The following is a 57671-nucleotide window of genomic DNA, read 5'->3' on the forward strand; positions in this document are numbered from 1 at the left end:
TTTTCGAATCGCCGGGCGCTACAACGGCGACGATGTTGTATTTGAGGTGACGATATGACAGTGATCGATCTGTCGGCGCTTGATCCGCCGGATCTCGTCGAAACGCTCGACTTCGAGGAGGTGTATCGGGAGGATCGGGCGGGTCGTCAACGCGGGACGTGCGCTCTTCGGTCGAGTTGCGCCGTGGGCAGGGAAGCTGGAGCTGGCCGTGGCGGGGACCGTGCTGAAGGTTGGCCTTGCGGCTCGCGAAGCGTACGCCGTCGCGTCGAGCACCGACACGAACGAGCGCAAGGCGAGCCGCTTCGCCGGCATCGCCGGCAGTCTCGCGGGCGGTGTGATAGGCGCGAAGGTTGGTGCGACGATCGGTGCGCTCGGCGGCCCTATCGGGGCCGCCGTCGTCGGGGCGAAGTGCTGCTGCGTCGGCATGCGAAGCGTGTGTTTGGGGAGAAGTAACGATGGCACGAATCAGTGTTGCCGCCGCAGGCGGAAAGAACCGGCTGGCGTTTCTCGACACCATCGCGGTTAGCGAGATCGGCTCGCCGCTGCTCGCGAAGTCGGACGACGGTTACAACGTGCTGGTCGGCGCGACGGCATCGCGGCCGCTGCTGTTTGCGAGCTATGCCGCGCATCCGAACGTGCTCAATCGACAGATCCGCGTGCCGTCGACTGCGGTTGGCTGTTACCAGATCCTCACGCGTTGGTGGCAGATCTATCAGATGCAGATGAAGCTGCCCGACTTCGGGCCGGTGTCACAGGATCGGTACGCGCTGCAGCAGCTCCGCGAGCACGGTGCGCTGCCGTTGATCGACGCGGGGCGGTTTCGTGAGGCGGTGGCCAAGGTATCGAACGTATGGGCCAGTCTGCCGGGAGCCGGATACGGCCAGCACGAGAACGACATCGAGAAATTGCTGGCGGCATACCGCGCGGCTGGCGGGGAGGTGATCGCATGACGTGGATCGATCCGCGTATCTGGCTGCTCGTCGTTACCGGCGCTGCCTGCGGCTATTTCAAGGGGCATCGTGACGCCGACCAATCCGCGAAGGTCGTGGATCAGGCCCGGCAGATCGATGACCTGACGAACGAGCGTAACGAGTTTCGCCGCCGGTTGGCGGCTCAAGAGGAGATCGCAACCGATGCTGCGAAACAACGTGACCAAGCGGCTGCTGATGCCGCTGTTGCCGGCGCTGCTGCTGACGGCCTGCGCAGGCAAGTCGCCGCACTCGTCGCCGACGCTAGGCGTGCCGGCGCTGCCATCGGAGGCCCGGCAACCGGCAACGCCCTCGATCTGCTCGCCGAAGTGTTCGGCCGGGCTGACGAGCGCGCGCGAGAGCTGGCGAAGATCGCTGACGAGCGAGGCATCGCCGGCCAGCAGTGCGAACGCAGTTACGACGCATTGATCGCTGACACACAAACCACTTTGCCATCGTAACAGGCGATCGGGACCGGCTGGCTTCAAGAGGAACAGGGCGACCAGGATTGTATGTAAGTACGATCCTGGTCGCGTTAGCGCCGGCCGAGATATGCAAGCCATCACGAGTCATCTTGTTGCTAGTGAAAATAGAGGAATATGCGACCGAAAAGGTGCAATTAAGAGGATTTGGAGTAAATTGGATCGAATTTGTTGATAGTCTCATTTAATTAAAAAATCTCTTGCAAGTTTTTTGCAGATGTGGAAAATCATTGTAACGAATCGAAAAAAATCGAGAGGGCAATCTAATGCGCGCGATATTTATTGCAAGTCTTCTTTTTTTATTTAACTCTCCCAGCTATTGTGGTTCGGTATCAATTTCGAGTGATCCGGCGTCTTGGCGATTGGAAAATTATGTGCTTGGCGGGCAATCGGTAGTGCTTTGGTACACCGGGTCTGCATGCAGTAACGGAAATATTTCGCTGCCTTCTTCCGCCACGGTCGCTGATATGAATCGATTGTGGTATACGGTGAGTCTCGCGAAAACGACGGGAGCGAAGATTTTCCTTTATTACGACGACGCTAATGCGCCTCAATCTTGTCAGATTATTAGTTTTGGGGTGAGGGAAGGTGGTTAGGTTTTGGGGTATGTAGGTGTATTTATAAGGGTGTGGCGATGAGGTCTTTGATAATATTCAATAAATTTACATCGCTTTTGTTTTTGTTGCTCCAGTGTATTCCTTCGCTGCAAGGGTTGCTTCGACCGCCAAAAATCCGCAGTTGATTATAGATTGGGGGGCGAATGCTGGTATCGACCGCCACACCCGCCATCAACTCAGACAACTGCTCATCGGCTGATGCCTATACGACGGCTAGTGATGTGTCCAGTCACTCACAGCAAGCCGTGTTGTTGATCGTGTGGAATGCAAATCTTTCGATTAGCCTTGCCGTGCAAGGATGGGACGTTCGGCTATTTTGGGTATGTATAGCAGTCTCAATTGATCATGGTGGTTCAGCGATAAACCTGAGATGAGTGGGGGCGTATGTTTATAAAAATGACAGTCGGTATGATCCTGTCTATCGTTGCTATATCCGTTCAGGCGGACGTAACGACAAGTTACTCCTATGACGCGCTCGGCCGCGTGACGCAGGTGACCTATGGGGTTGGCCAGTCGCGGACCAACGTGCAGTACGCCTACGACGAGGCCGGTAATCGCCAAAAGGTCACGACGATCCGATCTGGTGCTGCGGCGACCGTGCCAGCCATCAGTTGGTTTCTTTTGTGGGACCAGGACCAGGTTGCCTCGCCGTCAAAGTGATTGAGTAGCCGGGGGCGAGTCCGTTTCTTAGCGACGAAGTGACGCGGGAAAGATTGATTCGGATTTTATGAATAAGCCAGGAATTAAAATGAATAGAATGGGACGGTTTATTTTCCGCGGGGCGAGCTTTGCCGTCGCTGTGCTTGTCTGTATTTCAGTGAGCGCACAAGTCCAGCCTATTGTTGCGAGTTCTCCGCGGGCCGCTTCATCGATTCATTTGGGCAAACCTGGCGCAGCGTTGCCCCCTATTCTGAAATCTTCGCCGATTAAGCCTGGAGACAGGGTGCAACTTGTTCCAGGGCAACTGCCGTTGCGTTATCCGGGAGTGACAGCGCCGGGCCGTAGTGTTCTTGGCGCGACCGGTGCGAGCAGTGGATCTCCAGAGTCTGGGAATTTTGCACCGAGCGGCACTATTCGCGTGATCATGCCGCCGGTCGTCGGCGGATCTACGCTCGTCGAACTGCCGAAGCATGCATTTCCTGCGAATCTGAATCAGGGTGTTGATTTGCCGGCTTCTCAGACGAAACCGGTGGCAAAGAAGATGGCGGCGTCACGTGTCAATGGAGATACGAATGCTCGCGGTCCAGCGTCGATCGCGGAGTTGGCGCGAGCATTGCGTTACAGCCCGGATCTTATCTACCAGTATGTCCGTAATAATATCGAGTACTACCCCATCTATGGCGTCCAGAAAGGCGGGCTAGGCGCTGTGCTGGACAATCAGGGCACCGACTACGATCAAGCCGCCTTGATGGTTGCATTACTTCGGGCATCGAATATCCAGGCCAGTTATGTTCGTGGCGTGATTCGGCTCTCACCCGAGCAGGTCGCCGCCTGGTGGGGCGTCAATACGTCCAATGTTTGCGGCATCGCGAGCATATTGAGCCAGGGACAAATTCCAGTTTATGAAATTGGTGCCGATGGAGGTGGAAGCTGTCCTGGGCTGAATAAGCCTCTGACCAGCCTGTCGATCGAGCACGCATGGGTGAAGGTAAATATCGACGGCACGTGGTATGTGTTCGATCCTTCGTTCAAAACGCACACTCGCAAGGGGGGCATCGCGCTCGCGAGTCCGGATACGACAGGATACGACTTCAACAGCTATTTTCAGGCGGCGTATGCCGGCGCGGATGTCACGACGACCTACGTTCAGAATATGAACCGGACAAATATCCGGAACAACTTGACGTCGTATGCCAGCAAACTGGCCAATTACTTACGCACAAACATGCCGACCGCGACGCTCGACGACGTCATTGGCGGCAAGACGATCGATCAGTTCTACGGTGCAATCCGGCAAGCTGCGCTGCCCTATCAAGATACACGCTGGGGAGCGGTTGAATATACCGATCTTCCAGACGGTCTCAAGCCGACATTGCGGATCCAGTATCAAGGCATCGACCAGACCTATACATCAGACGCAATTTACGGCAAACGCCTGACGATCACCTATAACACGGCAAATCAGCCGCTACTGAAAGTCGATGGTGTGCAAGTCGGTAATCCGGGGGCGGCTGCAACGCCAGGCAGTGGCACACCTATTACGCTCACTGTATTTCATCCTTATTCAGCTGACGGAAATAGTAACTCTGCAAACCAGCAGGCTGTTCAATCGCTGAGAGCAGGCGGGACGAACACCTATGTGATCGCCAACGGATGGGGGCCTGCGGGGCGTGGTCTTGCTGAAAATTATCGGCGAGTCATCAGTGATTTGCGCGCATCCGGGGCGACTGATACGTCGGAGCCTTTGCTCGGGTCGACGCTTGCGGCAATTGGCGCTCAGTGGATCGCTCAGAACGACCAGTCGGGCTACATTACCGGGCAACTGAACAGCACTGTTGACCTGGCGCATCATCGCGTGGGGATCGTCGGCTACGTCAACAACGCCTACGTTGACCTGCCGATGAATGCATTGGCGGTCGCCAATGAAGACGGCAATGTCAATCTCGAAGATGGCTCGTTTGCGAATTGGGCCACTCACGCCAGTATTCTAGAGTCGACTGCCGTCCAGCAGACGACAGGGGTCGCGGCAGTCTCCACCGTAAAGTTAATCGATATCGCATCAGCGGCGGGCCTGCGGATCTACAACGCCAGCTCCGCGAATTTTACGAGTCAGGTGCAACCCAATCTCATCAACTGTGGCAACTACATTGGCACCTTCAGTAACGAGATCAACGCTGGGCGACGAGTCATCGTACCGGCACGATGTGATATAGGCGAAGGCAACTGGGCCGGTGCGGGCTGGTATGTGATTGGGTCAGGTCGATATCTTGGTGCAATGATTGACCAGAATCTGTACGGCGGATTCTCCACGGCGAACCAGATCGCCTCGCAGGTGAATTTGAATGTCAATCAGAATCAATTACCCCCCAGTTTCTTTCAGAACGTATCGCCGTTCACTCTGCCAGTAGGGGATCCGGTTGACACTGTCGCGGGTAATTTTCTCTATAACAACGATGACTTGACCTCAGGCGTCGGGGCATCGCCGCAAAGCCTGACGTTCACGCGCCTCTATAGCTCGGGAATGCGCAACGAGAACGGTCCGCTCGGTAAGGGGTGGACTCACAACTTTAATCAGACCGTCACGGCGGGATCGGATGGGTTCCAGGCGATGGGAGAGGACTCCGCGCTTGATGCGGTAGGTGCGATCATCGAACATAAAGTGTCGCTTGATGTTCTCGGCGATCCAACGTATCGGATCCTGAACATCGTAATCGCGGCATTAGGGCAGCGCTGGTACGGCGATCAACTCGTGAACAATACGGTGATCGTGACGCGCGGCCTGAACGGCGAAGTATTCGTTGCATTGCCGGACGGCACTTACAATCCGCCTCCCGGTAGTTCCGCACGACTGCTGAAGAACGCAGACGGTACCTATAGCTACGAGTCGGTTCATCGTGGACTGCTCAAGTTCAACGCTGTGGGGAAGGCTGAAAGCTACACCGATCCCAGTGGCATTCAGATCCGATACACCTATTCGGGTAGCGATCTGACTCAAGTGCAAAATAGTCTTGGGCGCACACTGACCTTCACGATGGCCGGTGGCCGCATCACGAAGGTGGATAATGGGTCGTTTGCGGTTGGCTATGGTTATGACGGAAATGCCAATCTCACTACATTCACGGATCCGTCCGGGAAGAACACGACGTTTGCTTATGCGCAGCCAGGGCAGATGTCGGGTCTGTTCTATCCGAGCTTCCCAACGATTTCGGTAGCAACAAACGTTTACGACAGCTTGGGCCGAGTCAAGACTCAGACCAACGCGCGAGGCAAAACGTACGAATACTACTTTGCGGGATCTCGGACCGAGGAAGTGGCCCCCGGCAATATTTCACGGACGCGGTATATCGATGCACTGGGTAACGTCGTCCAGTCGGCGACGCCGCTCGGTAACTACACCATTAATATCTACGACGGCCTCGGTCGTCTGATTAAGACACAATTTCCGGAGAACAACGGCTTAACCTACAGTTATGACGATGCCACGTGTGCCGGACCAGACAAGCGTTGCACGAACAACGTCAGGACGGTATCGAAAGTCGCTGCACCGGGAACCAACGTCGCGCCGTTGACGCAGAGCTTCAACTACGAAGGAAAATTCAATCAGGTTGCCGCTGCAACGGATGCGCGAGGCAAAGTCACGTCATTCAGCTACACCGACCAAGGGCAACCGTTGACCATCACGTCGCCTGCAGATGCTACCGGCGTGTCGCCGGTCGCAACCTATGGATACGAGACTTTCACGCCCAACGGTTATCCCTCGTTCGTTCTGCCCTCGACAATCACCGTCAAGATTAATGGCAACGGTGACGTGACCACGACGTCGACGAGCTATAACGCCGGTAACCACTACGTCCCGAGTGCGTCGGTGGTCGACTCTGGTGCCGGACGCATGAACCTGACGACGCGATTCAGTTACGACAGCGTCGGCAACGTGACTGAGGTCGATGGACCGCGAATCGATGTCGCCCAGGTAGCGAAGTACCAATATGACGCCAGCCGTCGCGTGGTGGTGGCGATCAATGGGCTGGGAAAGGAGGCGCGCACGACCTACGACCCGGATGGTCGGCCTATCATTCGGGCAAGCCAGTTGGGCGCGCAGTGGTTGGTTAATTGCACGCAGTACAGCGAAACCGGTAAGGTTCTTCGTATCTGGGGGCCGGGAGTCACGGGATCCTCAACCACCTGTCCGACTGCCGCGCCTACTGCAGTGACGGACACCGCGTACGACGATCTGGATCGGGTATCGCGTGTTACACAGTATTTGTCGGATGCTCAGGGCGGCAATCGAGTGACCGCGACCGCGTACTACAACGACGATACTGTGCAATCGGTCAGCAAAGCAGTGGGGACTCCGCTGGCGCAGACCTATGCAACGTTCACGTACTCGCCAAACGGCAACGTGACGTCGGTCAAGGACGCGAGAGGTTACGCTACGGTTTATGCGTATGACGGTTTCGATCGGTTGACTCGAACCTACTATCCGTTACCGAATAGTCCGAACCTGGGGAATCAGAACGACTACGAAGAAACGGGATACGACGCGAACGGTAATGTCACGAGCCTTCGTCGGCGTAGTGGCGAGGTCATCACGCAGGGATGGGATGATCTGAATCGGTTGATTTCGCGGTCGTATCCAAACAGCGCAAACAACGTTCAATTCACGTACGATTTGCGCGGCCTTCGGACTGGGGCTTCCTTCTCGAACGGATCGTATCCCGTTATATACGGGTGGGATATGGCGGGGCGCCTGACAAGCGAGTCCGAGAACGGCAAGACGATGTCGTCAATGTATGACGCGGCCAGCAATCGGACACGGCTGACATGGCCTGACGGATTCTTTGTATCAACGAGATACGACGCGCTGAACCGGACGGACTCTATCAGAGAGAACGATAGTCAGGTACTGGCGCAGTATGCGTATGACGATCTGAGCCGTCGCACCACGGTCACGTTGGGGAATGGGACCCGGACTGAGCGGCAATATGACGATCAAAATCAGTTGTCCAGTCTGGCGCATTACCTGCAATCCGCCGCACAGAATGTCAAGTTTACGTATGCGCGCAATCAGCTCGGCGACCTTACGTCTTTGACGACGTCCAACGGACTTTACCAATGGTCGGGCAGCACGTCTGGAGCGAAAGCCTTCGTGGCGAACGGCCTGAATCAGTACACGACCCTCCCGCAGGGATCGCCGGTGTACGACGCGAACGGCAACATGACGAACGATGGGCGCTTGTCCTATGCGTACGATTCGGACAATCGACTGCGATCGGCGTCCGGCCAGACGGTTCAGGCGACGCTGGCTTACGATCCTGTCGGACGATTGCGCCAAACGGTCATCGGTTCGACGACGAATCTGCTGTACGACGGGGGGCGATTGGTAGCCGAATATGGCGCCGATGGGAGTCTGAAGCGCCGCTACGTGCATGGGCCCGGGATTGACGAGCCGATCGTTCGATATGCCGATGCAAGTACGAACTGGAAGAATTGGTTCTATACGGATCACCTTGGAAGTATCGTGGGGGTATCGGATGGATCCGGTAAGAGCGTGGGCGCATATCGGTACGGCCCGTTTGGCGAGACGAACGCCGACAGCGCTGGCCGATTTGGGTATACCGGGCAGCAGTACGTCGCGGAACTGGGGCTGTACTATTACAAAGCGAGGGTCTATTCGTCGACGCTTGGACGGTTCTTGCAGACGGACCCGAGCGGTCCCAGTGACGATCTGAATCTATATACTTATGTTGGCAACAACTCGATTAATCGAGTTGATCCGTCTGGGCTGCAAAGCACGATCCGAGGGGATGCATTCCAATCTGCTGGGGTAGATTTCCTGAGGCGGCCCCGCGATGAGATGCTGCTGGAGGGCGGCGGCGGTGGCGGTGGATTGGGTGGTCCGACGGGGGCGGCCGGAAGGGTTGGATTGGGAGGGGTAAAAGATGTGACGGTGAGCAGGGGGCGTTTTCCCGAGACCGCGGCCCACATTGAGGACGCGCAAAATGCGGGACAGCCGTCCACTCTGACAATTGATCGTGCTGGGGCAGCAGCAAATCGGCGAGATTCGTTGAGAGGTACTGATCCTATATCAGGTAAAGATCGGGATGAGTATCCGCCTGCGATGTTTAGAGAGGGGGGGACGGGTGCATCTGTTCGTCCGATCAGCCCGTCAGATAATCGTGGGGCCGGATCATGTATTGGCGCTCAATGTCGAGGGTTGCCAAACGGTGCACAGGTCAACATACGGATAACGGATTAGCGAATGGGCAAGTATCTGGAAAAACTGATAGGGATTGGGGGCGCGTCGTTGTCGTCAACCATGCCAAGCGTGGACGAGGCTTTTCTTAGTGTGATTGGAGAGGTCCCGAGAGATTTGCTTGCGTTGCTTGAAAAAAAGAATGGGTTTTATGCGTTTGAATCGGCGTTGCACGTCTTTCCGTCACAGTCCATCGGTGATGAGATCGGACTAGTCGAGTGGAATGCGTCAGATCTCTGGATCGAAGAATATCAAGGCATGGGAGCGGAAGCAGTGTTTTTTGCTGAAGATATTTTTGGAGGGCAGTTCTGTATGAGGGCGGACGGTGTGTACCTGTTCGACCCCGAAACCGCCAACTTCGAGCATCTTTCACATGATCTGGAAGGGTGGGCAAAGCTCATTCTTGATGACTATGAGTATCGAACGGGCTACCCGTTGGCTCATGAGTGGCAGCAATCTGGAGGAAAGTTGATGCCTGGCATGCGGCTTGTACCAAAGACCCCATTTGTTGTTGGTGGTCATTTTGCCGTAGAGAATCTCTGCGCAATGAATGCCGTAAAGGCTATGCAGCTTCGTGCGAGCTTGGCGGTTCAGATCAAGGAATTGCCTGACGGTACCCCGATCCGATGGAAGCTCGAAGACTAGGAGTGTGGTTCAAGATCGACGAAGACCGCGTTTACCAGCGCGCCTCACAAGGACGCGTAAAGTTCGCCTTTCGGACAGTTGCTGGCGGTCACGAAGGGAGTATGCCCCTGCCTATTTCCAATTGACGCACAACGATCGTCGAACGCTGCTGCTCGACGCGCTTACACGACTAAGACGTAGGGTGTTCCGTGATCGGCAAGCTGTCGTGTTGGATTTTTCGCAAACCGTCAAGATGTATGCTGATGGCACGTTGCTTTTCGTCGCCGAGCTGCGCCGGTTGATTCGCGAGACCAAAGGGGCTGTCGAGGTGAATTGCGACGTGCCGGCGAACGATAAGATCGCGCAGGTGCTCAAGCAGGTGGGCGTCTTCGAACTGCTAGGCACAACATGCAGCGTCGAGAAGGATTCCCCCTTTTTCTTCGGCTGGACACGATTTCAGGCGAACGTAAGCGAACAGCGAAAGTGCATAGATCGACCAGCTGGTAAGGGTTTGGGCAAATTCGCGAACCAACACGAACAGGAGCGAACGAAGTGATCAGACATATCGTCATGTGGAAGTTGAAGGAATCGGCGGAAGGCGCGACGCGTGCGCAGAACGCGCTGAAGCTGAAGGAGAAGCTCGAAGGCTGCCGCGATCTCGTGCCGGGCACCTTGCAGATCGACGTCGGCGTGGCGACGCCGGGCCTCGACGCGACCGCCGACATCGTGCTCGTCTCCGATTTCGCCGACAAGGCCGCGCTCGATGCATACCAGGTGCATCCGGTTCACCAGGAAGTGAAGAAATTCGTCGTCGCGGTGGCCGAATCGCGCGAGTGCGTCGACTACATCGTCGACAACGCACGATGAGCGACGCGGCAACCCCGACGGAAGGCCCGTCGATCGAAAGCCCGTTCGTCGATCTGCTCGGCGTGCAGCTCGTGTCCGCGAAGGATGGCGCGAGCGAGATCGCGCTGCCGCTCGAGGAGCGCCACATGAACACGTGGAGCATCGCGCACGGCGGCGTGACGATGACGCTCGCCGACATCGCGCTCGCGATGGCGGCGCGCAGCCTGACCGACGACGGCGTCGGCGTCGTCACGGTCGAGATGAAGGTGAACTTCATGCAGCCGGGCCGCGGCGAATTGCGCGCTTACGGGCGCGTGATGCACCGCTCGACGACGATGGCCTACTGCGAAGGCGAAGTGCGCGACAGCGACGGCAATTTCGTCGCGAAGGCGCTCGGTACGTTCAAGTACATGCGGCGGCTCGCGGTCGGCCGCGACATCAAGCGGCAACGCTCGCGCACCGCGCCTGACGCCCAGCCCGGCCCGAGCGACGCGTAAGCATCCGTCGCGCACGGCCCTGTCCCTTCGATGAGGCAGGGCCGTCCCGTTTTGGCGCACGGGCGGGCCGGCGCACCGCGCGTCGCGCCCGCCGGGCGCGCGCGTGGCATCATGTCACGCTTGTCCGTTCACGGCGCCACGCGGGCGCCGTCCACACCGATGCCGCTGAATCCGAAGATCGCCCAGGTGCTCGACATGATCGAGCGCGCGAAACGTCCGTCGTACCACCACCAGACGCCGCAGCAGGCGCGCGCCGCGTACGAGAAGAGCGCGCCGATCCTCGACGTCGCGCCGGCGCCGATGCATTCGGTGGAGGCATGCGTCGTGCCGACGAGGGACGGCCGCACGATCGGTGCGCGGCTCTATCTGCCGGTCGAGCCGAGCCTGGCGGAGCCGCTGCCCGCGCTCGTGTACTACCACGGCGGCGGCTTCACGGTCGGCAGCGTCGATACGCACGATGCGCTGTGCCGGATGTTCGCGCACGATGCGCAATGCGCGGTGCTGTCGGTCGGCTACCGGCTCGCGCCCGAACACCGGTTTCCGACCGCGGTGAACGACGCGGACGACGCATTGCAGTGGCTGCATCGCGAGGCCGCCGCGTTCGGCATCGACGCCGCGCGGCTGGCGGTCGGCGGCGACAGTGCGGGCGGGACGCTCGCGACGGTCTGCGCGGTGCTCGCGCGCGACGCGGGCATCCGTCTTGCGCTGCAACTGCTGATCTATCCGGGCGTGACGGGTTACCAGGACACCGAATCGCATGCACGGCTCGCGAACGGCTACCTGCTGACGCAGGACACGATCCAGTGGTTCTTCACGCAATACGTGCGCGATCGGGCGGACCGCGACGACTGGCGTTTCGCGCCGCTCGACGGCACGCGCGATGCGCCGTCGTTCGCGGGTGTCGCGCCGGCCTGGATCGCGACGGCCGAATTCGATCCGTTGAGCGACGAGGGCGCCGCGTACGCGGACAAGTTGCGCGCGGCCGGCAACACGGTCACGCTGGTCCGCTATCCGGGGATGATCCACGAATTCTTCAAGATGGGCGGCTACGTGCCGGAGGTGCGGGCCGCGCATGCCGATGCGGTCGCGGCGCTGAAGGCTGCATTCGACGAGGTTTGACGGCGAGCGCGCGACGGCGCGCTCGCTGCGGGAGAGCTGCGATGACGAACGGCGCGGGCGAGGTGGAAACGGGCGACTGGACGGTGCTGGGCGGCGACGCTGCGCGGATTCGCGACGCGGTGTTCGTGCGCGAACAGCAGATTCCGCCGGAATGGGAACTCGACGACGACGATCCGCTGTCGCTGCATGCGGTCGCGTACCGGACCGATGCGGCGACAGGGCTGCGCCGCGCGGTCGCGACGGGGCGGTTGCTGCCGTCCGGCACGATCGGCCGCGTCGCGGTGCTCGCCGACATGCGCGGGCAGGGTGTCGGGTCGGCCGTGCTGAATGCGCTGCTGGACGCCGCGCGGCGTCGCGGCGAAGCCGTCGTGCGGCTGTACGCACAGGATTCGGCGGTGTCGTTCTATCTGCGGCACGGGTTCGCGGCGGTCGGCGAACCGTTCGTCGAGGCCGGCGTGCCGCACGTCGAGATGGCACGCGCGCCGTAGCGCGCAAGGCGTGCGCTCAGCGCGGTCGCGTCGCGTCGATATCGAACGCGAACGCGCGCTCGAACGCGCCCGGGCGGACGGTCCGGTGCGAGCCGTCGTCGTCGCTGCGCTCCTTGACCTCGACCGTCAGCCGCACGCCTTCCTTCATCGTGACGCGCAGCGCCGTGGTGCCGCGCGTGCCGTATTCGGGCGTTTCGATGAACGCGGCCGACAGCGCACGCTCGCGCTCGATCGGAATGCCCGTGTGCGGCAGTGCGTCGTCGTCGGCGACGTGCGGGTCGCGCATCAGCGCGATCAGTTCGTCGAGCGACGGGGTCGGATTGTCGGTGAGCAGCGTGCCGAGCTCCGCGCGCTTGCGCACCACTTTCGGCCAGGGCGTGTCGAGCCGCGCATTCGACAGCGCATGCACGCCCGGTGCGATCGCGACGGGCGCGGCGACGCGGCTTTCGCCCTCGGGCGCGCGGTTGCAGAACCATGCGAGTTCGCGCCGGCGCCAGTCGCCGACGAGCAGGTTGAAGCCGTTGTACACGGCCGCGTGTTCGGCAAGTTGCGCGAGATAGTCGAGCGGCGCGACGGACGCGCCGCCGAGAAAGTCGGATACCAGCTTGCCGCGGGTCGGCGCGCCCGCGCGGATGTCGAACGGCGCGCGGTAGTTGGTCAGCGCGGCGAAGCGGCCGTCGCGCGATACGCCGAGCCACGTGCCGCCCGCTTCGAGATCGCGGCCGGCCAGTACGCCCGGCACGTCCTCCCACCACGAGAGCGGCGCGCTGGTCCGGCGAAAGAATTCGTCGCGATTGGCGGCGAGGGTAAAGACGGGACCGGCGGCGGCATCGGGCTGCCAGTCGAAGGCAATCAGACACATCGGGCGAATCTCTCGCAGGAAACGTCGCGGGCCGGCTGCGACTCGCGAGCCGGCCCGCGAACGGGTTGTCAGTGCATCACGCTTCGGTCGGCCACGCGTACGGCAGCGCGTCGAACGCGAGTGCCGGGCCGTCGGCCGAACCGAGGTGCACCGAGCCGCTGTCGAGCGCGGCGAGCTTGATCTCGACCAGCACGTCGACGCCGCCCGCCGGCGCGGCCGCCGCATTGACGATCATCCCGCACGGCTGGCCCGGGTCGTCGCTGTGGAACAGCTCGACGCCGGCATGCACGGTATCGGTCTCGCCGGCGACGTGCGCGAGCGCAGTGCGGCGCTTGATCGTGCCGCGGTACTGGCTGCGCGCCACGACTTCCTGGCCCGGGTAGCACCCTTTCCTGAAGTTAACGGCACCGATCACGTCGAAGTTGACCATCTGCGGGACGAACTGCTCGACGGCCGGCTGCGTGATGCGCGGCTCGCCCGCGCGAACGTCGAGCCAGTCCCACACGGCGGGCGACACGACGGGCAGCGTGCCGGTGAGCGCGGCGACGCGCGCATCGACTTCGGCGCGCGGGCCGATCCACAGATAGCGCTTGCGGCCGGCCGCGTCGGGCACGCGGATCAGCGCGCCGGCCGGGCCGTCGACCTTCACGTGCACGCCGTCGGGCAGCGCATCGAAGATGCCCGACAGCACCTCGCGCACGTCGCCGACGAAGCCGGCCACCGCGAGCGTGTCGCTCGCGTCGGTCAGCTTCGCCTTCGCGCGCAGCACGAACATCGACAGCCGCTTCTGCACGGCCGGCTGCACGTCCTTCGACACGAGCAGGCGCACGCCGTGGCCGGCCCGCCACGCGAGGAACGACGCGAGCAGGCGGCCCTTCGGCGAGCAGTACCCGGACAGCCGCGCGCTGCCGGCATCGAGATGCTCGATGTCGTTGGTGAGCTGGCTGTGCAGGAACGTGGCGGCGTCGTCGCCGGCCACGTCGATCACGCCGAACTGCGGCAGCGGCATGCAGGCGCCCGGCGCGTCGAAATCGGCGGCGGACGGGCGGGGGAAAACGGGGAGCGAGGCAGATGCGGCCTGGGCAGCCGGTGAAGCGAACGGTGTGGTCATGGAATGAGGGAACAGTCAACCCTGACTTTGACGGAGGCGAGCAAGTATTATATGGGTCTTACCTGAGTCACGTTTCCATGTCCCTACTGAAGAAATGCGCCGCGACGATCGTGGCGCTGGCCGTCGTTGTGGCCGCTGCCGGCGCGGGCGGCGGGTATTACTGGGCGACCCGGCCGCTGTCGCTGGGTTCGGCATCGCTCGACGTCACGATCAAGCCGCGCAGCAGCGTGAAGAGCGTCGCGTCGCAGCTCAAGCGCGGCGGCGTGCCGGTCGAGCCGCTCGCCTTCGTCGCGATGACGCGCGTGCTCGGGCTGTCGAGCCGGCTCAAATCGGGCAACTACGAATTCAAGACCGGCATCACGCCTTACGACGTGCTGCAGAAGATCGCGCGCGGCGACGTGAACGAGTACGTCGCGACGGTCATCGAGGGCTGGACCTTCAAGCGGATGCGCGCGGAGCTCGACGCGAACCCCGATCTCGCGCATTCGACGGCCGGCATGAGCGACGCCGAGCTGCTGCGCGCGATCGGCGCATCGGACAGCGCGGTACAGCGCGGCAGCGGCGAGGGGCTGTTCTTTCCCGATACCTACCTGTTCGACAAGGGCACGAGCGACCTGAACATCTACCGGCGCGCCTACCGCCTGATGCAGACGCGCGTCGACGAGGCATGGGCCGCACGCACGCCGGGGCTGCCGTACAAGACGCCTTACGAAATGCTGACGATCGCGTCGATCGTCGAGAAGGAAACCGGCCATGCGGCCGACCGCGCGTTCGTCGCGGCCGTGTTCGCGAACCGGCTGCGCATCGGCATGCCGCTGCAGACCGATCCGTCGGTGATCTACGGGCTCGGCGACGCGTACGACGGCCGTCTGCGCAAGCGCGACCTGCAGGCCGACACTCCTTACAATACCTACACCCGACGCGGGCTGCCGCCCACGCCGATCGCGTTGCCGGGTGTCGCCGCGCTGCAGGCGGCGATCAATCCGGCCCCGACGAGCGCGCTCTATTTCGTCGCGAAGGGCGACGGCACGAGCGTGTTCTCGGACACGCTCGGCGACCACAACAAGGCCGTGGACAAGTACATACGAGGTCAATAATGGCGAGCGGTAAATTCATCACGTTCGAAGGCATCGACGGGGCGGGGAAGACCACCCACCTGTCATGGTTCTGCGAACGCCTCCAGGACCGGCTGGCCGCGGCCGGCCGGCAGGTCGTCGTCACCCGCGAGCCGGGCGGCACGCAGCTCGGCGAGAAACTGCGCGAGATCCTGCTGAACCAGCCGATGGATCTCGAGACGGAAGCGCTGCTGATGTTCGCCGCGCGTCGCGAGCACCTCGCGCTCGTGATCGAGCCGGCGCTCGCGCGCGGCGACTGGGTCGTGTCGGATCGCTTCACCGACGCGACCTTCGCGTACCAGGGCGGCGGCCGCGGGCTGCCGCGCGACAAGCTCGAGACGCTCGAGCGCTGGGTGCAGGGCGGTTTCCAGCCCGACCTCACGGTGCTGTTCGACGTTGCGCCGCAGGTCGCGAGCGAGCGTCGCGGCGCCGCGCGCATGCCGGACAAGTTCGAAAGCGAGTCCGACGCGTTCTTTACCCGTACACGCGCCGAATACCTGCGGCGCGCGGAAGAGGCGCCGCACCGCTTCGCGGTCGTCGACGCGACGCGATCGATTCCCGAGATCCGCCAGCAGCTCGAACGCGTGCTCGCCGCGCTGTAACCCGCAAGGAACGCCCCCATGATCTATCCGTGGCAAACCGACGACTGGAACCGCCTGCAGCAACTGCGCGCGCAATGGCCGCATGCGCTGCTGCTGCACGGCCAGGCCGGGATCGGCAAGCTGCAGTTCGCGCAGCATCTCGCGCAGGGTTTCCTGTGCGAATCGCCGCAACCGAACGGCGAGCCGTGCGGCGCCTGCGCGGCCTGCAACTGGTTCTCGCAGGGCAACCATCCGGACTACCGGATCGTGCTGCCCGAGGCGCTGGCGGGCGAGGCGCCGGGTGCGGCGGACGACGCGAAGCCGGCCGACGCGGACGAAGGCGGCAAGAAGACGCGGGCGCCGAGCAAGGAAATCAAGATCGAGCAGGTGCGCGCGCTGCTCGACTTCTGCGGGGTGGGTTCGCACCGCGGCGGCGCGCGCGTCGTCGTGCTGTATCCGGCCGAGGCGCTCAATGTGGCCGCGTCGAACGCGCTGCTGAAAACGCTGGAGGAACCGCCGCCGGGCGTCGTGTTCCTGCTCGTGTCGGCGCGCATCGACCGCTTGTTGCCGACGATCGTCAGCCGCTGCCGCCAGTGGCCGATGACCGTGCCGGCGCCGGAGGCCGCCGCCGCGTGGCTCGCGGCGCAGGGTGTCGACCACGCCAGCGCGCTGCTCGCCGAAGCCGGCGGCGCGCCGCTCGCCGCGCTGGCGCTCGCGAGCGACGAGAACCGTCCGCTGCGCGACTACACGCTCGGGCAACTGGCCGCCGGTGCGGCCTGCGATCCGTTCGCGTGCGGCGAGACGCTGCAGAAGCTGCCGGTGCCGCTGGTGCTCGGCTGGCTGCAGCGCTGGCTGTACGATCTGCTTGCCCAGCGAATGGCCGGTGCGCCGCGCTACTTCCCGATGCATGCGGCAGCCCTGGCGCGCTGCGCGGAAGCGGTCGACGCGAACGCATTCGCGCGCTTCATGAAAGCCGTGACGCGGCAGCGGACGGTCGAGAACCATCCGCTCAACGCACGGCTCGTGTTCGAGGAATTGTTTCTCGGATATCGGGAAATGTTCGTTTGATCCGGCATTGTTTCCGATGGGTTGCGAAACGATGAACGGATCACGCGGGGGCGCGAGCGTGGCCGGCCGGTCCGCCCACGTCGCCCGGTGCCGCATGCCGGCGGGCGCATGAGCGCCCGTCTCACGTATTCAGGAAACACGATGTTCGTCGACTCTCACTGCCACATCAATTTCAAGGGCCTGGCCGACCGTCTGCCGGCCGTTCTCGAGAACATGCGCGAGCACGACGTCACGCACGCGCTGTGCGTGTCGGTCGATTTCGAGACGCTGCCCGACGTACTCGCGATCGCCGACGCGCACGACAACGTGTACGCATCGGTCGGCGTGCATCCCGATCACGAGGATGCGCGCGAGCCGACGCTCGCGGAGCTCGTCGAGCTGGCCGCGCACCCGAAGGTCGTCGCGATCGGCGAAACCGGCCTCGACTACTATCGCCTCGAAGGCCGCTCGATCGCCGACATGGAATGGCAGCGCGAGCGCTTTCGCACGCACATCCGCGCGGCGACCGCGACGATGAAGCCGCTGATCATTCACACGCGCGCGTCGTCGGAAGACACGCTGCGCATCATGGCCGAGGAACGCGCGGACGTGCCGGGCGGCGTGATGCACTGCTTCACCGAGCCGTGGCCGGTCGCCGAGCAGGCGCTCGCGCAGAATTTCCATATCTCGCTGTCGGGTATCGTCACGTTCAAGAACGCGACCGACGTGCAGGACGTCGCGCGGCGCGTGCCGCTCGACCGGCTGCTGATCGAGACCGACTCGCCGTACCTCGCGCCGGTGCCGTATCGCGGCAAGCCGAATGAACCTGCGTACGTCAGCCATGTCGGACGCTTTATCGCATCCGAACGCGGGATCGCCGTCGAGGCGCTCGCCGATGCGACGACGCAGAACTTTTTCCGGCTGTTCAAGATCGCCCGCTAACGACGGGCGCGCAGCCGACAACCCAGGGAAGGAGCCCACAACAATGACGAAGCCGACCAACCATCTGCCCAAACGCGCACTCGTTGCGGCCGCATTCGTCGCGAGCGGGCTGTTCGCCGCCGCCGGCGCGCATGCCGAGTCGCTCGACGCGATCGTCAAGGCCGTCAAGTTCGACGACATCGCCGATATCGGCAAGCAGCTCAAGAGCGGCAAGCTCGATCCGAACACGCTCGCGCCGAACGGCGACCCGATCCTCGTGATCGCCGCGCGCGAGAAATCCGACAAGGTCGCGGCGGCGATCGCCACGACGCCGAACGTCGATCTCGAGAAGGAAGACAAGGCCGGCGAAAACGCGCTGATGCTCGCGTCGCTGAACGGCGACCTCGATCTCGTCAAGCTGCTGATCGACAAGGGCGCGGAAGTCAGCAAGAAGGGCTGGGCGCCGCTGCACTACGCGGCGACCAACGGCCACGACGCGGTCGTCAAGGCGCTGCTCGACCACGACGCGTACATCGACACCGCGTCGCCGAACGGCACGACGCCGCTGATGATGGCCGCGCGCGGCAACCATGCGTCGACGGTCACGCTGCTGCTCGACCAGGGCGCCGATCCGCAGGTGAAGAACCAGCTCGGCATCACCGCGCTCGAGTTCGCGAAGCACTACAACGCGCCGGACGCGATCGAGATCCTGAGCAAGCGGACGACGCGTATCGGTGCAGCGACGCCGGCAGATGCTCAAAAGAGTGCAAAATAACGGTTTTTGGTGCGGCGGCGCCTGTCCGCCCGGCCGCCTTCCGGCCGGAACGGGGCATCCGGCGCCGCACCGGCCAACGCAGCAGGCGGTCCCCCGCCGCATTGACATAAGGAACACCATGTTGCGCGCAATGTTTTGTGCCGCGGCGTTTGCCGTGCCGTTGTCGGCGGCGGCTTTCACGGGCGCGGATCTCGACCGGCTGTGCGCGAAGACGGACGTCAAGTCGCGGGCGTCGTGCGCGGCCTATATCGAAGGCGCTGCCGACGGCGTCTACAACACGATCGATGCGATCGGCGGCACCACGGGGCCGCGCGTCGGTCAGTACTTCTGCCTGCCGCCCGACATCCGGGCGCAACAGATGACGGACGCGGTGCGCAAGTACATCGCGGAAAATCCGAAGCTGGCCGACTACAACGCGAGCACCGCGGTGTCGCTCGGTCTCGGCAAGGCGTTTCCCTGCCGGAGCGGCAACTGATCTGACGCCGTGTCCGGGCGCGTGCGCGGCCCGGACGTCGCCGACGCATCCCAGGACGAAGCCAGTGCGCTTCATCACGCGAGGGCGCCGATGATTTCAATCGAGGAACTGCAGCGCATCGCCGATGCGCCGTTGCATTCATGGCTCGGCACGCTGGGCGTGTCGGTCATCGTCATACTGATCGTCGCGGTCGTGCACCGCCTCGGCGCACGCATCGTCAAGCGCGTCGCGCAGCCGTATCCGCTGATGAGCGCGATCCTGCGCTACATCGACAAGCCGTCGCTCGTCGTGCTGGCGCTGCTGGCGCTCGAATTCCTGTGGCTCCAGGCGGACGACGGCATATCGTTCGTGCGCGGCATGCGCACCGCGGCCGCGGTCGGCTCCATCGTGTCCCTCACGTGGCTGCTGGTGCGGCTCGCGGCCGGCGTCGGCGACGCGATCATCCAGGCCCATCCGATCGATACGGCCGACAATCTCCAGGCGCGGCGCGTCCATACGCAGGCCAAGGTGCTCGTGCGGACCGTGATGGTGCTGATCGTGATCATCGGCACCGGCGCCGCGCTGATGACGTTCCCGAACGTGCGCCAGATCGGCGCGAGCCTGCTGGCGTCGGCCGGTGTGGCAGGGCTGGTCGCCGGTATCGCCGCGCGGCCAGTGCTCGGCAACCTGATCGCCGGATTGCAGATCGCGCTCACGCAGCCGATCCGGCTCGACGACGTGGTCGTGATCCAGGGCGAGTGGGGGCGCATCGAGGAAATCACCGGCTCGTTCGTGTCGGTGCGGCTGTGGGACCAGCGGCGTCTCGTCGTGCCGCTGCAGTGGATCATCGAGAACCCGTTCACGAACTGGACGCGCAGCAGCGCGGAGATCATCGGCACCGTTTACCTGTCGGTCGATTACCGCACGCCGCTCGCGCCGCTGCGCGAGGAACTCGCACGGCTCGTCCATGCCGCGCCGGAATGGGACGGCCGCGTGCAGGTGCTGCAGGTGACCGACGCGACGGAGCGCACGATGCAACTGCGTGCGCTCGTCAGCGCGGCCGACTCGTCGTCGTGCTGGGATCTGCGCTGCCGCGTGCGCGAAGGGCTGATCGCCTATCTGCAGAACCGCTATCCGCAATGCCTGCCGCGCAGCCGGATGGAGCTGTATCCGCACGAATCCGCGCCCGATGCGCCGAATCCCGAACGGCCGCACGCGCGCTCGCCCGCCGCCAGCACGGCGGCCAACACCGCAGCCGACCCGCAGGCCGTCGACGGCCGCTGAACGCGGCCCGGCGCCGGCCCGCCATGCCCCATCGCCCATTCCCATGACCGCGCTGAAGACGCTCGCCATCGCCAATTACCGCTCGCTGCGCGAGCTCATCGTGCCGCTCGCGGCGCTCAACGTCGTCACGGGGCCGAACGGCAGCGGCAAGTCGAGCGTGTACCGCGCGCTGAGGCTGCTCGCCGACACCGCGCAGGGCCGCGTGATCCCGTCGCTCGCGCGCGAGGGCGGCTTGCCGTCGACGTTGTGGGCCGGGCCCGAGCGCTTCTCGCGCGCGATGCTGGCCGGCGAGGTGCCGGTGACGGGCACCGTGCGCAACGGGCCGGTGAGCCTGAAGCTCGGCTTTGCGTGCGACGATTTCGGCTATTCGATCGATCTCGGCCTGCCGCTGCCGAGCAGTTCGCAGTTCGCGCTCGATCCGGTGATCAAGCGCGAATGCATCTGGGGCGGCGCGTTGCCGCGCCCGTCCACGCTGCTGGTCGACCGGCAGGGCGCGCAGATTCGCATGCGTACCGCGTCGGGCGACTGGCGGACGATTCCGCAACCGGTCGCGAGCTTCGACAGCATGATGACCGAGTTCGCCGATCCGACCGGCGCGCCCGAGATGATCGCGGTGCGCGAGCGGATTCGTTCGTGGCGCTTCTACGACCATTTCCGGACCGATGCGCAGGCGCCGGCGCGCCAGTCGCACATCGGCACCCATACGCCGGTGCTCGCGGACGACGGGGCCGACCTGGCCGCCGCGCTGCAGACGATCCGCGAAATCGGCGACGCGGCGGCGCTCGACGCGGCGATCGACGACGCGTTTCCCGGCGCGTCGGTCGAGATCGACAATCCGGGCGGCCGCGGCCGCTTCGACGTGCTGATGCGCCAGCCGGGGCTGCTGCGGCCGCTGGCGGCGGCCGAGCTGTCCGACGGCACGCTGCGCTACCTGCTGCTCGCGGCCGCGCTGCTGACGCCGCGGCCGCCGGCGCTGATGGTGCTGAACGAACCCGAGACGAGCCTGCATCCCGATCTGCTGCCGGCGCTCGGCCGCCTGATCGCGCAGGCCGCCGGGCATTCGCAGGTGCTGGTCGTGTCGCACGCGGCGCGGCTCATCGCGACGCTCGAGCGCGAGGCCGGCTGCGAATCGCTGGTGCTCGACAAGCAGCTCGGCGCGACCGCGCTCGTCGATGCCGACTCGCGCGACCTGCCGGCCTGGAAGTGGCCGTCGCGCTGACGGCCTGATGGCGTGCGTTGGGTCGCGAACGGCGCGCGAAGGCACCGGATCGGCACCGAGGGGGCTCGATGCGAGGCGGCCGGGCCCGTGCGGCGGAATGTATCCGGTCTGTAACAACCCCCAAAAAATGAAAGGCCGGCGGTTCCGCTCATCGGGATCGCGAATAATAATGGGATATCCGGCTGGCGCCGCGCCGGCCGGCGCGGGATGGACGCGGGGCGTGCGCGCGCAAGCGCGGCCCCCTGCCGGCCGTCCCGCAACGGACAGGACACAGGAGACGTGGACCATGAGAATTGCGCAGATCGCCCCGCTGACCGAATCCGTCCCGCCGAAGCTGTACGGCGGCACGGAGCGCGTCGTGTCCTACATCACCGAGGCGCTCGTCGAGCTCGGCCACGATGTGACGCTGTTCGCGAGCGGCGATTCGACGACGCGGGCGAAGCTCGAGCCCGTGTGGCCGCGCGCGCTGCGACTCGATTCGTCGATCCGCGACCGGGTCGCGCCGCACATGCTGCTGATGGAGACGGTCGCGCGCCGCGCGAAGGATTTCGACGTGCTCCATTTCCACATGGACTACTACTCGTTCTCGGTCTTCAACCGACAGGAAACGCCTTACGTGACGACGCTGCACGGCCGGCTCGACCTGCCCGAGCAGCAACCGGTGTTCGACACGTTCAACACGGCGCCGGTGATCTCGATTTCCAATTCGCAGCGCCAGCCGTTGCCGCAGGCGAAATGGCTGACGACCGTCTATCACGGGTTGCCCGAGACGCTGTACATGCCGCAGCCCGTCGAGCCGCGCTATCTCGCGTTCCTCGGCCGCATCTCGCCGGAAAAACGCGTCGACACAGCGATCCGCATTGCCGGCCAGTGCGGGTTGCCGATCCGGATCGCCGCGAAGATCGACGCGGCCGACCAGGAATACTTCGACCGCGAGATCAAGCCGCTCTTCGCGTTGCCGCACGTCGAATACGTCGGCGAGATCGCCGATCACGAGAAGGCTGAATTCCTGTCGGGCGCGCACGCGCTGCTGTTTCCGATCGACTGGCCGGAACCGTTCGGCCTGGTGATGATCGAGGCGATGTCGTGCGGCACGCCGGTGATCGCGTTCAACCGCGGTGCGGTGCCGGAAGTGGTGGACGAGGGCGTGTCGGGTTTCATCGTCGAGGATGAAATCAGCGCGGTGGCCGCCGTGAACCGGCTGCACCTGCTGCCGCGTGCGCGCGTGCGGCAGCGCTTCGAGGCGCGCTTCACGTCGCGCCGGATGGCGCAGCAGTACGTGGACGTGTACCAGTCGGTGATCCGCGCGCAGAAACGCTCGCGCTTCAAGGTGATCGATTCGACGACCTGAGCGGCCCGGCCGACCCGACCGCGTTGGCGCAGCGCGCCGGCGGATAAAAAAACGGCGATGCCCGCGAGGACATCGCCGTTTGCGCACGACCCGCGCGCGGCACGCGCGGGCAGGGCGTCAACGTCAGATCTTGAGCTTCGTGACCTTCGTGCCGTTGATCGACACGTCGCCCATCAGGCCGGCGTTGGTCAGCACGACGACCTGGACCGGTGCGGTGGCCGTGTTGGAGTCGACCGCGCCGTTCGCGCCCATCTTCACGAGCGCGACCGATGCGCCGGCGCCGGCGGCCCAGCCGTCCGAGTTGCGGAATTCGTCGAGCGCCTGCTGCGTCATGAACAGGAACACGATCGCCTTCGACTGCGCGCCGGCCTGCAGGCCGACCGACAGCGACGACGTGTTGTAGTAGCCGACCGTGCTGCCGCCGACGCGCAGCGCGCCGTTGCCGGACTGGCCGCCGACGATGAAGCCGGCTTGCAGCACTTCGGGGAAGACCAGCACGCCGCGCGATTTCGCGACGAGTTCGCGCGAACCCTTGACCGTGGAGTACATGCGCGACAGCGTGGCGTCGACGCTCGCGTCGATCGACTGGCGTTTGGACGCGTTGGTCGCGGCGTTGTCCGGCTTGTCCGGGGTGGTGGTGCAACCGGTGAGCGCGAGGCTACCGACGATGAGCGCAGCGGCGGCTTTCAGCACAAGATTCCGTTTTTGCATCGTTGTTCTCCATCGGATGACGTTCGGAGTGAGTCTCGCTCAAGGAGCGGATCACGTCGGCAGTTATATCACAGCGGATTACGGCCTCTTTTCGTTGCCGCGTGAAAAAGCGTCAAATCGCGTGAGGGTGTCGCGGCGCGCCAACGGACGATGCGGCGCCGACGCGCGAGGGGCGGGTCGGCATGCGGGGCGCGCGACGGCCGGGCGGGAGGGCGAGGCGTCTGCAGCGCGCGCCCGTGTCAGTGTGTGACGGGCGGAACGGGCGGCTTGATCGGCGGGCGGCGAAGCGCGCGGCGGATCAGCGCGATCACGATGCCGCACGCGAACAGGAACGCGGCCGGGACGACCCAGTAGCCGACGAACGCATGCCACAGATAGCCGGCGAGCGTATTGCGGCGTACCACGTATTCGTCGCGCGCCGCCTGCTGGCGCGGCGCGTTGGCGGCGAGCACGTCGGCCGGGCAGCCGGCCGCGCGCGCTTCGTCAGGATCGCCGTGACACTTCGCGGCGGCGCCGGCGGCCTGCTGCGTGTCGGTGAGCTGCCAGGTGGTCAGCGCGAGCTGCAGGTCCGCTTTGTTGTAGGCCATTTCCTCGCGGATCTCGCGGACGGCGACGATCGCGACGGGCACTGCCCAGAACACGATCACGATCAGCCAGCGGCGGAACCAGCGGTGTTGTCTCCATGCCATCCAAGCCTCCGTTTGACGCGCGTGCGCGTCCGTCTCGAGGGCGGCCCGATGGCGCTTCTTGGTCTTGGGTGGGCCGCGTTGCAGCCATCATAGAAGAAAACGCGGCGAAATGCCGCACCATGTGGCGGCACCGGGCCGGCAGCCGGAAAAAACGGGGCGGGAAAGACGGGAATGCATGCGTCGATGCGCGTGCAACGAAAACGAAAATGCCGCGCCCGCCGAAGCGGGGCGCGGCATTCGGGACGGGAGCGCCGGGACTCAGGCGGCCGGCTGGTTGCTCAGGCAGCTCTTCATGAACGCCTTGCGATCGTCACCCTTCTTGCCGGTGGCCTGCGTATTGCACGCCTTCATCTTTTCCTGCTGCGTCATCGCCTTCGCGGGCTTCGCCGACAGGCAGTCCTTCATGAACGCCTTGCGTTCGTCGCCCGTCTTGCCGGCTGCCTGGGTGTTGCAGGCCTTCATCTTGTCCTGCTGGCTGTTCGCCGCGAAGGCGGGGGAAGCCAGCATGCCGCCGAGAAGCACTGCGGCTACGAGCGATTGGATTTTCATTTCGACACTCCCATGGGGTGAATTGCGTGTGATCGACGCCGTCACGAAGCGCGACGCGATGAGGACAGGACCACATCGCACCACGCGCTCCGATTATGGCAAATCAAGGTGAAAACACCAAAACGGCACTTTCTATAACGTTGCGGACGCCACGGCCGTTGACGCCGCGCGCGGCCCGGAGATCAGGACAAACCATGATGCGCGCCGGCCGTCGCCGGCCGCCGCGCCGGAACCTGCCGGCTCGCGGCCGCGAGCCATTACAATCGCGGCCATGAATACACCGAACACCGCATCCCCTTCGTCCGCGGCGACACTGCCGCGCATCGCCGTACTCGCCACCGGCGGCACGATCGCCGGCGCCGCGCCCGACGCGGCCAGCACGGCCGGCTACCAGGCCGGCGCGCTCGGCGTCAATTTCCTGGTCGACGCCGTGCCGGCGCTCGCGTCGGTCGCTCGCATCGACGCGGAACAGGTCGCCAGCATCGACAGCAAGGATCTCGCGCTGCCGCTGTGGAACACGCTCGCCGCGCGGATCGACGCGCTGATGGCCGACCCGGCCGTCGACGGCATCGTGATCACCCACGGCACCGATACGCTGGAGGAAACCGCGTATGCGCTGCATCTGGTCGTGCGGGGCGACAAGCCGGTCGTGCTGACGGCCGCGATGCGGCCGGCCACCGCGCTGTCGTCCGACGGCCCGCTGAACCTGCTGAACGCGGTGACGGTGGCCGCGCATCCGGCCGCGCGCGGGCAGGGCGTGCTGGTCGCGTTCAACAACCGGATCCACGGCGCGCGCGATGTCGTGAAGACGAGCACCTATGCGGTCGACGCGTTCCAGTCGCCGGAACTCGGCGCGCTCGGCTGGGTGCAGGACGGCCGCGTCGAATTCGCGCGCCGCGTCACGCGCACGCGCGACACGCAACTGGCGATCGCCGCGACCTGGCCGCCGGTCGAAGTCGTCGCGAGCTATGCGGGCGCGACGCGCACGGCCGTCGATGCGCTCGTCGCGGCCGGCGTGCGCGGACTCGTCGTCGCGGGCACCGGCAACGGCTCGATTCATGCGACGCTGCAGGCGGCGCTCGCCGATGCGGTGAACGCGGGCGTGGCGGTGGTCCGTGCGTCGCGCGTCGGTTCGGGGCACGTGATGCGCAACGGCGCCGCGAGCGACGATGCGCTCGGTTTCGTGAGCGCGGGCTCGCTGCACCCGTTCAAGGCGCGCGTGCTGCTGATGCTCGCGCTCGCGAACGGCGTTCGGGATCGAGACGCACTGCAGCACGCGTTCGATACGCTGTGACGGCTGGCCGCCGCTCGGGCGGCGTACGGCGCGCATAAAAAATGGCAGGCCGATGGCCTGCCATTTTTGCGTCGGTGCTGCGAGAACGCTCAGGACTGCACGATCAGGACTGCGGCGGAATCACGAGCTTCTGGCCCGGGTAGATCCGGTCCGGGCTCGACAGCATCGGCTTGTTCGCCTCGAAGATCGCCGGGTACTTGCTCGCATCGCCATACACTTCCTTGGCGATCGCCGACAGCGTGTCGCCCGGCTTCACGTCGTGGTACTGCACTTCCGGATCGTCCGGCTGCAGATCGTCGTCGTTGACGCCCGCGACGCCTTGCACGTTGCCGGCCGCGACCTTGACCTTCGCCTTCGTGTCGAGATCGGCGACGCTGCCCGACAGCGTGACGGTGCGCGATGCGCCGTCGAACGCGACGGTCAGGTTCGACGTGTCGAGACCTTGCGTGTTGATGTAGTTCTTGATGGCATCGGCCGCGGTCTGGTTCGCGGCATTCGGATCTTCCGCCGCTTGCGCGTCGGCATGACCCAGCAGTTTTTCACCCGCCTCCTTGATAAACGAAAGAAGACCCATCGTTGCACTCCTTAGGTGGTTGAAAAGAAAACGCGCCGTGAAGTGGCGAAAAAAACACCGCGCTGGATGCAGGCCCCGAAGGGCGCGCAAGCGCGGCGGTTTTCTCGAAAGGCGTGGCGAAAGTGTAGGCGTTCAACGCGACGATTGCATGAAAAATCGCACGCTCGAACGTAAAGAAATGTAATACGCGAAATCCGACAGGCGGACACCCGACGACGACGTCTGACCGACCAAGGCTTCCCCGGCGCCGCCGGGTGCCGCTGCGGACCCCACCACGCCGCTCTCAGCCCAGAGCGGCGTTTTTTCGCCCCGTCGCGCACGCGTTTCAGCGATACGCGGCGGGGCGCCCCACCGTGATGCGCGTGTGCTCGCGCATCGATGCGACCGGCCGCGGCCGGGTCGCCTGTGTCGTTCGCGCATCCGCCGTGGCGGTGGATCGCGCGTCATTGCATTTGCCGTGGCATTCGCCGAATGCAGCCGGCGAAGCAGCCGCCGAACGCGACGGCATGCCGCGGCGTGCGCTCAGCCCTGCGTCTTCTCGATCTCGAAGTTCGACATGATCTCGAGCGCGCGCACGAGGGCCGAGTGATCCCATGCCTTGCCGCCGTGCGAGGCGCACACGCTGAACAGCTGCTGCGCGCTCGCGGTGTGCGGCAGCGCGAGGCCGAGCTTGCGTGCGCCGTCGAGCGCGAGGTTCAGGTCCTTCTGGTGCAGCTCGATGCGGAAACCCGGATCGAACGTGCGCTTGGTCATCCGCGCACCGTGCACTTCGAGGATGCGCGACGCGGCGAACCCGCCCATCAGCGCCTGGCGCACGCGCTCCGGATCGGCGCCCGAACGGGCGGCGAACAGCAGCGCTTCGCCGACCGCCTCGATGTTCAGCGCGACGATGATCTGGTTCGCGACCTTGCAGGTCTGGCCGGCACCGTTGTCGCCGACGAGCGTGATGTTCTTGCCCATCTTCTCGAACAGCGGCTTCGCGCGCTCGAACGCCTTTTCCGGGCCGCCGACCATGATCGTCAGCGTCGCTTCGCGTGCGCCGACTTCGCCGCCGGACACCGGCGCGTCGAGGTAGTCGCAGCCGAGTGCGTTGATCTGCTTCGCGAAGGCCTGCGTGTCGAGCGGCGAGATCGAACTCATGTCGATCACGAGCTTGCCGGCCGTCAGGCCCTTCGCGACGCCGTCGTCGGCGAACAGCACGTTACGCACGTCGGGCGTGTCCGGCACCATCGAGATGATGATGTCCGCGTGCTGCGCGACTTCGGTCGAGTTCGCGACGACCTTCGCGCTCGCGCGCAGGTCGTCCGGGATCGGGAACGCACCGTTCACGACGAGCTGATGATCGCCCTTGAGCAGGTTGCGCGCCATGTGCGCGCCCATGATGCCGAGGCCGATGAAACCGATGGTTGCCATGTGAAAGTCTCCTATAGGGCTGAAAACGGGAAGGGCGCGACTCAGGCGGCGCGACGCGCCGACGCCGGTGCGCAGCCGGCCACGCTTTGCAGCCAGCCGAGGCCTTCCGTCGTGGTGGTGCGGGGCTTGTATTCGCAGCCGACGTAGCCGGCATAGCCGAGCCGATCGAGCAGCGCGAACAGGAACGCGTAGTTGATCTCGCCGGTGCCCGGCTCGTTGCGGCCCGGGTTGTCCGCGAGCTGCACATGGCCGATCGACGCGAGGTTGCGTTCGATCGTCGCGGCCAGTTCGCCTTCCATGCGTTGCATGTGATAGATGTCGTACTGCAGGAACAGGTTGTCCGAGCCGACCGCGCGGATCACGTCGAGCCCTTCGGACGAGCGGTTCAGCGCGAAGCCCGGGATGTCGAAGCTGTTGCACGGCTCGACCAGCAGGCGGATGCCTTCGCGCTTCAGTGCATCGGCGGCGAAGCGCAGGTTGTCGACGATCGTCACGAACGTCTTGTCGCGCGCGGTGCTCGCCGACGGGATGCCGACGAGGCAGTTCAACTGCGGCACCTTCAGCGCCTTCGCGTACTCGATCGCGCGGCCGACCCCTTCCTGGAATTCGCTCACGCGATCGGGCAGGCACGCGATGCCGCGCTCGCCCTGATCCCAGTTGCCGGCGGGCAGGTTGTGCAGCACGAGGCGCAGGCGGTGCGTCTCGAGCCGCTCGGCGAGTTCCTCTTTCGCATACGGATACGGGAACAGGAACTCGACGGCGTCGAAGCCCGCGTCCGCGGCCGCCTTGAAGCGGTCGAGGAACGGCACTTCGTTGAACAGCATGGTCAGGTTTGCAGCAAACTTCGGCATGAGCTAAGCCTCTTCGGTCGGTCAGTCAAAAAATGGCGTGCGGTTCAGTCGAGCATCGAGATCGCGGTCGGTGCGTGCTCGGCCTTCTCGGCGAGTTCCTCGAACTCGTTGATCGCGTCGATTTCAGTGCCCATCGAGATGTTGGTCACGCGCTCGAGAATCACTTCGACGACCACCGGCACGCTGAACTCGTCCGCGAGCGTTTGCGCCTGGCGCAGCGCCGGCTCGATCTCTTCCGGCTTGAACACGCGCAGCGCCTTGCAGCCGAGGCCTTCGGCGACGGCCACGTGATCGACGCCATAGCCGTTCAGCTCCGGTGCGTTCACGTTGTCGAACGCGAGTTGCACGCAGTAGTCCATGTCGAACGCGCGCTGCGCCTGACGGATCAGCCCGAGGTACGAGTTGTTCACGACGACGTGCACGTACGGCAGCTTGAATTGCGCGCCGGCCGCCAGCTCCTCGATCATGAACTGGAAGTCGTAGTCGCCGGACAGCGCGACGATCGGGCGGCTCGGATCGGCCGCACGCACGCCGAGCGCGGCGGGGATCGTCCAGCCGAGCGGGCCGGCCTGGCCGCAGTTGATCCAGTTGCGCGCCTTGAACACGTGCAGGAACTGCGCGGCGGCGATCTGCGACAGGCCGATCGTGCTGACGTAGCAGGTATCGCGGCCGAACACCTTGTTCATCTCTTCGTACACGCGCTGCGGCTTGACCGGCACGTTGTCGAAGTGGGTCTTGCGCTGCAGCGTGCGCTTGCGTTCCTGGCATTCCGCGACCCACGCGCTGCGGTCCTTCAGCTTGCCGGCGGCCTTCCATTCCCGTGCCACCGCGACGAACAGCTCGAGCGCCGCCTTCGCGTCCGACACGATGCCGAGATCGGGGCCGAACACGCGGCCGATCTGCGTCGGCTCGATGTCGACGTGCACGAACTTGCGGCCCTTCGTGTAGACCTCGACGCTGCCCGTGTGGCGGTTCGCCCAGCGATTGCCGATGCCGAGCACGAAATCGGATGCGAGCATCGTCGCGTTGCCGTAGCGGTGCGACGTCTGCAGGCCGACCATGCCGGCCATCAGCGGGTGGTCGTCGGGAATCGCGCCCCACGACATCAGCGTCGGGATCACCGGCACGCCGACCGTTTCGGCGAACTGCACGAGCAGGTCTTCGGCCGCCGCGTTGAGCACGCCGCCGCCCGACACGATCAGCGGCTTGTCCGCGTCGTTCAGCATCGCGAGCGCCTTCTCGATCTGCGCGCGGGTGGCCGCGGGCTTGTAGACCGGCAGCGGTTCGTACGTGTCGATGTCGAATTCGATTTCGGCGAGCTGCACGTCGATCGGCAGGTCGACCAGCACCGGGCCCGGACGGCCCGAACGCATCAGGTGGAACGCCTGCTGGAACACGCGCGGCACGAGCGCCGGTTCGCGCACGGTCACGGCCCACTTGGTGACAGGCTTCGCGATCGATTCGATGTCGACGGCCTGGAAATCTTCCTTGTAGAGGCGTGCGCGCGGCGCCTGGCCCGTGATCGCGAGGATCGGAATCGAATCGGCCGACGCGGAGTAGAGGCCGGTGATCATGTCGGTGCCGGCGGGGCCCGACGTGCCGATGCACACGCCGATGTTGCCCGGTGCGGCGCGCGTGAAGCCTTCGGCCATGTGCGATGCGCCTTCGACGTGACGGGCCAGCACGTGGCTGATGCCGCCCGACTTGCGCATGGCCGAGTAGAACGGGTTGATCGCGGCGCCCGGCACGCCGAACGCGGTCTGGATGCCTTCCTTCTCGAGCACGAGTACGGCTGCGTCGACGGCTCTCATCTTGGCCATGAATGTCTCCTTGAATGTGGCGGATCTTGCGAATCGGTCTGTTGGGAACACTTTAGGGATGCAGGAAAGGTTTGATAAGATCAGCCGAAGTCGCTTATTTCGAAACTAAAAGTATGGAATGACGGCCGGACGGGGCTTCCCGCCGGCGTCGGAGCCGGGTGGAGACGCGAGATGGATCGTTTCAAGCAGATCGAGACGTTCGTGCGGGTCGCGGACGCGGGCAGCCTCGCGGCGGCGGCGCTCGAGGAGGGCGTGTCGCCGGTGGTGCTCGGGCGGCGCATCGACGCGCTGGAGAAGCGCCTCGGCGTGAAGCTGATGTACCGCTCGACGCGGCGGCTGGTCGTCAGCGAGGAGGGGGCCGCGTTCCTCGAGCGCTGCCGCGGGCTGCTCGCCGAATGGGATCAGGCCGAGAACGAGCTGGCCGCCGGGCGGCGCGCGGTGAGCGGCCACCTGATCGTGTCGGCGCCGGCCGCGTTCGGCCGCAAGCACGTCGCGCCGCACGCGCCGGGCTTTCTGGCCGACAAGCCGGAGATGCAGCTGTCGTTCAACCTGACCGACCGCGTCGTCGATCTCGTGCGCGAGGGCTATGACCTGTCGATCCGGATCGGCGGCGCGGTCGATCCGAACTTCGTCGCGGTGAAGCTCGCGTCGAACCGGCGCGTGGTGTGCGGCACACCCGGGTATTTCCGCAAGCACGGCCGGCCGAAGTCGCTCGACGACCTGCTGAAGCACAACTGTCTCGCGTTCAACCTGCAGGGCGGCCAGAACCGCGGCTGGTATTTCCAGCGCCACGGCAAGATCGCGACGATGCGCGTGACCGGCAATCTCGACTGCAACGACGGCGAGCTGCTGCACCGCTGGGTGGCCGAAGGGCTCGGGCTCGGCTGGCGCTCGACGTGGGAAATCGCCGCGCAGCTCGAAACGGGCGAACTCGAGACCGTGCTCGACGAATATGCGCTGCCCGACTACGACATCCTCGCGGTCTACCCGCAGCAACGCTACGTGCCGGCGCGCGTGCGCTATTTCATCGACTACCTGCGCGCCGCGTACGTGCGCCCCGGCTACTGGAGCACCACGCCGTGACGGGGCGGCCCGCGCGGCCGTCCGGCGATTTTTTACGCTTCGTGCGCACGGCACGGGAATAAACTCGACGCAGCAGCGGTAAGGTCATCGAGCGCGCACGTTGCCGGTCTGTCCGGGCGCCGTGCGCGGAACGGGCGGCGTCGGCCGCCGGGACCAGGGAGGCCATGTGGGGCAAGCCGGACAGGCGGTCGATGAACGGGCGGCGGACGATGCGGTCGCGCGCGGCGAGCGGTTTCGCGCGCTCGTGCTGCCGCATCTCGACGCCGCGTACAACCTCGCGCGCTGGCTGAGCGGCAGCGCCGGCGATGCGGACGACGTCGTCCAGGACGCGTGCATGCGCGCGCTGCGTTTCGTCGATTCGTGTCGCGGCGACAACGCGCGGCCGTGGCTGCTGACGATCGTGCGTCACACCTGGTACACCGAGTGGCGGCGGCGCACGCATGCGCACGAGGTCGCGCTGCCCGACACGCTCGACGACGCCGACGTGCCCGACGACTGGCAGCCGGCCACGGAGGATCCGCTGGCGCACCTGCTGCGCGGCGAGAACGTGCGGCTCGTGAATGCGGCGCTTGCGAAGCTGCCGCCCGAATACCGCGAGGTGCTCGTGCTGCGCGAGATGGAGGACCTGAGCTACCGCGAGATCGCGGCGATCGCGGACGTGCCGGTCGGCACGGTGATGTCGCGGCTCGCGCGCGGCCGGCGCAAGCTCGCCGCGCTGCTGGGCGGCGCGCCGGCGCCGGCGCCGGCGACCGAAGGCCGGCCGGGCCGTACGCCGGCAGGCGGAACCGCATCGGAGGCTATCGATGGACTGTAACGAAGCGCGAGCATTGCTGGACGCGGACGTCGACCGCGAGCTGTCGGCGCCCGATGCGTTGCGGGTCCAGCAGCATGTCGAAGGGTGCGACGCGTGCCGCCGCGAACGGGCGCGGATCGTCACGCTGGTGCAGGCCGTACGGCAGGCCGATTATCACCGCGCGCCGGACGCGCTGCGGGCGAGCATTCTCGCGAGCCTGCCGGCGGCCGCCGACGCGCATGCCCAGGCGCCGTCGCGGGCCGAGCCGCGGCCTGAGCCCCAGTCGCTGCCGCCGCGGGCGCGCGGGCGCGACCGGTTCTCGTGGCTGCCCGGGCGCGGCGCGGCGGCACGACCGGTATCGACCGGTGCCGGGCCGCGCGTGGCCGCGTGGCCGGGCCTCGGCTGGGGCGTCGCGTTGCTGATGGCGCTCGCGGCGGCGGGCGGCATGGGATGGTCCGCCCGCCATGCCGACGTCGACCGGACGGTCGACGAACTCGTCGCGAGCCACGTGCGGGCCGACCTGTCGGCGCGCGACATCGACGTGATCTCGACCGACCGGCACACGGTCAAGCCGTGGTTCAACGGCCGGCTCGACTATGCGCCGCCGGTCGAGGACCTTGCGGCGAGCGGCTTCGCGCTGGTCGGGGGCCGGCTCGACTACGTCGGGCGTCGCCGTGTCGCGGTGCTCGTCTACCGCCACCGGCAGCACGTGGTCGACGTCTACGTGCAGCCGGCCGGGGAGCGGCCGGCGGCCCCGTATGCGACCGTGTCGCAGGGCTATGCGCTCGACCGCTGGAGCGCGGCCGGGATGACGTGGTGGGCCGTGACCGATGCCGAACCGTCGGCGCTCGCGGCGTTCCGGACGGCGCTCGACGCGCGGCTCGCGGGCACGCACGGCGAATGACCGCGCCGGCGGCGTGGCGGTTCCGACCCCGGCGCCACAACGCCGAACCGATGGCATTTGCGCTGGCATACCCGCTCAAGTCTTTGAAAACACGGCCGAATCCGCTTGCGCATCGTCGATTGGCCTTGCATGCGCCCCGTAACCGGGTTAAAATCTTCGGCTTCTCACTTGCCACACCGGTTCAGACGCCCGGGTGGCTTCAATCCACAAGGAGTGTGTAATGCGTCATTACGAAATCGTATTCATCGTGCACCCCGATCAAAGCGAGCAAGTGCCCGCGATGATCGAGCGTTACAAGACCACGATCACGTCGCACGGCGGCCAGATCCACCGCGTCGAAGACTGGGGCCGTCGCCAACTGGCCTACATGATCGAGAAACTCGCGAAGGCTCACTACGTCTGCATGAACATCGAGTGCGACCAGACGACGCTCGACGAACTCGAACACGCGTTCAAGTTCAACGACGCCGTGCTGCGCCACCTCATCGTCAAGATGAAGAAGGCCGAAACCGGCCCGTCGCCGATGATGAAGGAAGTTCAGCGCGAAGAAGCCAAGAAGGCGGCTGCAGCTCAGCCGGCCGAAGCGCAGGCTTAAGTTCGTCACGCATTAAGCCATCAAGGAGCGCGCCACTCACGTGAACAGGTTGCAATTGACGGCGAGCGTCGTCGAACGCGCACCGGTGCGATATACGCCGGCAGGTGTTCCGATCGCAAGCGCCACGTTGCATCACCGCACGGAAGTCGTCGAAGCAGGCATTCCCCGTCAGGTCGAAATGACGATCGAGGCGGTGGCGGCCGGTGAGGCGAGCGGCAAGCTGGAAAGTCGTGAAATGGGCGTCGAAACGCTGTTCACGGGCTTCCTGGCCAAGAAAAGCCGCAACGCGAGAACCTTGGTGTTTCACATCACAGCATTGCAGGACATTGGAAAGGACTGAAATCATGCCCCGCCCGACTGGTAAGAAATTCGACAAGCGTCGTCAGCAACAAAACCCGCTCTTCAAGCGCAAGAAGTTCTGCCGTTTCACGGCTGCCGGCGTCGAGCAGATCGACTACAAGGACACGGAAACGCTGAAGGACTTCATCGGCGAAAACGGCAAGATCACGCCGGCTCGTCTGACGGGTACGAAGGCGCACTATCAGCGTCAGCTGGATACGGCCATCAAGCGTGCGCGTTTCCTCGCGCTGCTGCCGTACACCGATCAGCACAAGGCGTAATCAGGCGACGCAATAAGGAGAATTCGAATGCAAATCATTCTGTTGGAAAAAGTCGCCAATCTGGGTAACCTCGGCGATATCGTCAAGGTCAAGGACGGTTACGCTCGCAACTTCCTGATCCCGAACCGCAAGGCTCGCCGTGCAACGAAGGAAGCGATCGCCGAATTCGAAGTGCGCCGCGCCGAACTCGAAAAGATCGCCGCTGAAAAGCTGGCGGCATCGCAGGCAGTCGGCGAGAAGCTGAACGGCCAGACGTTCGAAATCACGCAGAAGTCGGGCGTCGACGGCCGTCTGTTCGGCTCGGTCACGAACGGCGACGTCGCGGAACTGCTGAAGAAGGCAGGCTACGAAGTCGAGAAGCTGCAAGTGCGCATGCCGGAAGGCCCGCTGAAGATGATCGGCGAGCACAACGTCCAGGTCGCGCTGCACACGGACGTCGTCGTCGACGTCACGATCAACGTGATCGGCGACCACGCGTAAGCGTATGCAAGCTTGCCGGGCGGCTTCCGCCGTCCGGACAAGGGCAGGCGCCCGGGTAACCGGGGCCTGCCTTTTTTGTTGCCCGCTCGCCCGGCAAGCGGTGGTAGCGCTGCCGCCATCTATTCGCGATAATCCCAACCCATGAACGCGCCGCAAGATCCCCAAATCGAATCGCTGAAAGTCCCGCCGCATTCGGTCGAAGCCGAGCAGTCGGTGCTCGGCGGCCTGTTGCTCGACAACGCGGCATGGGACCGGATTGCCGATTTCCTGTCGCAGGGCGACTTCTACCGCTACGACCACCGGATCATCTACGAGCACATCGGCCGGCTGATCGCGGCGACGCGCCCGGCCGATGTCGTGACCGTGTACGAAGCGCTGACCACGTCCGGCAAGGCCGACGACGTCGGCGGGCTCGCGTATCTGAACGCCCTCGCGCAGAACACGCCGAGCGCGGCGAACATCCGCCGCTACGCGGAAATCGTGCGCGACCGCGCGGTGCTGCGCCGGCTGGTGTCGGTCGCCGACGAAATCTCGGCCGACGCCTTCAATCCGCAGGGCAAGGAAGTCCGCCAACTGCTCGACGAAGCCGAATCGAAGGTGTTCTCGATCGCCGAAGAGGGCGCGCGCGGCAACCAGGGCTTCCTCGAGATCGGCCCGCTGCTCACGCAGGTGGTCGAGCGGATCGACACGCTGTACCACACCGCGAATCCGAGCGACGTCACCGGCACGCCGACCGGCTTCGTCGACCTCGACCGGATGACGTCGGGGATGCACGGTGGCGAACTGATCATCGTGGCCGGAAGACCGTCGATGGGTAAGACCGCATTTTCGATGAACATCGGCGAATACGTCGCGGTCGAGTACGGGCTGCCGGTCGCGGTGTTCTCGATGGAAATGCCGGGCACCCAGCTCGTGATGCGTATGCTCGGCTCGATCGGCCGGCTCGACCAGCACCGGATGCGAACCGGCCGCCTGACGGACGAGGACTGGCCGAAGTTGACGCACGCGGTGCAGAAGATGAGCGAGGCGCAGCTCTTCATCGACGAGACGGGCGGCCTGAACCCGATGGAATTGCGCTCGCGCGCGCGGCGTCTCGCACGCCAGTGCGGCAAGCTCGGCCTGATCATCGTCGACTACCTGCAGCTGATGTCGGGTTCGTCGCAGGGCGAGAACCGCGCGACGGAAATCTCGGAGATTTCACGTTCGTTGAAGAGTCTCGCGAAGGAGCTCGACGTGCCGGTGATCGCGCTGTCGCAGCTGAACCGCGGCCTCGAACAGCGCCCGAACAAGCGTCCGGTGATGTCGGATTTGCGCGAATCGGGCGCAATCGAACAGGATGCGGACGTGATCCTGTTCATCTATCGCGATGAAGTCTACAATCCCGACAGTCCTGACAAGGGGACGGCCGAAATCATCATCGGCAAGCAGCGTAATGGCCCGATCGGGCCCGTTCGGCTCACGTTCCTGGGGCAATACACGAAGTTCGACAACTTTGCCGGGGCGCAAACCTTCTACGGCGAGTAAAGCCGGTTGTAAACACCTATTTCGCCAAATGTTGTATCCAATCCCGGCGTGCGCATATGCGCACGTCGCGTCGCGACCGGAAACGGTACAATGTCGCCCGTTTTCGTGACAGTAGTTTGACAATCTCTCAGGAATCCCATGTTCGGTCGATTCATGCCCACCGAGGGCAAGTTCTTTGAACTCTTCAACGCGCACGCGAAGCACATCGTTTCCGGTGGCCGCGAGCTCGAACTGCTGATCGACAATCTCGCCGACGCCGAGATTCACAAGCAAAACGTGCAAATCGCCGAGAAGGCCGCCGACAAGCTCACGCACGAGGCGATCGATCTGCTGCACAAGACCTTCATCACGCCGCTCGATCGCGACGAGATCCACAAGCTGATCACGACGATGGACGACATCCTCGACCTGATGGAAGACGTCGCGACGGCCGTGTCGCTGTACGACGTGCAGTCCGTCACGTCCGAGGCGAGCCAGCTCGCGCACATCGTCACGCAATCGGCGCAACACGTGCAGCAGGCCGTCGGCTTGCTGTCCGACATGAAGCAGTCGGCACAGATCCTCAAGCAGTGCGAGGAAATCGACCGCTGGGAGTCGGAAGCCGATCGCGTGCTGCGCGCGGCGATGTCGAAGCTGTTCCGCGAGGAAGACGACGTGAAGACGCTCATCAAGCTGAAGGCGATCTACGAGCTGCTCGAGGAGATCACCGACAAGTGCGAGGACGTCGCGAACATCATCGAAGGCATCGTGCTGGAAAACGCCTGAGCGGACCACGATGCATTCGATACAACTCGCCCTATGGATGGTCGCGACGCTGGTGCTCGTCGCGCTCGTATTCGACTTCATGAACGGCTTTCACGACGCGGCGAACTCGATCGCCACCGTCGTGTCGACCGGCGTGCTGAAGCCCCAGCAGGCCGTGGTGTTCGCGGCCGCGTTCAACGTGATCGCGTACTTCATCTTCCACCTGAAAGTCGCGCAGACCGTCGGTAAAGGCACGATCGATCCCGAGATCGTCGACCATTACGTCGTGTTCGGCGCGCTGGTCGGCGCGATCGGCTGGAACGTGATCACGTGGTACTACGGGATTCCGTCGAGCTCGTCGCACGCGCTGATCGGCGGCCTCGTCGGCGCGGCGCTCGCGAAGTCCGGCTGGAGCGCGCTCAACATCGACGGGCTGCTGAAGACGATCGCGTTCATCTTCATTTCGCCGCTGCTCGGTTTCATCCTCGGTTCGCTGTTCATGCTCGGCGTGTCGTGGCTGTATTTCCGTACCGCGCCCAGCAAGGTCGACCGGCGCTTCCGCCGGCTGCAACTGCTGTCGGCCGGGCTGTACAGCCTCGGTCACGGCGGCAACGACGCACAGAAGACGATCGGTATCATCTGGATGCTGCTGATCGCGAGCGGTTACGCGTCGGCGACCGCCGATGCGCCGCCGGCCTGGGTGATCGGCGCGTGCTACCTGTCGATGGGCCTCGGCACGCTGTTCGGCGGCTGGCGCATCGTGCGCACGATGGGCCAGAAGATCACGAAGCTCAAGCCGGTCGGCGGTTTCTGCGCGGAAAGCGGCGGTGCGATCACGCTGTTCATCGCGTCGTTCCTCGGCATTCCGGTGTCGACCACGCACACGATTACCGGCGCGATCGTCGGTGTCGGCGCGACGCAGAAGCTGTCGGCCGTGCGCTGGGGCGTCGCCGGCAACATCGTGTGGGCGTGGGTGCTGACGCTGCCGGCGGCCGCGCTATTCGCGGCCGGCGGGTGGTGGCTCGGACGCCAGATCTTCTGAGCGCCGACACGGCCGGATCGACATGAAATGCGCCGCAAGCCGAAAGGCTGCGGCGCATTTTCTTTTGGAGGCTGGCAAGAGAGCGGCGACGAGGCGGGAGGGGCGGCAGATGCCGCCAACGTCGTTGACGGGCGGACTCGGGCAATCGCTCAATAACTGCCGTTCGCAAACCGCGCGATCGGATCGTCGGCCGTACCGGTGCGCGGGCTGATGGGCGCGGATTGCGTCGATGCTCGCCACACCTGCACGGGCGCGGGCTCGATACCGCGTGGGGGCGTCGACGCGGTCGCGGGCGGCGGCTCGGCATCGAAGGCGGCCGCTTGGGCAGCCGTCAGCGCGGTCGTCGGGATCTGCGTGCCGACTTCTGCCGGGGCGGCCGGTGCGGTATTGGCCGTCATCGCGGGCATCGCGTCATTCGCCGACGTGGCTTGCTGCTGCGCCACCTGCATCCGCGGCGGCGGCGGTTCGTACGGATCGGCGACCGGCGCTGCCGGTGCAACTGCGGCGGCCGTCACGACCGGCGTGGTCGGGGTGGCTGGCGCCTGCGTCGCTCTCGCTTGCGGCGGCGCATACGCGGGTTGCCGCGGTGCGGCGGCAGCCGTCACGACCACGGGAGCGGCCGCGACCGCCGGCGCATTGCGCGGTTCGTCGCGCTTGGCTTCGTAGGTCGGCGCATCGAATGGCGTCGGGGCCGAGCGCGGCGGCGCGACGCGGCGAATGCCGTCGAAGCGCTTCGCCCAGTAGGGGTTCGTCAGGTAGTCGAGCCGTACGGTGCCGCCCGTCGACGGTGCGTTGACGAAGCGCAGCTTGCCGACATAGATACCGACGTGCGAATGCGGCCGCCCGGTCGTATTGAAGAAGATCAGGTCGCCCGGCGCGATCTCGTCGGGTTCGATCGACACGCCGCGGCTGCTCATGTCGGCGGTCGTGCGCGGCAGGTTCACGTCTGCGGCACGGCCGATCACGTAGCGGACGAGCCCGCTGCAGTCGAAGCCGCTCGCCGGCGTGTTGCCGCCCCAGCGATACGGAACGCCGACGAGGCTCATCGCCTGGATCGAGATTTCTTCCTGACCGACGCTGTGGTCGACGAATTTCGGGAAATTGGCGGGCGCCGGGAATGCACGCGGCGTCGTGATCTTCATGCCCGAAGCGGAGCGCGATGCCGACTGCGGCGGCACGCTGGAACAGGCCGCAAGCAGGGAGACGACGGCGACGGGAACCCAGATTCGAAGCATGGCAAGGCGGGCGAGCGCGGCGCGCTCGCGAATCGTATGACGACAGACAGACCCGATGGTAGACGTACCGGCGGGACTTAAGCAACCATTCTTGAGAATTTACTTGAAGTTTCGCGCGTAAACTGCGTTGTTGCGTGACGAAGCGTTACTTATGTCTTCGACCCCAAATAAAAAACGGCGCTCCGGAAACGGAGCGCCGCGTGGCGTCGACAGCCGGCCGATCGGCCGGCTCGCGCGTTACAGAATGTCCGACGCGTAGTCGGCGAGTCGCGAGCGTTCGCCGCGCGCGAGGGTCACGTGGCCGCTGTGGCCCCAGCCCTTGAAGCGGTCGACGACGTAGGTCAGGCCCGAACTGCCTTCGGTCAGGTAAGGCGTGTCGATCTGCGCGATGTTACCGAGGCAGACGATCTTCGTGCCGGGGCCCGCGCGCGTGACGAGCGTCTTCATCTGCTTCGGCGTCAGGTTCTGCGCCTCGTCGATGATCAGGTACTTGTCGACGAACGTGCGGCCGCGCATGAAGTTCATGCTCTTCACCTTCAGGCGCGAACGGATCAGTTCCTGTGTCGCGGCACGGCCCCATTCGCCGGCCGCGTCGTCGGTCTTCTGCAGCACTTCGAGGTTGTCGTCGAATGCGCCCATCCACGGCTGCATCTTCTCTTCCTCGGTGCCGGGCAGGAAACCGATGTCCTCGCCGACGGGCACGGTCGCGCGCGTCACGATGATCTCGTTGTAGCGCTTGTCGTCGAGCACCTGCGCGAGGCCGGCCGCGAGCGCGACGAGCGTCTTGCCGGTGCCGGCCTGGCCGAGCAGCGTGACGAAGTCGATCTCGGGGTTCATCAGCAGGTTCAGCGCGAAGTTCTGCTCGCGGTTGCGCGCGGTGATGCCCCACACGTTGTTCTTGTGGTGGCTGTAGTCGCGCAGCGTCTGCAGCAGCGCCGTCTTGCCGTTCAGCTCGCGGACGATCGCGTGGAACGTCGGCTCGCCGTTCTGCGGCTCCAGATAGACGAACTCGTTGACGAGCATCGACGCGACGAGCGGACCCGTCACGCGGTAGTACGTGGTGCCCGTCTTCGTGTCCTGCCAGCTCTCCATGCCCTTCGCGTGCTTGGTCCAGAAGTCCTGCGGCAGTTCGCGCACGCCGTTGTACAGGAGATCCGAATCCTCGAGCACCTGGTCGTTGAAGTAGTCTTCCGCGGGCAGGCCGAGCGCGTGCGCCTTGATCCGCATGTTGATGTCTTTCGACACCAGCACGACCTGACGATCGGGGCGGTCGCGCTGCAGCGCGCGCACGACGCCGAGGATCTGGTTGTCGGCCTTGCCTTCGGGCAGGCCTTCGACGGGCGCGATGTCGGCGAGCTTCGTCTGGAAGTACAGGCGGCCGAGCGCGTCGCGGCTGCCGAGGCGCGACAGCGGAATGCCGGCCGAGATCGGGCCGCCGTCGGCGACGAGCGCGTCGAGCGTGCGGCTGACCTGGCGTGCATTGCGCGCGACTTCGGACATCCCCTTCTTGTGGTTGTCGAGTTCCTCGAGCGTCATCATCGGCAGATAGACGTCGTGTTCCTCGAAGCGGAAGAGGCTACTCGGGTCGTGCATCAGCACGTTGGTGTCGAGCACGAACAGTTTCTGCTGTTCGGCTTCGGCGGGTTTGCGGCCGCGCGACTTCGTCGCGGCGCCGGCGTCGCGCGCGGGCGTGGCCGCCGGTTTGCCGGCGGCCGGTTTGTCGTTGCGTGCGACGACCGGCGCCGTGGGCTCGACGGGCGCCGGCAGCGGCTGCAGCAGGGCGGCCGTCTGCTTGGTCTTGCGGCCGCGCGCGGGTGCGCTCGTGGCGCCGGACACCGAAGACGCGACGGCGCGCAACGGCGCGGCCGTGTTCGCGGCTTCGATCATCGGTGGGGCCACGCTGGCCGAACCATAGTCACCGGCTGTGGATGCGTCCCCTTCGGCGGATTTCTTCGCGGCTTTCGCGGGCCGCGCTTTCGCCTTGTATTCGTCGGGCGGCAGCAGGCTGCCGAGCTTGCTGGGGGGAGTAGGCAAAGGCATGGTGTCCCTCGGGAGGAATCGTGTCGCATGAAGTGCGCCGCTGATCGCATCCTGCGTGACGTAGACGCATGCAGTTTGCGCGCGGTGGCGCACAGGAATTTCGTCTAGCCGGTTCGCCTAAGTGTCGATCAGCTCCTCGATGCGGTAAGGGCCGGACCGGGGAGGGCCGGCGCGCGTTCCATAAAAAAAGCCGCTGCCCCGTCGACAGGGACATGCGGCTCGGCTGATGCCGTCGTGATGCGCGTCAGGTGCCGGCAAGCATTGCAACGGGCACCGGCGCAGCTACGAGAAATATGGGGCGAACTGGCATTCATTGCGGCCCAATATAACGCGCCTCAAAGCGCTTGTACAGCCTTTAGCACGTCGTCCACGTGACCCGGTACCTTGATGCCGCGCCATGCCTGGCGAAGCACGCCGTCGGCGTCGATCAGGAACGTCGAGCGCTCGATTCCGCGCACTTCCTTGCCATACATTTTCTTCATCTTGATGACATCGAACAACGCGCACAGCGCTTCGTCGGCATCGGAGATCAGCGGGAACGGCAGCTCGAGCTTGGCCTTGAAATTGTCGTGCGAGCGCAGGCTGTCGCGCGACACGCCGATGACTTCCGCACCGGCTTTCTTGAACTTCGGATAGAGATCGCGGAACTGCAGCCCTTCAGTCGTGCAGCCCGGCGTGTTGTCCTTCGGATAGAAGTACAGCACGAGCTTCTTGCCCTTCAGGTCGGACAGCGAAATGTCGCCGCCCGTGGCCGGTGCGGTGAAATCGGGAACTTGACGGTCAACTTCGACGGACACGTGTTTCTCCTGTTGTTATGGAAGAGCGCCGCTGCGGCGGCGCGGTTCGGCGGGGCGGCGCAGCAGCGCTTCGCAAGGGCGGCGACGCCGGCGCGCGCGAACTCAGTCGGGCTGGACGATCAGTTCACCGGAGCGGCCGGGGATTTCGCCCCACGCGACAGGGTACGATGGCAGCGAGTCGCGGTCCAGCGTCGCATGGTAGTCGCCCATCGTCGCGAACGTGTGGCCTTGCGCATGCCAGCCGGCGAGCAGTTGCTCGAATACGGGCGCGAGCTTCTGGCCTTCGAGCTCCGCATGCAGCGTGAACACCTGGTCGTGCGGATTGGTTTCGGTGAACTTGAGGAGGTGCGCGGCGACGTTGTGCGTGTCGACGCCGTCGACGCCGAGCACTTCGTCGAGCGTCGGCAGCGTGGTCGGCATCTGCACGTGCGACAGCGTGCGGCCGCCGACCACGGGCAGGTACGGCGAGTGGCCGCGACCGTCGGACGCGTAGCGCATCCCCCACGCGTCGATCTGCTCGAACGCGGCGTCGTTCATCTGCCAGCCCGCCGCGCCGTGCGTGACGGGCGGCGCGCCGAAGATCTCGACGAAGCGCGCGTGACTCTTCTGCATTTCGCGCGCGGTCCAGTCGCGATCGCGTACGCGCACGTTGTCCTGCCAGTAGACGTGATCCCACGTGTGGATCCCGCATTCGAAGCCGGCCTCGTGAATCGCACGCATGTCGGCGATCGCGCGGCGACCGATGTCGGGGCCGGGCAGCAGCACGCCGTACATCAGCTGCTTCACGCCGTAGTGTTCGACCACCGACGTGCGCGACACCTTCTTCAGGAAGCCCGGGCGGAACACGCGCCGCAGCGCCCAGCCCGTGTGATCGGGGCCGAGGCTGAAGAGGAAGGTCGCGCGGGCATTGAAGCGATCGAAGATGCGCGCGAGGTTCGGCACGCCTTCGCGCGTGCCGCGCAGCGTGTCGACGTCGATCTTGAGGACGATACGAGCCAAGCGAGCGTCCCGATCAGCCTTGCTGTTCGACGAGCGCGCGCGCGTCGGCGACGTGGCCGCGATACGCTTCGAAGATGTTGCGCAGCGCGTCGTCGAACGTCGCCTGCGGCGCCCAGCCGAGCTCCTGCATCGTGTTGTCGATCTTCGGCACGCGGTTCTGCACGTCCTGGTAGCCGTTGCCGTAGTAGGCGCCGGACGTCGTTTCGACGAGCTTCACCTGCTTGGCCGAATCGGCGTACTCGGGGAATTCCGCGGCCAGTTCGAGCATCTTGTGCGCGAGCTCGCGAACCGAGAAGTTGTTCTTCGGATTCCCGATGTTGTAGATCTTGCCCGACGCGACGCCGCCCTTGTTCTCGATGATCTTCATCAGCGCGCTGATGCCGTCGCCGATATCGGTGAACGCGCGCTTCTGCGAGCCGCCGTCGACGAGGCTGATGTTCTCGCCGCGCACGATGTGGCCGAGGAACTGCGTGACCACGCGCGAGCTGCCTTCCTTCGGCGTATAGATCGAGTCGAGGCCCGGGCCGATCCAGTTGAACGGACGGAACAGCGTGAAGTTCAGGCCTTCCATCCCGTAGCCCCAGATCACGCGGTCCATCAGCTGCTTCGAGCACGCATAGATCCAGCGCGGCTTGTTGATCGGGCCGTAGGTGAGCGCCGACGCGTCCGGGTCGAACTGCTCGTCCGAGCACATGCCGTAGACCTCGGAAGTCGACGGGAACACGAGGTGCTTGCCGTACTTGACGGCCGAACGCACGATCGGCAGGTTCGCCTCGAAGTCGAGTTCGAACACGCGCAGCGGCTGCTGGACGTAGGTGGCCGGCGTCGCGATCGCGACGAGCGGCAGGATCACGTCGCACTTCTTCACGTGATACTCGACCCACTCCTTGTTGATCGTGATGTCGCCTTCGAAGAAATGCATCCGCTCGTGGTTGACGAGGTCGCCCAGCCGGTCGGTCTGCATGTCCATGCCGAACACTTCCCAATCGGTGGTTTCAAGAATGCGCTTCGACAGGTGATGGCCGATGAAGCCGTTCACACCCAGGATCAGGACTTTTTTTGCTTTCATGAATGACGGGAAGAATGAATGAACTGCGCGAATTCCGCGGGCGTCACGACGGTTTCGCCGCCGTCGCGCTGCTGCCACAGCTCGAGAATGGATAGGGCGCGGCTGTCGCCGCAGACGCCGAATAGCGCATTATCGCTTACGTGCAGGCCGGGCGGCAAATCTGCCGCGGCCGCCGCCGCCGCGCTGCCGGGCGCCGCGAGGCGCGCGCGCGCGATCACGAAGCGCGCGCCGCCGACGTCCGTGAATGCGCCCGGATACGGGGGGGCGACCGCGCGCACCAGGTTGTAGACCTGCGCGGCCGGCTTCGACCAGTCGACGCGGCCGTCCTCGGGCTTGCGTCCGCCGTAGTAGCTGCCGGTCGCGAGATCGTTCGGCAGGTGCGGCGCCTCGCCCGCGAGCAGCGCGGGCAGCACGCGCCACAGCGTCTGCTCGGCGGCTACCGTGACCTTGTCGAATACCTGCGCGGCCGTATCGTCCGGCAGGATCGGCACCGCGGTCTGCGCGAGGATCGCGCCCGCGTCGGGCTTGGCGGCCATCTCGTGCAGCGTCGCGCCGGTTTCGGTCTCGCCGTTCAGCACGGCCCAGTTGGTCGGTACCCGACCCCGGTATTTCGGCAACAGCGAACCGTGCATGTTGTATGCGCCGCGCGGCGCGATCGCGAGCAGGTCCACCGGCAGCATGTGCCGATAGTAGAACGAGAAGATGAAATCGGGCTGCGCATCGGACACCGCCCGGCGCAGCGCCGGATCGGCGGGATCGGCCGGCGTGACGACCGGAATGCCGTGTTCGGCCGCGACGGACGCGACGCTGCCGAACCAGATGTTCTCGTTCGGATTGTCCTCGTGCGTGACGACCAGCGCGACGTCGACGCCGCGCGCGAGCAGCACCTGCAGGCAGCGTACGCCGACGTTGTGATACGCGAAGACGACCGCGCGCGGCTTCATTGCGCGGCTCCCGGGCGGTGCGCGGCGGCCGGCACCGGCGGCACGCCGTCGTGCTGCTCGAGCACGGCCTGGATCAGGTAGCGCGGCCGCGCGCGCACCTGCTGGTAGATGCGGCCGACGTATTCGCCGAGCAGGCCGAGCGCGAAGATGATCACGCCGAGCAGGAAGAACGTGATCGCGAACAACGTGAACACGCCTTGCACTTCCGCGCCGACGATGAAGCGGCGCACGAGCAGCAGCACGAACAGCGCGGCGGAGCCGAGCGACAGGATCACGCCGATGAACGACAGCCACTGCAACGGCACGACCGAGAAGCCCGTCACCAGGTCGAAGTTCAGCCGGATCAGGCTGTACAGCGAATACTTCGATTCGCCCGCGAAGCGTTCCTCGTGCGCGACCTCGATTTCGGTCGGGTTCTGCGCGAACGTGTACGCGAGCGCGGGGATGAACGTGTTGACTTCGCCGCACACGTTGATCGTGTCGATGATGCGGCGGCTGTACGCGCGCAGCATGCAGCCCTGGTCGGTCATCTTGATGCGCGTGATGCGCTCGCGCAGCCGGTTCATCATCTGCGACGCCTTGCGCCGCCACAGGCTGTCTTGGCGCTGCTTGCGGATCGAGCCGACGTAGTCGTGGCCCTCGCGCATCTTCGCGATCAGCTTGCCGATTTCCTCGGGCGGGTTCTGCAGGTCGGCGTCGAGCGTGACGACGATCTCGCCGCGCGATTGCGCGAAGCCGGCGAGGATCGCCATGTGCTGGCCGTAGTTGCCGTTGAGCAGCACCACGCGCGTCGTGTCGGGGCGCACGTGGAACTGGTCGGCGAGCATCGCGGCCGAGCGGTCGCGGCTGCCGTCGTTGATCAGGATCACTTCGTACGACGCGTCGAGTGCGTCGAGCGCCGGATACAGCCGCGCGAACAGCGCGGCGAGGCCGTCTTCCTCGTTGTACACGGGGATGATGACCGATACTTCGGGCCGGCCGGCGTCCAGGTGCGCGGCGCCCGAATGCCCGGCGCGTGCTTCAAGGTGACTCATGTACGCTTATTTTCCGTATTGTTCGCAAATCTGATTGACGGCGTCGACCACGCGACGCACGTCGCCTTCCGTCATCTGCGTAAACAGCGGCAGCGTGACGGTCGACGCGCCGTACCGCTCGGCGTGGGGGAACATGCCCTCCTTGAAACCGCGCGCACGGTACAGCGTGAAAAGATGGATCGCCGGGTAGTGGATGCCCGTGCCGATGCCGCGTTCCTTCATCTGCGCCATGAACTCGGCGCGCGAGATCGACAGCCGCTCGAGCGGCAGCGTGACCAGGAACATGTGCCAGTTGCCGTTCTCGAATTCGGCGACCGGCAGGCCGACGCCGAGCTTCACGGCCGCGCCGCCGTCGAACGCGGCGAAATACGCGCGGGCGAGGGCGCGGCGCTGCGCGGTGAAGCGCTCGATGTGCGGTAACTGGCCGAGGCCGACGCGTGCGGCCACGTCGGTCAGGTTGTACTTGCCGCCGAGCACGTCGCAGTCCATCCCGTCGAAGCCGGTGCGCGTGATGCCCTGCAACCGGTACTTCTGCGCGAGCACGGCTTCGTCCTCGTCGTTCAGCACGAGCGCGCCGCCTTCGATCGTCGTCAGGTTCTTGTTCGCGTGGAAGCTGAACGACACGATGTCGCCGATTGCGCCGATGCGCTTGCCGCGCCACGTCGAGCCGAACGCCTGCGCGGCGTCCTCGATCACGCGCAGCTTGTGCGCGCGGGCGATCGCGTACAGGCGGTCCATGTCGACCGGCAGGCCGGACAGGAACACGGGGATGATCGCCTTCGTGCGCGGCGTGATCGCCTGTTCGAGCTTGTCGAGGTCGATGTTGCGCGTGACGGGATCGATGTCGGCGAACACGGGCGTCGCGCCCGTTTCGATGATCACGTTGCTGGTCGAGACCCACGACGCAGGCGTCGTGATCACCTCGTCGCCGGGGCCGACGCCCGCGATGCGCAGGCCGATCTCGAGCGTGCAGGTGCCCGAATTGAATGCGCGGACCGGACGGCCGCCGCAGTACTCGGACAGCGCGGCCTCGAATTTCTGGCACTGCGGGCCGGTGGTGATCCAGCCCGAGCGCAGCACGTCGACGACGCCCTGGATGGTTTCCTCATCGATCTCGGGGCGGGTGAACGGCAGAAACGGAGCAGTAGTCTGGCTCATGAACGCGTTTGGCCTGTAATGGCGTGTAATAAAAGGGTCGGGCGATCCGTCCGAAACCGGCATTAAACACCGGTTGGCCGATTCGCACCGTGATTTTTTGTAGGCGGACGCTTAACGCGGCCGGCCGTGCTCAGCTGCGCGCGAGCACGAGCACGCCGATCAGGATGATGCCGATGCCGACGAGCCGCTGGACCGACAACACCTCGCCGAACAGGTACCACGCCGCGAACGCGTTGACGACGTAGCCGAGCGACAGCATCGGGTACGCGATCGACACGTCGACCCGCGACAGCCCGAGGATCCACACGACGACGCTCAGCACGTAGCAGCCGAGGCCGCCGATGATCGGCAACTGGGTCGCGATCTTGAGCCCGACCGGGATGATGTTCGCACGGCTGAATTCGAAGTGTCCAACGGCGTTGACGCCGGCTTTCAGCAGAAGTTGCGCACAGGCGTTGAGCATCACGCCGGTGACGATGCAGACGAACGAAACGGGATTCATGCGGCGGGCGTCCTTACGATTGCGGTTTCTCGACGATCACGCGGCGGTTGTCGCGCGCGATCACGCGCATCGGCACGCCTTCCTTGACCAGCGCGCCGTACTGGCCAGGCGCCATGATCGCGAGCGCATGGGTGTCCTGCTTCCAGCGCGCGATCCATTCGCCGACGGTCGGGATCCATTTGTTCGGCTCGACCGAGATCCCGAACGCGAGCTCGTCCTGGCGCTGCACCATGATCGTCGTGTGGCCCACGTAGAACGGGAACGTGTGATCGAGCATCTCGACCGAGTAGAACGGCGTGTCGGGCGGCAGTTTCGCCAGTTCGGCGCGCACGGCCGGCGCGAGCAGCGCGCCCGAGCTGTAGCGGCCGAACTCGTCGTGCCCGGTGCCGCCGATCGTGCCGAACGCGAGCCACGCGGCGCCGAACGCGGCGAGCGCGGCGGCCACGCCCGCGCGGCGGTTCAGCCACGCGGCCGCGAGCGTCAGCGCGGCCGAGACCGCGAGACCGGCGTACAGCCATATCTGGAACGCGCGGTACAGCGCGTTCGGCGTGCGGGCGTCGCCCTGGTAAGCGAGGAAGATGATCCCGAACGCTGCGGCGACGAAGAACACGAGGTAGCCGAGCAGATGGCGACGGAAGCGCTCGGCCGTCATCAGCGGCAGGTACGCGCCGATGATCAGCGCGAGCGCCGGCGCGACCGGCAGCACGTACGAGATCAGCTTCGAATGCGACGCGCTGAAGAACAGGAAGATGAACGCGCTCCAGATCAGCAGCACGAGCATCGGCGAGAAGCCGTTCGGCTGGCGCGGCATGCGCAGCGCATGACGGACGCTCTGCCACGCGACCGACAGCCACGGCAGGAAGCCGACCAGCAGCACCGGCACGAAGTAGTACAGCGGGCCCGGGCGGTTCTGTTCCGGGGTCAGGTACCGGCGGAACTGCTGGACGATGAAGAAGAAGTTGAAGAATTCGGGGTTGCGCTGCTGGACGAGCACGAACCACGGCAGGACGATCGCGAAGAAGATCACGAGGCCGCTGACCAGGTACAGGCGCTTCCACAATGCCCAGTCGCGCGCGATCAGCGTATACAGCACGAGCACGGCGCCGGGCAGGATCAGGCCGACGAGGCCCTTGGACAGCACCGCGAACGCCATCGCGGCCCAGCACGCCCACATCCAGCCGCGCACCGCGGCCGGGCGCAGCCCGGGCCGTTGCGCGAGCAGCAGCGAGCAGAGCGACAGCGCCATCCAGAACGCGAGCCCCATGTCGAGCGCGTTGAAGTGGCCCATCAGGTTCCAGTACGGCGAGCTGGCGAGCACGACGGCCGCGAGGAAGCCCGACAGCGGGTTGAACAGGCGCGCGCCGGTGTAGCCGACGAGCAGCACGCCGGCGAAGCTCGCCACCGCGGTATAGAGGCGCGCCTGCCATTCACCGATGCCGAACCACGCGAACGTCAGCGCGTTCAGCCAGGTTTGCAGCGGCGGCTTCTCGAAGTACTTGTAGCCGTTGTAGCGCGGCGTGATCCAGTCGCCGGTGACGAACATCTCGCGCGCCATTTCCGCATAGCGGCCTTCGTCGCTCGGGATCAGGTGGCGCAGCCCGAGCGGCGCGAACCAGACGATCGCGAGCGCGACGAGCAGGAGGACGAGCGTGATGCGATTGAGCGGTAGCCTCGACGGCGTATCGTTCATGGGTTTTCAGCCTGTTTGGTTGTTGTGACGGGCCGCCGGCGGATGCGCCGGGGGCCGGGCGGCCTGACTGGGCGATCGGGGGATCGACCCGCTGCGCCGGCCCGATTTTTACCGCATCGGGGCTTAACGTTCAATTAAGAGCGCGGCGGCGACTTTGCGGCCCTCGGCCATCAGGATGTTGTAGGTGCGGCAGGCGGCCTGGAAATCCATCGTCTCGACGCCGATCCGCTTCGCGGTGAGCGCCGCGACGAGCCGCGGGTGCGGGAAACGCAGCCGCGCGCCGCTGCCGAAGATCACGAGCTCGGGCGTCGGGTCGAGCAGCATCGCGAAATGCTCGGGCGCGAGCGCGTCGAACGACGACACGGGCCACGCCTGGACCGGCGCGCCGGGCAGCACGATGACGCTCGTTTCATGGCGTTCGAGGTTGACGTCGACATAATCGGGGCCGTAGCCGGTGACGGTATTGAGCGCGCCGCTCGTGTCCTGGTGCAGTTTCAAATCGGTATTCCGCGGTTCCGTAGGGGAATGGGTTGGCGGGGCCGTACGGCCCGGCTGGCCGGTTTCGCGCCCTCGGGCACGCGCGGACGCCCGACGGCGCGGGCCCGGCGCGGCTATGGTGCATTGCGAAAGTCGGCCAAAATCCGCTAAATTATAACTTTTTGGTCGCCTGCGGGCGCCACTTGCGTCGTGCGCCGCCACAAGCTGCGTCCGACCGCCGCTTTTTCCCAGCCTAGACAGCGCGCACAGACCGGCCGCTTTCCAGTTTTGATCCCGTCCCCCCGGCCGCAAGGCCAATCCAGGAACCGTGTCGTCGTGAAACCGATTCAGAAGTCGAACAAGCTGCTCAACGTCTGCTACGACATCCGTGGCCCGGTGCTCGAGCACGCGAAGCGCCTCGAGGAAGAAGGCCACCGCATCATCAAGCTGAACATCGGCAACCTCGCGCCGTTCGGGTTCGACGCGCCGGACGAGATCATCCAGGACATGATCCGCAACCTGCCGGCATCGTCCGGCTATTCGGATTCGAAGGGCGTGTTCTCGGCGCGCAAGGCCGTGATGCACTACACGCAGGAAAAGGGCGTCGTCGGCGTCGGCCTCGACGACATCTACATCGGCAACGGCGCGTCCGAGCTGATCGTGATGGCGACCCAGGCGCTGCTGAACGACGGCGACGAAGTGCTGCTGCCCGCGCCCGATTACCCGCTGTGGACGGCGGCCGTGAGCCTGTCGGGCGGCACGCCCGTGCACTACGTGTGCGACGAGCAGAACGCGTGGATGCCCGATCTCGACGACATCCGCAGCAAGATCACGCCGAACACGAAGGCGATCGTCGTCATCAACCCGAACAATCCGACCGGCGCGCTTTATTCCGACGAATTGCTGCTCGAGTTGCTCGAGATCGCGCGCCAGCACGGGCTGATCGTGTTCGCCGACGAGGTCTACGACAAGATCGTCTACGACGGCCTCGAGCACACCGCGCTGGGTGCGCTGTCGGAGGACGTGATCACCGTCACGTTCAACAGCCTGTCGAAGAGCTATCGGTCGTGCGGCTATCGCGCGGGCTGGATGGCCGTGTCGGGCCTCGGCGGCGACAACCGCCGGCGCGCGAAGGATTACCTCGAAGGGCTCGGCATCCTGTCGTCGATGCGCCTGTGCGCGAACGTGCCCGGCCAGTTCGCGATCCAGACGGCGCTCGGCGGCTACCAGAGCATCAACGAGCTGATCGTGCCGAGCGGGCGCCTGTACAAGCAGCGCGAACTCGCGTACGACATGCTGACGTCGATCCCGGGCGTGACCTGCGTGAAACCGCAGGCCGCGCTGTACATGTTTCCGCGCCTCGACCCGAAGCTCTACCCGATCCAGAACGACCAGCAGTTCATTCTCGACCTGCTGCTCGAGGAGCGCGTGCTGCTCGTGCAGGGCACGGGTTTCAACTGGGCGACGCCGGACCACTTCCGCGTGGTCTTCCTGCCGAACCTCGACGACCTGGCCGATTCGATCAACCGGATCGCACGCTTTCTCGACGGCTACCGCAAGCGCCATTCGGTCTGAGCGGGCAGCGGCCGCACGGAACTCACTACTTCTTACTCATCGATCACACGCAGCATGGAACCGATCAAAGTTGGCCTGTTGGGCTTCGGCACCGTCGGCAGCGGCACCTTCACGGTGTTGCACCGCAACCAGGAAGAAATCAAACGACGCGCGGGGCGCGGCATCGAGGTCGCGCGCATCGCCGTGCGCAACCCGGCCAAGGCGCAGGCCGCGCTCGGCGCTCACGCGGGCACCGCGCAGATCACCGACGATTTCAACGCGGTCGTCGACGATCCGTCGATCGCGATCGTCGCCGAGATGATCGGCGGCACGGGCATCGCGCGCGAGCTCGTGCTGCGCGCGATCGCGAACGGCAAGCACGTCGTGACGGCGAACAAGGCGCTGCTCGCGGTGCACGGCACCGAGATCTTCGAAGCCGCGCGCGAGCAAGGCGTGATGGTCGCGTTCGAGGCGGCCGTCGCCGGCGGCATCCCGATCATCAAGGCGCTGCGCGAAGGCCTGACCGCGAACCGCATCCAGTACATCGCCGGCATCATCAACGGCACGACGAACTACATCCTGTCGGAAATGCGCGACCGCGGGCTCGACTTCGCGACCGCGCTGAAGGCCGCGCAGGAACTCGGCTACGCGGAAGCCGATCCGACCTTCGACATCGAAGGCGTCGACGCCGCGCACAAGGCGACGATCATGAGCGCGATCGCGTTCGGCGTGCCGGTGCAGTTCGACCGCGCGTACGTCGAAGGCATCAGCAAGCTCGACGCGACCGACATCCGCTACGCGGAGGAGCTCGGCTACCGGATCAAGCTGCTCGGCATCGCGCGCCGCGCCGCGAACGGCATCGAGCTGCGCGTGCACCCGACGCTGATCCCGGAAAAGCGCCTGCTCGCGAACGTCGAGGGCGCGATGAACGCGGTCGTCGTGCATGGCGACGCGGTCGGCACGACGCTGTACTACGGCAAGGGTGCGGGCGCGGAGCCGACTGCGTCGGCCGTGGTCGCGGATCTCGTCGACGTCACGCGCCTGCATACGGCCGATCCCGAGCATCGCGTGCCGCACCTCGCGTTCCAGCCGGACAGCCTGTCGAATACGCCGATTTTGCCGATCGAGGAAGTGACGAGCGGCTACTACCTGCGCCTGCGCGTCGCCGACCAGACCGGCGTGCTCGCCGCCATCACGCGCATCCTCGCCGAATCGGGCATCTCGATCGACGCGCTGCTGCAGAAGGAATCGGAGCAGATCGACGGCGCGAACGGCGAAACCGACATCATCCTGATCACGCACGAAACGGTCGAGAAGAACGTCAATGCGGCGATCGCACAAATCGAGAGCCTCGCGACCGTCGTGTCGAAGGTGACGAAGCTGCGCATGGAAGCGCTGAACTGAGGCTGACGACATGAACTACATCTCCACGCGCGGCGCCGGCATCGGCGAGCGCCACACGTTCTCCGACATCCTGCTCGGCGGTCTCGCGAAGGACGGCGGGCTCTATCTGCCGGCCGAATACCCGAAGGTCTCCGCCGACGAGCTCGCGCGCTGGCGCACGCTGCCGTACGCGGATCTCGCATTCGAGATCCTGTCGAAGTTCTGCGACGACGTGCCGGCCGACGACCTGCGCGCGATCACGCGCCGCACGTATACGGCCGCCGTGTACAGCAACACGCGTCACGGCGAGAACGCGTCCGACATCACGCCGCTGAAGACGCTCGGCACCGAGAACGGTGCGGCGCTGTCGCTGCTCGAACTGTCGAACGGCCCGACGCTCGCGTTCAAGGACATGGCGATGCAGTTGCTCGGCAACCTGTTCGAGTACACGCTCGCGAAGCACGGCCAAACGCTGAATATCCTCGGCGCGACGTCGGGCGACACCGGCAGCGCGGCCGAATACGCGATGCGCGGCAAGGCCGGCGTGCGCGTGTTCATGCTGTCGCCGCACAAGAAGATGAGCGCGTTCCAGACGGCGCAGATGTTCAGCCTGCAGGATCCGAACATCTTCAACCTCGCGGTCGAAGGCGTGTTCGACGATTGCCAGGACATCGTGAAGGCCGTGTCGAACGATCATGCGTTCAAGGCGCGGCAGAAGATCGGCACCGTCAACTCGATCAACTGGGCGCGCGTCGTCGCGCAGGTCGTGTACTACTTCAAGGGCTACTTCGCGGCGACGCGGTCCAACGACGAGCGCGTGTCGTTTACGGTGCCGTCGGGCAATTTCGGCAACGTCTGCGCGGGCCACATCGCGCGGATGATGGGGTTGCCGATCGCGAAGCTGGTGGTCGCGACCAACGAGAACGACGTGCTCGACGAGTTCTTCCGCACCGGCGCGTATCGCGTGCGCAGCGCCGAGAACACCTATCACACGAGCAGCCCGAGCATGGACATCTCGAAGGCATCCAACTTCGAGCGCTTCGTGTTCGACCTGCTCGGCCGCGATCCGGCCCGCGTGATGCAACTGTTCCGCGACGTCGAGGAGAAGGGCGGCTTCGATCTCGCGGCGAGCGGCGATTTCGCGCGCGTCGCCGAATTCGGTTTCGTGTCCGGCCGCAGCAGCCACGCCGACCGTATCGCGACGATTCGCGACGTGTTCTCGCGCTACGACACGATGATCGATACGCATACGGCCGACGGTGTGAAGGTCGCGCGCGAGCATCTGGAGGCCGGCGTGCCGATGGTCGTGCTCGAGACGGCGCAGCCGATCAAGTTCGGCGAGACGATCCGCGAAGCGCTCGATCGCGAAGCCGAGCGGCCGGCCGCATTCGACGGGCTCGAGGCGCTGCCGCAGCGCTTCGAGGTCGTGAAGGCCGATGCGCAGCAGGTGAAGGACTTCATCGCCGCCCATACGGGCGCATGACGCGCGGCCGGGCCTGGGGGCCCGGTCGTGCAGGGCGGCCGGAATGCCGATTCGTCGAACGGATCGGGGTTCCGGCCGTTTCGTTTGGCCCGCGGCATCGCAGGTGGCGCGAAACGCGTGCCAAATCCGCGGGTTCGCGCCGATCACAGTCTTCGCATGTCCGCCATATCGCACGCCCGCGTGGCGGCGTCGCTACAATGACGTACTGACTCCAACGATTCCCGATTCCATCGATGTCGAACCCGAATCCCGCGGCGCCGCGCGCGCCGATGCTGTCGACCGCCGAGGCGCTCGCCGCGCTGCTCGATGCCGCGCAGCCGCTGCCCGGCGCCGAAACCGTCGCCACGCTCGACGCGCTCGGCCGCGTGCTGGCGGCCGACGTGAGTTCGCCGCTCGACGTGCCGCCGATGCATACGAGCGCGATGGACGGTTATGCGGTGCGCGTCGCCGACCTGCTGCACGGCGATCGACGCTTGCCGGTGTCGCAGCGCATTCCGGCCGGCCATCCGGCCGCGCCGCTCGCGGCCGGCACGGCCGCGCGGATCTTCACCGGCGCGACGGTGCCGCCCGGCGCCGACGCCGTCGTGATGCAGGAGCAGACGTCGGCCGACGGCGACGCGGTCGAGATCCTCCACACGCCGAAGGCCGGCGAATGGATCACCGCGCAGGGCGCGGACATCCGGCAGGGTGCGGTGATCCTGCCGGCCGGCACGCGGCTCACGCCGCAGGCGCTCGGCCTGGCCGCATCGGTCGGCTGCGCGCAACTGTCGGTCGCACGGCGGATTCGCGTGGCGGTGTTCTTCACCGGCGACGAACTGACGATGCCCGGCGAGCCGCTGAAGCCCGGTGCGATCTACAACTCGAACCGCTTCACGCTGCGCGGGCTGCTCGAGCGGCTCGGCTGCCACGTGACCGACTACGGGATCGTGCCCGACTCGCTGGCCGCGACGCGCGACACGCTGCGCGAGGCCGCCCGCGATCACGACGTGATCCTGACGAGCGGCGGCGTGTCGGTCGGCGACGAGGACCACGTGAAGCCGGCCGTCGAGGCCGAAGGGCGGCTCGCGCTGTGGCAGATCGCGATGAAGCCCGGCAAGCCGCTCGCGTACGGCGCGGTGCGCCGCGGCGACGAGCGCGCCGACGCGCATTTCATCGGGCTGCCCGGGAACCCCGTCTCGAGCTTCGTCACGTTCCTGCTGTTCGTGCGGCCGTTCCTGCTGCGCCTGTCCGGCGTGCGCGACGTCGCGCCGCGCGCGTTGTCGCTGCGTGCCGATTTTTCGCAGAGCAAGGGCGACCGGCGCAACGAATTTCTGCGTGCGCGCGTCAATGCGGCCGGCGGCCTCGACCTGTTCCCGAACCAGAGCTCGGCCGTGCTCACGTCGACGGTCTGGGGCGACGGCCTGATCGACAATCCGCCGCAGCACGCGATCAGCGCAGGCGAGACCGTGCGTTTCATCCCGTTTTCCGAATTGCTGTCGTAACGCGGCGGCTCCCCGAACCATGAAGATTCAGCTGAAATTTTTTGCAAGCGTGCGTGAAGCCCTGGGCGTGGCCGACGAAGAAGCCGACGTGCCGGACAGCGTGACGACCGTCGGCGACGTGCGCGCGTGGCTGCGCGTGCGCGGCGGCGCGTGGGCCGAGACGCTCGCCGAAGGGCGCGCATTGCGCATGGCCTGCAACCACGAGATGACCGACCCCGACACGCGGCTCACCGAAGGGTGCGAGGTCGCGTTCTTCCCGCCGGTGACGGGCGGTTGAGGCTTGCAGGGGACCCGGGCAAGCGTTGAAGCGCTCACTCGGGGCGACCGCGAAGCATGGGACCCGAGTAAGCGCTGAAGCGCCAACTCGGGTCGACAGCGATGCATGGGACCCGAGTAAGCGCTAAAGCGCTAACTCGGGTCGACAGGAGCAGACGATGGCTATGGTGCGAGTCCAGACCGACGATTTCGATCTGAATGCCGAAGTGGCGGCGTTGCGCGCGCGCAACCCGAAGATCGGCGCGGTCGCGTGCTTCGTCGGCACGGTGCGCGACCTGAACGAAGGCGATGCGGTCGCCGTCATGGAACTCGAGCACTATCCGGGCATGACCGAGAAGGCGCTCGAGAAGATCGCGGCCGAGGCCGGCCGCCGCTGGCCGGGCATCGACGTCGCGATCGTGCATCGGGTCGGCAGGCTGCTGCCCCTCGATCAGATCGTGATGGTCGCGACGGTCGCGTCGCACCGCGGCGATGCGTTCGCGTCGTGCGAGTTCGTGATGGACTATCTGAAGACCGAAGCGCCGTTCTGGAAAAAGGAAACGACGCCGGACGGCGAGCGCTGGGTCGATGCGCGCAGCACCGACGACGC

At 65.3% G+C, this 57671-nt stretch carries 57 protein-coding genes and 1 pseudogene (2 of these 58 cut by a window edge); 38 read left to right on the top strand and 20 right to left on the bottom strand.

Annotated features, from left to right (window positions below; genetic code table 11):
• From WT53_RS18050 to WT53_RS18095, 11 genes are all read left to right on the top strand, one after another.
• A protein-coding gene (locus tag WT53_RS18050) for a GPW/gp25 family protein (protein WP_034207517.1) crosses the window boundary here: on the top strand, positions 1-58 show its 3' portion. Its footprint begins 278 nt before the window's first position; 58 of the gene's 336 nt are visible here — the last part of the coding sequence; the start codon falls outside the window, past its left edge; the stop codon is at positions 56-58.
• 397 nt (positions 59-455) lie between these two features.
• Positions 456-950 (top strand): glycoside hydrolase family protein, encoded by a 495-nt coding sequence (locus tag WT53_RS18055; RefSeq protein WP_034207516.1) that lies wholly within the window; start codon positions 456-458, stop codon positions 948-950.
• Positions 947-1429, top strand: a complete 483-nt coding sequence (locus WT53_RS18060; RefSeq protein ID WP_034207515.1) for a DUF2514 family protein — start codon at positions 947-949, stop codon at positions 1427-1429. Before WT53_RS18055 ends, WT53_RS18060 begins: the two co-directional genes overlap by 4 nt.
• A gap of 1046 nt (positions 1430-2475) precedes the next feature.
• Entirely contained in the window at positions 2476-2727 is a 252-nt protein-coding gene (locus WT53_RS18065) for an RHS repeat domain-containing protein (RefSeq protein ID WP_218921414.1), read from the top strand.
• Positions 2728-3010: 283 nt separating this feature from the next.
• Positions 3011-8983, top strand: a complete 5973-nt coding sequence (locus WT53_RS32585) for an RHS repeat-associated core domain-containing protein (RefSeq protein ID WP_230624925.1) — start codon at positions 3011-3013, stop codon at positions 8981-8983.
• 3 nt (positions 8984-8986) lie between these two features.
• Positions 8987-9625 (top strand): SMI1/KNR4 family protein, encoded by a 639-nt coding sequence (locus WT53_RS18070; protein WP_034207513.1) that lies wholly within the window; start codon positions 8987-8989, stop codon positions 9623-9625.
• Positions 9626-9830: 205 nt separating this feature from the next.
• Positions 9831-10160, top strand: coding sequence for a hypothetical protein (locus WT53_RS18075; protein WP_155294452.1), 330 nt, complete (start codon positions 9831-9833; stop codon positions 10158-10160).
• The gene (locus WT53_RS18080) at positions 10157-10471 is read left to right on the top strand and encodes a Dabb family protein (RefSeq protein WP_006483902.1); all 315 of its coding nucleotides are present in this window, start codon (positions 10157-10159) and stop codon (positions 10469-10471) included. Before WT53_RS18075 ends, WT53_RS18080 begins: the two co-directional genes overlap by 4 nt.
• The gene (locus WT53_RS18085) at positions 10468-10947 is read left to right on the top strand and encodes a PaaI family thioesterase (protein ID WP_034207511.1); all 480 of its coding nucleotides are present in this window, start codon (positions 10468-10470) and stop codon (positions 10945-10947) included. Before WT53_RS18080 ends, WT53_RS18085 begins: the two co-directional genes overlap by 4 nt.
• Positions 10948-11106: 159 nt before the next feature.
• Complete coding sequence (locus WT53_RS18090; RefSeq protein ID WP_034207510.1) at positions 11107-12066, top strand: alpha/beta hydrolase; 960 nt, start codon at positions 11107-11109, stop codon at positions 12064-12066.
• 41 nt (positions 12067-12107) lie between these two features.
• Positions 12108-12554, top strand: coding sequence for a GNAT family N-acetyltransferase (locus WT53_RS18095; RefSeq protein WP_034207509.1), 447 nt, complete (start codon positions 12108-12110; stop codon positions 12552-12554).
• Positions 12555-12570: 16 nt separating this feature from the next.
• Here the strand turns inward: WT53_RS18095 and WT53_RS18100 are convergent, their stop codons facing one another.
• Together WT53_RS18100 and WT53_RS18105 are read right to left on the bottom strand one after the other, a co-directional pair.
• Entirely contained in the window at positions 12571-13416 is an 846-nt protein-coding gene (locus WT53_RS18100) for an NRDE family protein (protein ID WP_034207508.1), read from the bottom strand.
• 76 nt (positions 13417-13492) lie between these two features.
• The gene (locus WT53_RS18105; protein ID WP_034207507.1) at positions 13493-14527 is read right to left on the bottom strand and encodes a folate-binding protein YgfZ; all 1035 of its coding nucleotides are present in this window, start codon (positions 14525-14527) and stop codon (positions 13493-13495) included.
• Between the two features lie 77 nt (positions 14528-14604).
• Between WT53_RS18105 and mltG the strand changes: the two genes are divergently transcribed.
• From mltG to WT53_RS18150, 9 genes are all read left to right on the top strand, one after another.
• Positions 14605-15624, top strand: a complete 1020-nt coding sequence (gene mltG, locus WT53_RS18110) for an endolytic transglycosylase MltG (RefSeq protein ID WP_034207506.1) — start codon at positions 14605-14607, stop codon at positions 15622-15624.
• Complete coding sequence (gene tmk, locus WT53_RS18115; protein ID WP_034207505.1) at positions 15624-16244, top strand: dTMP kinase; 621 nt, start codon at positions 15624-15626, stop codon at positions 16242-16244. The genes mltG and tmk overlap by 1 nt, the downstream gene beginning before the upstream one ends.
• A gap of 18 nt (positions 16245-16262) precedes the next feature.
• Positions 16263-17291 carry a DNA polymerase III subunit delta' gene (locus WT53_RS18120; RefSeq protein WP_034207504.1) on the top strand — a complete coding sequence of 343 codons (1029 nt, stop codon included), beginning with the start codon at positions 16263-16265 and terminating at the stop codon, positions 17289-17291.
• A gap of 141 nt (positions 17292-17432) precedes the next feature.
• Entirely contained in the window at positions 17433-18212 is a 780-nt protein-coding gene (locus WT53_RS18125; RefSeq protein ID WP_034207503.1) for a TatD family hydrolase, read from the top strand.
• Between the two features lie 43 nt (positions 18213-18255).
• On the top strand, positions 18256-18966 hold the full coding sequence (locus tag WT53_RS18130) for an ankyrin repeat domain-containing protein (protein ID WP_034207502.1): 711 nt from the start codon (positions 18256-18258) through the stop codon (positions 18964-18966).
• A 118-nt stretch (positions 18967-19084) separates the two neighbouring features.
• Positions 19085-19441: a Rap1a/Tai family immunity protein gene (locus WT53_RS18135; RefSeq protein ID WP_006485939.1), complete on the top strand. Its 357-nt coding sequence runs from the start codon at positions 19085-19087 to the stop codon at positions 19439-19441.
• A 90-nt stretch (positions 19442-19531) separates the two neighbouring features.
• Positions 19532-20704, top strand: coding sequence for a mechanosensitive ion channel family protein (locus WT53_RS18140; RefSeq protein WP_034207501.1), 1173 nt, complete (start codon positions 19532-19534; stop codon positions 20702-20704).
• A 43-nt stretch (positions 20705-20747) separates the two neighbouring features.
• Positions 20748-21923, top strand: a complete 1176-nt coding sequence (locus WT53_RS18145; RefSeq protein WP_034207500.1) for an AAA family ATPase — start codon at positions 20748-20750, stop codon at positions 21921-21923.
• Positions 21924-22209: 286 nt separating this feature from the next.
• Entirely contained in the window at positions 22210-23274 is a 1065-nt protein-coding gene (locus WT53_RS18150) for a glycosyltransferase family 4 protein (protein ID WP_034207499.1), read from the top strand.
• Positions 23275-23397: 123 nt separating this feature from the next.
• Here WT53_RS18150 and WT53_RS18155 read toward each other — a convergent pair whose 3' ends face one another.
• From WT53_RS18155 to WT53_RS18165, 3 genes are all read right to left on the bottom strand, one after another.
• Positions 23398-23985, bottom strand: coding sequence for a YSC84-related protein (locus WT53_RS18155; protein WP_034207498.1), 588 nt, complete (start codon positions 23983-23985; stop codon positions 23398-23400).
• Between the two features lie 239 nt (positions 23986-24224).
• Positions 24225-24674, bottom strand: coding sequence for a membrane protein (locus tag WT53_RS18160; RefSeq protein ID WP_034207497.1), 450 nt, complete (start codon positions 24672-24674; stop codon positions 24225-24227).
• A 258-nt stretch (positions 24675-24932) separates the two neighbouring features.
• Positions 24933-25223: a PsiF family protein gene (locus WT53_RS18165; RefSeq protein ID WP_011549641.1), complete on the bottom strand. Its 291-nt coding sequence runs from the start codon at positions 25221-25223 to the stop codon at positions 24933-24935.
• Positions 25224-25494: 271 nt separating this feature from the next.
• On the opposite strand from WT53_RS18165, the gene WT53_RS18170 reads away from it, so the two are divergent.
• Positions 25495-26517 carry an asparaginase gene (locus WT53_RS18170; RefSeq protein WP_034207496.1) on the top strand — a complete coding sequence of 341 codons (1023 nt, stop codon included), beginning with the start codon at positions 25495-25497 and terminating at the stop codon, positions 26515-26517.
• A gap of 103 nt (positions 26518-26620) precedes the next feature.
• Here the strand turns inward: WT53_RS18170 and lysM are convergent, their stop codons facing one another.
• The 4 genes from lysM to gcl form a co-directional block, all read right to left on the bottom strand.
• Positions 26621-27091, bottom strand: coding sequence for a peptidoglycan-binding protein LysM (lysM, locus tag WT53_RS18175; RefSeq protein ID WP_034207495.1), 471 nt, complete (start codon positions 27089-27091; stop codon positions 26621-26623).
• A 522-nt stretch (positions 27092-27613) separates the two neighbouring features.
• Positions 27614-28504, bottom strand: coding sequence for a 2-hydroxy-3-oxopropionate reductase (locus WT53_RS18185; RefSeq protein ID WP_034207493.1), 891 nt, complete (start codon positions 28502-28504; stop codon positions 27614-27616).
• Between the two features lie 41 nt (positions 28505-28545).
• Positions 28546-29355, bottom strand: coding sequence for a hydroxypyruvate isomerase (hyi, locus tag WT53_RS18190; protein WP_034207492.1), 810 nt, complete (start codon positions 29353-29355; stop codon positions 28546-28548).
• A gap of 44 nt (positions 29356-29399) precedes the next feature.
• Positions 29400-31175, bottom strand: a complete 1776-nt coding sequence (gene gcl / locus WT53_RS18195) for a glyoxylate carboligase (protein WP_034207491.1) — start codon at positions 31173-31175, stop codon at positions 29400-29402.
• Positions 31176-31346: 171 nt separating this feature from the next.
• Here gcl and WT53_RS18200 point away from each other — a divergent pair, with 171 nt between their 5' ends.
• The 10 genes from WT53_RS18200 (at position 31347) to WT53_RS18245 (ending at position 38960) form a co-directional block, all read left to right on the top strand.
• Positions 31347-32258, top strand: a complete 912-nt coding sequence (locus WT53_RS18200; RefSeq protein ID WP_034207490.1) for a substrate binding domain-containing protein — start codon at positions 31347-31349, stop codon at positions 32256-32258.
• 166 nt (positions 32259-32424) lie between these two features.
• Positions 32425-33072 (top strand): RNA polymerase sigma factor, encoded by a 648-nt coding sequence (locus WT53_RS18205; RefSeq protein WP_034207489.1) that lies wholly within the window; start codon positions 32425-32427, stop codon positions 33070-33072.
• Positions 33062-33955, top strand: coding sequence for an anti-sigma factor (locus WT53_RS18210; RefSeq protein WP_034207488.1), 894 nt, complete (start codon positions 33062-33064; stop codon positions 33953-33955). The genes WT53_RS18205 and WT53_RS18210 overlap by 11 nt, the downstream gene beginning before the upstream one ends.
• A gap of 220 nt (positions 33956-34175) precedes the next feature.
• The gene (gene rpsF, locus WT53_RS18215) at positions 34176-34550 is read left to right on the top strand and encodes a 30S ribosomal protein S6 (protein ID WP_027784636.1); all 375 of its coding nucleotides are present in this window, start codon (positions 34176-34178) and stop codon (positions 34548-34550) included.
• A gap of 40 nt (positions 34551-34590) precedes the next feature.
• Positions 34591-34890 (top strand): primosomal replication protein N, encoded by a 300-nt coding sequence (priB, locus tag WT53_RS18220; RefSeq protein WP_006486250.1) that lies wholly within the window; start codon positions 34591-34593, stop codon positions 34888-34890.
• Between the two features lie 4 nt (positions 34891-34894).
• Complete coding sequence (gene rpsR / locus WT53_RS18225) at positions 34895-35170, top strand: 30S ribosomal protein S18 (protein ID WP_006486248.1); 276 nt, start codon at positions 34895-34897, stop codon at positions 35168-35170.
• Between the two features lie 27 nt (positions 35171-35197).
• Positions 35198-35650 (top strand): 50S ribosomal protein L9, encoded by a 453-nt coding sequence (gene rplI / locus WT53_RS18230; RefSeq protein WP_027784634.1) that lies wholly within the window; start codon positions 35198-35200, stop codon positions 35648-35650.
• A 141-nt stretch (positions 35651-35791) separates the two neighbouring features.
• Positions 35792-37174, top strand: a complete 1383-nt coding sequence (locus WT53_RS18235) for a replicative DNA helicase (protein WP_034207487.1) — start codon at positions 35792-35794, stop codon at positions 37172-37174.
• A gap of 138 nt (positions 37175-37312) precedes the next feature.
• Positions 37313-37939 (top strand): DUF47 domain-containing protein, encoded by a 627-nt coding sequence (locus tag WT53_RS18240; RefSeq protein ID WP_006478627.1) that lies wholly within the window; start codon positions 37313-37315, stop codon positions 37937-37939.
• A 10-nt stretch (positions 37940-37949) separates the two neighbouring features.
• Positions 37950-38960 carry an inorganic phosphate transporter gene (locus WT53_RS18245; RefSeq protein ID WP_034207486.1) on the top strand — a complete coding sequence of 337 codons (1011 nt, stop codon included), beginning with the start codon at positions 37950-37952 and terminating at the stop codon, positions 38958-38960.
• A 149-nt stretch (positions 38961-39109) separates the two neighbouring features.
• On the opposite strand, the gene WT53_RS18250 is transcribed toward WT53_RS18245, so the two are convergent.
• Both WT53_RS18250 and WT53_RS18255 read right to left on the bottom strand, forming a co-directional pair.
• Positions 39110-40195, bottom strand: a complete 1086-nt coding sequence (locus tag WT53_RS18250; RefSeq protein WP_034207485.1) for a C40 family peptidase — start codon at positions 40193-40195, stop codon at positions 39110-39112.
• Positions 40196-40432: 237 nt separating this feature from the next.
• The gene (locus WT53_RS18255) at positions 40433-42235 is read right to left on the bottom strand and encodes a PhoH family protein (protein WP_034207484.1); all 1803 of its coding nucleotides are present in this window, start codon (positions 42233-42235) and stop codon (positions 40433-40435) included.
• On the opposite strand from WT53_RS18255, the pseudogene WT53_RS34345 reads away from it, so the two are divergent.
• Positions 42131-42372 (top strand): annotated as a pseudogene (locus WT53_RS34345) (hypothetical protein); the annotation flags it as partial. The gene WT53_RS18255 and the pseudogene WT53_RS34345 overlap by 105 nt on opposite strands.
• A 198-nt stretch (positions 42373-42570) precedes the next feature.
• Here the strand turns inward: WT53_RS34345 and WT53_RS18260 are convergent.
• The 9 genes from WT53_RS18260 to WT53_RS18300 form a co-directional block, all read right to left on the bottom strand.
• Positions 42571-43032, bottom strand: coding sequence for a peroxiredoxin (locus WT53_RS18260; RefSeq protein ID WP_034207483.1), 462 nt, complete (start codon positions 43030-43032; stop codon positions 42571-42573).
• A gap of 102 nt (positions 43033-43134) precedes the next feature.
• A complete protein-coding gene (locus tag WT53_RS18265; RefSeq protein ID WP_034207482.1) occupies positions 43135-44031 on the bottom strand; it encodes a polysaccharide deacetylase family protein in 897 nt (298 codons plus the stop codon).
• 13 nt (positions 44032-44044) lie between these two features.
• Complete coding sequence (locus WT53_RS18270) at positions 44045-45100, bottom strand: bifunctional UDP-4-keto-pentose/UDP-xylose synthase (protein WP_006478632.1); 1056 nt, start codon at positions 45098-45100, stop codon at positions 44045-44047.
• Entirely contained in the window at positions 45097-46044 is a 948-nt protein-coding gene (locus tag WT53_RS18275; RefSeq protein ID WP_034207481.1) for a formyltransferase, read from the bottom strand. Before WT53_RS18275 ends, WT53_RS18270 begins: the two co-directional genes overlap by 4 nt.
• Positions 46041-47078: a glycosyltransferase gene (locus tag WT53_RS18280; RefSeq protein WP_059824840.1), complete on the bottom strand. Its 1038-nt coding sequence runs from the start codon at positions 47076-47078 to the stop codon at positions 46041-46043. The genes WT53_RS18275 and WT53_RS18280 overlap by 4 nt, the downstream gene beginning before the upstream one ends.
• 6 nt (positions 47079-47084) lie before the next feature.
• Positions 47085-48236 carry a DegT/DnrJ/EryC1/StrS aminotransferase family protein gene (locus WT53_RS18285; RefSeq protein ID WP_034207479.1) on the bottom strand — a complete coding sequence of 384 codons (1152 nt, stop codon included), beginning with the start codon at positions 48234-48236 and terminating at the stop codon, positions 47085-47087.
• A 130-nt stretch (positions 48237-48366) separates the two neighbouring features.
• Positions 48367-48738: an EamA family transporter gene (locus WT53_RS18290; protein WP_059824837.1), complete on the bottom strand. Its 372-nt coding sequence runs from the start codon at positions 48736-48738 to the stop codon at positions 48367-48369.
• A 13-nt stretch (positions 48739-48751) separates the two neighbouring features.
• Complete coding sequence (locus WT53_RS18295) at positions 48752-50428, bottom strand: glycosyltransferase family 39 protein (RefSeq protein ID WP_060260958.1); 1677 nt, start codon at positions 50426-50428, stop codon at positions 48752-48754.
• A 123-nt stretch (positions 50429-50551) separates the two neighbouring features.
• Positions 50552-50926 (bottom strand): Mth938-like domain-containing protein, encoded by a 375-nt coding sequence (locus WT53_RS18300; RefSeq protein ID WP_012328660.1) that lies wholly within the window; start codon positions 50924-50926, stop codon positions 50552-50554.
• Between the two features lie 315 nt (positions 50927-51241).
• Between WT53_RS18300 and WT53_RS18305 the strand changes: the two genes are divergently transcribed.
• The 6 genes from WT53_RS18305 to WT53_RS18330 form a co-directional block, all read left to right on the top strand.
• Entirely contained in the window at positions 51242-52480 is a 1239-nt protein-coding gene (locus tag WT53_RS18305) for a pyridoxal phosphate-dependent aminotransferase (protein ID WP_034207477.1), read from the top strand.
• A gap of 54 nt (positions 52481-52534) precedes the next feature.
• Positions 52535-53863, top strand: coding sequence for a homoserine dehydrogenase (locus WT53_RS18310; RefSeq protein WP_059781010.1), 1329 nt, complete (start codon positions 52535-52537; stop codon positions 53861-53863).
• 10 nt (positions 53864-53873) lie between these two features.
• Positions 53874-55325, top strand: a complete 1452-nt coding sequence (gene thrC, locus WT53_RS18315; protein WP_059824831.1) for a threonine synthase — start codon at positions 53874-53876, stop codon at positions 55323-55325.
• Positions 55326-55558: 233 nt separating this feature from the next.
• Positions 55559-56806: a gephyrin-like molybdotransferase Glp gene (gene glp / locus WT53_RS18320; protein WP_059781015.1), complete on the top strand. Its 1248-nt coding sequence runs from the start codon at positions 55559-55561 to the stop codon at positions 56804-56806.
• A gap of 19 nt (positions 56807-56825) precedes the next feature.
• On the top strand, positions 56826-57083 hold the full coding sequence (gene moaD / locus WT53_RS18325) for a molybdopterin converting factor subunit 1 (RefSeq protein ID WP_034207474.1): 258 nt from the start codon (positions 56826-56828) through the stop codon (positions 57081-57083).
• 157 nt (positions 57084-57240) lie between these two features.
• Positions 57241-57671, top strand: partial view of a molybdenum cofactor biosynthesis protein MoaE gene (locus tag WT53_RS18330; RefSeq protein WP_034207473.1) — the 5' portion only. It continues 46 nt past the right edge of the window; 431 of the gene's 477 nt are visible here — the first part of the coding sequence; its start codon is at positions 57241-57243; its stop codon lies off the right edge, out of view.

Source organism: Burkholderia sp. MSMB2157WGS (genome assembly GCF_001532755.1).
Taxonomy (GTDB): domain Bacteria; phylum Pseudomonadota; class Gammaproteobacteria; order Burkholderiales; family Burkholderiaceae; genus Burkholderia.

Coding starts and splice junctions, on each gene's coding strand:
- WT53_RS18055 (WP_034207516.1), top strand. CDS start 456: ATGGCACGAATCAGTGTTGCCGCCGCAGGCGGAAAGAACCGGCTGGCG.
- WT53_RS18060 (WP_034207515.1), top strand. CDS start 947: ATGACGTGGATCGATCCGCGTATCTGGCTGCTCGTCGTTACCGGCGCT.
- WT53_RS18065 (WP_218921414.1), top strand. CDS start 2,476: ATGATCCTGTCTATCGTTGCTATATCCGTTCAGGCGGACGTAACGACA.
- WT53_RS18070 (WP_034207513.1), top strand. CDS start 8,987: ATGGGCAAGTATCTGGAAAAACTGATAGGGATTGGGGGCGCGTCGTTG.
- WT53_RS18085 (WP_034207511.1), top strand. CDS start 10,468: ATGAGCGACGCGGCAACCCCGACGGAAGGCCCGTCGATCGAAAGCCCG.
- WT53_RS18090 (WP_034207510.1), top strand. CDS start 11,107: ATGCCGCTGAATCCGAAGATCGCCCAGGTGCTCGACATGATCGAGCGC.
- WT53_RS18095 (WP_034207509.1), top strand. CDS start 12,108: ATGACGAACGGCGCGGGCGAGGTGGAAACGGGCGACTGGACGGTGCTG.
- WT53_RS18100 (WP_034207508.1), bottom strand. CDS start 13,416: ATGTGTCTGATTGCCTTCGACTGGCAGCCCGATGCCGCCGCCGGTCCC.
- WT53_RS18105 (WP_034207507.1), bottom strand. CDS start 14,527: ATGACCACACCGTTCGCTTCACCGGCTGCCCAGGCCGCATCTGCCTCG.
- mltG (WP_034207506.1), top strand. CDS start 14,605: ATGTCCCTACTGAAGAAATGCGCCGCGACGATCGTGGCGCTGGCCGTC.
- tmk (WP_034207505.1), top strand. CDS start 15,624: ATGGCGAGCGGTAAATTCATCACGTTCGAAGGCATCGACGGGGCGGGG.
- WT53_RS18120 (WP_034207504.1), top strand. CDS start 16,263: ATGATCTATCCGTGGCAAACCGACGACTGGAACCGCCTGCAGCAACTG.
- WT53_RS18125 (WP_034207503.1), top strand. CDS start 17,433: ATGTTCGTCGACTCTCACTGCCACATCAATTTCAAGGGCCTGGCCGAC.
- WT53_RS18130 (WP_034207502.1), top strand. CDS start 18,256: ATGACGAAGCCGACCAACCATCTGCCCAAACGCGCACTCGTTGCGGCC.
- WT53_RS18135 (WP_006485939.1), top strand. CDS start 19,085: ATGTTGCGCGCAATGTTTTGTGCCGCGGCGTTTGCCGTGCCGTTGTCG.
- WT53_RS18140 (WP_034207501.1), top strand. CDS start 19,532: ATGATTTCAATCGAGGAACTGCAGCGCATCGCCGATGCGCCGTTGCAT.
- WT53_RS18145 (WP_034207500.1), top strand. CDS start 20,748: ATGACCGCGCTGAAGACGCTCGCCATCGCCAATTACCGCTCGCTGCGC.
- WT53_RS18150 (WP_034207499.1), top strand. CDS start 22,210: ATGAGAATTGCGCAGATCGCCCCGCTGACCGAATCCGTCCCGCCGAAG.
- WT53_RS18155 (WP_034207498.1), bottom strand. CDS start 23,985: ATGCAAAAACGGAATCTTGTGCTGAAAGCCGCCGCTGCGCTCATCGTC.
- WT53_RS18160 (WP_034207497.1), bottom strand. CDS start 24,674: ATGGCATGGAGACAACACCGCTGGTTCCGCCGCTGGCTGATCGTGATC.
- WT53_RS18165 (WP_011549641.1), bottom strand. CDS start 25,223: ATGAAAATCCAATCGCTCGTAGCCGCAGTGCTTCTCGGCGGCATGCTG.
- WT53_RS18170 (WP_034207496.1), top strand. CDS start 25,495: ATGAATACACCGAACACCGCATCCCCTTCGTCCGCGGCGACACTGCCG.
- lysM (WP_034207495.1), bottom strand. CDS start 27,091: ATGGGTCTTCTTTCGTTTATCAAGGAGGCGGGTGAAAAACTGCTGGGT.
- WT53_RS18185 (WP_034207493.1), bottom strand. CDS start 28,504: ATGGCAACCATCGGTTTCATCGGCCTCGGCATCATGGGCGCGCACATG.
- hyi (WP_034207492.1), bottom strand. CDS start 29,355: ATGCCGAAGTTTGCTGCAAACCTGACCATGCTGTTCAACGAAGTGCCG.
- gcl (WP_034207491.1), bottom strand. CDS start 31,175: ATGGCCAAGATGAGAGCCGTCGACGCAGCCGTACTCGTGCTCGAGAAG.
- WT53_RS18200 (WP_034207490.1), top strand. CDS start 31,347: ATGGATCGTTTCAAGCAGATCGAGACGTTCGTGCGGGTCGCGGACGCG.
- WT53_RS18210 (WP_034207488.1), top strand. CDS start 33,062: ATGGACTGTAACGAAGCGCGAGCATTGCTGGACGCGGACGTCGACCGC.
- rpsF (WP_027784636.1), top strand. CDS start 34,176: ATGCGTCATTACGAAATCGTATTCATCGTGCACCCCGATCAAAGCGAG.
- rpsR (WP_006486248.1), top strand. CDS start 34,895: ATGCCCCGCCCGACTGGTAAGAAATTCGACAAGCGTCGTCAGCAACAA.
- rplI (WP_027784634.1), top strand. CDS start 35,198: ATGCAAATCATTCTGTTGGAAAAAGTCGCCAATCTGGGTAACCTCGGC.
- WT53_RS18235 (WP_034207487.1), top strand. CDS start 35,792: ATGAACGCGCCGCAAGATCCCCAAATCGAATCGCTGAAAGTCCCGCCG.
- WT53_RS18240 (WP_006478627.1), top strand. CDS start 37,313: ATGTTCGGTCGATTCATGCCCACCGAGGGCAAGTTCTTTGAACTCTTC.
- WT53_RS18245 (WP_034207486.1), top strand. CDS start 37,950: ATGCATTCGATACAACTCGCCCTATGGATGGTCGCGACGCTGGTGCTC.
- WT53_RS18250 (WP_034207485.1), bottom strand. CDS start 40,195: ATGCTTCGAATCTGGGTTCCCGTCGCCGTCGTCTCCCTGCTTGCGGCC.
- WT53_RS18255 (WP_034207484.1), bottom strand. CDS start 42,235: ATGCCTTTGCCTACTCCCCCCAGCAAGCTCGGCAGCCTGCTGCCGCCC.
- WT53_RS18270 (WP_006478632.1), bottom strand. CDS start 45,100: ATGAAAGCAAAAAAAGTCCTGATCCTGGGTGTGAACGGCTTCATCGGC.
- WT53_RS18275 (WP_034207481.1), bottom strand. CDS start 46,044: ATGAAGCCGCGCGCGGTCGTCTTCGCGTATCACAACGTCGGCGTACGC.
- WT53_RS18280 (WP_059824840.1), bottom strand. CDS start 47,078: ATGAGTCACCTTGAAGCACGCGCCGGGCATTCGGGCGCCGCGCACCTG.
- WT53_RS18285 (WP_034207479.1), bottom strand. CDS start 48,236: ATGAGCCAGACTACTGCTCCGTTTCTGCCGTTCACCCGCCCCGAGATC.
- WT53_RS18290 (WP_059824837.1), bottom strand. CDS start 48,738: ATGAATCCCGTTTCGTTCGTCTGCATCGTCACCGGCGTGATGCTCAAC.
- WT53_RS18295 (WP_060260958.1), bottom strand. CDS start 50,428: ATGAACGATACGCCGTCGAGGCTACCGCTCAATCGCATCACGCTCGTC.
- WT53_RS18310 (WP_059781010.1), top strand. CDS start 52,535: ATGGAACCGATCAAAGTTGGCCTGTTGGGCTTCGGCACCGTCGGCAGC.
- thrC (WP_059824831.1), top strand. CDS start 53,874: ATGAACTACATCTCCACGCGCGGCGCCGGCATCGGCGAGCGCCACACG.
- glp (WP_059781015.1), top strand. CDS start 55,559: ATGTCGAACCCGAATCCCGCGGCGCCGCGCGCGCCGATGCTGTCGACC.
- moaD (WP_034207474.1), top strand. CDS start 56,826: ATGAAGATTCAGCTGAAATTTTTTGCAAGCGTGCGTGAAGCCCTGGGC.